57 protein-coding genes, 1 tRNA gene and 1 pseudogene (1 of these 59 only partly in view) are annotated in these 55644 nt (G+C 63.9%); 43 read left to right on the top strand and 16 right to left on the bottom strand.

All coding sequences use genetic code 11. The features are described from left to right. Positions 1-529 carry the 3' portion of a hypothetical protein gene (locus E3374_RS09935; RefSeq protein WP_136688926.1) on the top strand. Its footprint begins 347 nt before the window's first position, so only the last 529 of its 876 coding nucleotides appear in the window; the start codon falls outside the window, past its left edge; it ends in the stop codon at positions 527-529. Positions 530-899: 370 nt separating this feature from the next. Here E3374_RS09935 and E3374_RS09930 read toward each other — a convergent pair. After that, positions 900-2326 (bottom strand): annotated as a pseudogene (locus tag E3374_RS09930) (RNA-guided endonuclease InsQ/TnpB family protein). Positions 2327-2837: 511 nt separating this feature from the next. On the opposite strand from E3374_RS09930, the gene E3374_RS09925 reads away from it, so the two are divergent. From E3374_RS09925 to argF, 9 genes are read left to right on the top strand one after another with little or no spacing between them, the layout of a single operon-like run. Continuing rightward, a complete protein-coding gene (locus E3374_RS09925; protein WP_136688925.1) occupies positions 2838-4061 on the top strand; it encodes an argininosuccinate synthase in 1224 nt (407 codons plus the stop codon). A gap of 3 nt (positions 4062-4064) precedes the next feature. Then, on the top strand, positions 4065-5558 hold the full coding sequence (gene argH / locus E3374_RS09920; protein WP_136688924.1) for an argininosuccinate lyase: 1494 nt from the start codon (positions 4065-4067) through the stop codon (positions 5556-5558). Next, positions 5551-5685, top strand: a complete 135-nt coding sequence (locus E3374_RS17865; protein ID WP_282568464.1) for a hypothetical protein — start codon at positions 5551-5553, stop codon at positions 5683-5685. The genes argH and E3374_RS17865 overlap by 8 nt, the downstream gene beginning before the upstream one ends. Next, on the top strand, positions 5682-6557 hold the full coding sequence (gene lysX / locus E3374_RS09915) for a lysine biosynthesis protein LysX (RefSeq protein ID WP_136688923.1): 876 nt from the start codon (positions 5682-5684) through the stop codon (positions 6555-6557). Before E3374_RS17865 ends, lysX begins: the two co-directional genes overlap by 4 nt. Further along, positions 6557-7615, top strand: coding sequence for an N-acetyl-gamma-glutamyl-phosphate reductase (argC, locus tag E3374_RS09910; protein WP_136688922.1), 1059 nt, complete (start codon positions 6557-6559; stop codon positions 7613-7615). The genes lysX and argC overlap by 1 nt, the downstream gene beginning before the upstream one ends. A gap of 16 nt (positions 7616-7631) precedes the next feature. After that, the gene (locus E3374_RS09905) at positions 7632-8519 is read left to right on the top strand and encodes an acetylglutamate/acetylaminoadipate kinase (RefSeq protein ID WP_136688921.1); all 888 of its coding nucleotides are present in this window, start codon (positions 7632-7634) and stop codon (positions 8517-8519) included. Next, positions 8516-9643 (top strand): aspartate aminotransferase family protein, encoded by a 1128-nt coding sequence (locus tag E3374_RS09900; protein WP_136688920.1) that lies wholly within the window; start codon positions 8516-8518, stop codon positions 9641-9643. The genes E3374_RS09905 and E3374_RS09900 overlap by 4 nt, the downstream gene beginning before the upstream one ends. Continuing rightward, a complete protein-coding gene (locus E3374_RS09895) occupies positions 9643-10722 on the top strand; it encodes a [LysW]-lysine hydrolase (RefSeq protein ID WP_136688919.1) in 1080 nt (359 codons plus the stop codon). Before E3374_RS09900 ends, E3374_RS09895 begins: the two co-directional genes overlap by 1 nt. Further along, positions 10719-11609, top strand: coding sequence for an ornithine carbamoyltransferase (argF, locus tag E3374_RS09890; RefSeq protein ID WP_136688918.1), 891 nt, complete (start codon positions 10719-10721; stop codon positions 11607-11609). The genes E3374_RS09895 and argF overlap by 4 nt, the downstream gene beginning before the upstream one ends. 212 nt (positions 11610-11821) lie before the next feature. Here the strand turns inward: argF and E3374_RS09885 are convergent, their stop codons facing one another. Continuing rightward, a complete protein-coding gene (locus E3374_RS09885; RefSeq protein ID WP_136688917.1) occupies positions 11822-12262 on the bottom strand; it encodes a type II toxin-antitoxin system VapC family toxin in 441 nt (146 codons plus the stop codon). Then, positions 12262-12507 carry an AbrB/MazE/SpoVT family DNA-binding domain-containing protein gene (locus E3374_RS09880; protein WP_136688916.1) on the bottom strand — a complete coding sequence of 82 codons (246 nt, stop codon included), beginning with the start codon at positions 12505-12507 and terminating at the stop codon, positions 12262-12264. The genes E3374_RS09885 and E3374_RS09880 overlap by 1 nt, the downstream gene beginning before the upstream one ends. Before the next feature lie 159 nt (positions 12508-12666). Here E3374_RS09880 and thrC point away from each other — a divergent pair, with 159 nt between their 5' ends. Together thrC and E3374_RS09870 are read left to right on the top strand one after the other, a co-directional pair. Further along, the gene (gene thrC, locus E3374_RS09875; protein ID WP_136688915.1) at positions 12667-13938 is read left to right on the top strand and encodes a threonine synthase; all 1272 of its coding nucleotides are present in this window, start codon (positions 12667-12669) and stop codon (positions 13936-13938) included. A 103-nt stretch (positions 13939-14041) separates the two neighbouring features. Beyond that, positions 14042-14359: a hypothetical protein gene (locus tag E3374_RS09870; protein WP_136688914.1), complete on the top strand. Its 318-nt coding sequence runs from the start codon at positions 14042-14044 to the stop codon at positions 14357-14359. A 27-nt stretch (positions 14360-14386) separates the two neighbouring features. On the opposite strand, the gene E3374_RS09865 is transcribed toward E3374_RS09870, so the two are convergent. Both E3374_RS09865 and E3374_RS17165 read right to left on the bottom strand, forming a co-directional pair. Continuing rightward, positions 14387-15964, bottom strand: a complete 1578-nt coding sequence (locus tag E3374_RS09865; protein ID WP_136688913.1) for an NAD(P)-dependent oxidoreductase — start codon at positions 15962-15964, stop codon at positions 14387-14389. Positions 15965-16182: 218 nt separating this feature from the next. After that, complete coding sequence (locus E3374_RS17165) at positions 16183-16353, bottom strand: DUF7556 family protein (RefSeq protein WP_169051819.1); 171 nt, start codon at positions 16351-16353, stop codon at positions 16183-16185. Between the two features lie 200 nt (positions 16354-16553). Between E3374_RS17165 and E3374_RS09860 the strand changes: the two genes are divergently transcribed. The 4 genes from E3374_RS09860 to E3374_RS09845 all read left to right on the top strand — a co-directional run bounded on the left by E3374_RS09860 (position 16554) and on the right by E3374_RS09845 (position 22382). Continuing rightward, positions 16554-17405, top strand: a complete 852-nt coding sequence (locus tag E3374_RS09860) for a CBS domain-containing protein (protein ID WP_136688912.1) — start codon at positions 16554-16556, stop codon at positions 17403-17405. Next, positions 17402-19165 carry a glycine--tRNA ligase gene (glyS, locus tag E3374_RS09855; protein ID WP_136688911.1) on the top strand — a complete coding sequence of 588 codons (1764 nt, stop codon included), beginning with the start codon at positions 17402-17404 and terminating at the stop codon, positions 19163-19165. The genes E3374_RS09860 and glyS overlap by 4 nt, the downstream gene beginning before the upstream one ends. A 4-nt stretch (positions 19166-19169) precedes the next feature. Further along, positions 19170-19814, top strand: coding sequence for a diacylglycerol/polyprenol kinase family protein (locus E3374_RS09850; RefSeq protein WP_136688910.1), 645 nt, complete (start codon positions 19170-19172; stop codon positions 19812-19814). Positions 19815-19895: 81 nt separating this feature from the next. Beyond that, positions 19896-22382, top strand: a complete 2487-nt coding sequence (locus E3374_RS09845; protein ID WP_136688909.1) for a DEAD/DEAH box helicase — start codon at positions 19896-19898, stop codon at positions 22380-22382. A gap of 17 nt (positions 22383-22399) precedes the next feature. On the opposite strand, the gene E3374_RS09840 is transcribed toward E3374_RS09845, so the two are convergent. Next, a complete protein-coding gene (locus E3374_RS09840; protein ID WP_136688952.1) occupies positions 22400-23539 on the bottom strand; it encodes an inorganic phosphate transporter in 1140 nt (379 codons plus the stop codon). 252 nt (positions 23540-23791) lie between these two features. On the opposite strand from E3374_RS09840, the gene E3374_RS09835 reads away from it, so the two are divergent. The 3 genes from E3374_RS09835 (at position 23792) to E3374_RS09825 (ending at position 27724) form a co-directional block, all read left to right on the top strand. Continuing rightward, positions 23792-25231 (top strand): APC family permease, encoded by a 1440-nt coding sequence (locus E3374_RS09835; RefSeq protein ID WP_136688908.1) that lies wholly within the window; start codon positions 23792-23794, stop codon positions 25229-25231. Position 25232: 1 nt separating this feature from the next. Further along, positions 25233-25955, top strand: a complete 723-nt coding sequence (locus E3374_RS09830) for a universal stress protein (RefSeq protein ID WP_136688907.1) — start codon at positions 25233-25235, stop codon at positions 25953-25955. 410 nt (positions 25956-26365) lie between these two features. Next, the gene (locus E3374_RS09825; protein ID WP_211194942.1) at positions 26366-27724 is read left to right on the top strand and encodes an alpha-amylase domain-containing protein; all 1359 of its coding nucleotides are present in this window, start codon (positions 26366-26368) and stop codon (positions 27722-27724) included. Between the two features lie 444 nt (positions 27725-28168). Here E3374_RS09825 and E3374_RS09820 read toward each other — a convergent pair whose 3' ends face one another. From E3374_RS09820 to E3374_RS09810, 3 genes are read right to left on the bottom strand one after another with little or no spacing between them, the layout of a single operon-like run. Continuing rightward, positions 28169-28549 carry a cupin domain-containing protein gene (locus tag E3374_RS09820; protein WP_136688906.1) on the bottom strand — a complete coding sequence of 127 codons (381 nt, stop codon included), beginning with the start codon at positions 28547-28549 and terminating at the stop codon, positions 28169-28171. A gap of 60 nt (positions 28550-28609) precedes the next feature. After that, positions 28610-29824: an MFS transporter gene (locus tag E3374_RS09815; RefSeq protein ID WP_136688905.1), complete on the bottom strand. Its 1215-nt coding sequence runs from the start codon at positions 29822-29824 to the stop codon at positions 28610-28612. A 21-nt stretch (positions 29825-29845) separates the two neighbouring features. Next, the gene (locus E3374_RS09810) at positions 29846-30703 is read right to left on the bottom strand and encodes an SDR family NAD(P)-dependent oxidoreductase (protein ID WP_136688904.1); all 858 of its coding nucleotides are present in this window, start codon (positions 30701-30703) and stop codon (positions 29846-29848) included. A gap of 252 nt (positions 30704-30955) precedes the next feature. Between E3374_RS09810 and E3374_RS09805 the strand changes: the two genes are divergently transcribed. The 14 genes from E3374_RS09805 to E3374_RS09740 all read left to right on the top strand — a co-directional run bounded on the left by E3374_RS09805 (position 30956) and on the right by E3374_RS09740 (position 43832). Then, complete coding sequence (locus E3374_RS09805) at positions 30956-31831, top strand: complex I NDUFA9 subunit family protein (RefSeq protein WP_136688903.1); 876 nt, start codon at positions 30956-30958, stop codon at positions 31829-31831. Positions 31832-31998: 167 nt separating this feature from the next. Further along, on the top strand, positions 31999-33309 hold the full coding sequence (locus tag E3374_RS09800; protein WP_169051818.1) for a glycosyltransferase family 87 protein: 1311 nt from the start codon (positions 31999-32001) through the stop codon (positions 33307-33309). Between the two features lie 228 nt (positions 33310-33537). Next, a complete protein-coding gene (locus tag E3374_RS09795; protein ID WP_136688901.1) occupies positions 33538-34722 on the top strand; it encodes a tubulin/FtsZ family protein in 1185 nt (394 codons plus the stop codon). After that, positions 34700-35467: a hypothetical protein gene (locus tag E3374_RS09790; RefSeq protein WP_136688900.1), complete on the top strand. Its 768-nt coding sequence runs from the start codon at positions 34700-34702 to the stop codon at positions 35465-35467. The genes E3374_RS09795 and E3374_RS09790 overlap by 23 nt, the downstream gene beginning before the upstream one ends. A gap of 9 nt (positions 35468-35476) precedes the next feature. Then, a complete protein-coding gene (cofC, locus tag E3374_RS09785) occupies positions 35477-36085 on the top strand; it encodes a 2-phospho-L-lactate guanylyltransferase (protein WP_136688899.1) in 609 nt (202 codons plus the stop codon). Positions 36086-36169: 84 nt separating this feature from the next. Further along, positions 36170-37264, top strand: coding sequence for a 7,8-didemethyl-8-hydroxy-5-deazariboflavin synthase subunit CofG (cofG, locus tag E3374_RS09780; RefSeq protein WP_136688898.1), 1095 nt, complete (start codon positions 36170-36172; stop codon positions 37262-37264). 54 nt (positions 37265-37318) lie between these two features. Then, entirely contained in the window at positions 37319-38311 is a 993-nt protein-coding gene (hemB, locus tag E3374_RS09775) for a porphobilinogen synthase (protein WP_136688897.1), read from the top strand. A gap of 134 nt (positions 38312-38445) precedes the next feature. Continuing rightward, positions 38446-38802, top strand: coding sequence for a P-II family nitrogen regulator (locus tag E3374_RS09770; RefSeq protein ID WP_136688896.1), 357 nt, complete (start codon positions 38446-38448; stop codon positions 38800-38802). A gap of 334 nt (positions 38803-39136) precedes the next feature. Next, positions 39137-40492 (top strand): ammonium transporter, encoded by a 1356-nt coding sequence (locus E3374_RS09765; RefSeq protein ID WP_136688895.1) that lies wholly within the window; start codon positions 39137-39139, stop codon positions 40490-40492. Next, entirely contained in the window at positions 40489-40842 is a 354-nt protein-coding gene (locus tag E3374_RS09760) for a P-II family nitrogen regulator (RefSeq protein ID WP_136688894.1), read from the top strand. Before E3374_RS09765 ends, E3374_RS09760 begins: the two co-directional genes overlap by 4 nt. A gap of 15 nt (positions 40843-40857) precedes the next feature. After that, the gene (locus tag E3374_RS09755; protein WP_136688893.1) at positions 40858-41316 is read left to right on the top strand and encodes an Lrp/AsnC family transcriptional regulator; all 459 of its coding nucleotides are present in this window, start codon (positions 40858-40860) and stop codon (positions 41314-41316) included. Positions 41317-41623: 307 nt separating this feature from the next. Continuing rightward, positions 41624-42964, top strand: a complete 1341-nt coding sequence (locus E3374_RS09750; RefSeq protein ID WP_248299437.1) for an ammonium transporter — start codon at positions 41624-41626, stop codon at positions 42962-42964. Next, positions 42957-43385 (top strand): P-II family nitrogen regulator, encoded by a 429-nt coding sequence (locus E3374_RS09745; RefSeq protein WP_394347457.1) that lies wholly within the window; start codon positions 42957-42959, stop codon positions 43383-43385. Before E3374_RS09750 ends, E3374_RS09745 begins: the two co-directional genes overlap by 8 nt. Positions 43386-43454: 69 nt before the next feature. Beyond that, positions 43455-43832 (top strand): hypothetical protein, encoded by a 378-nt coding sequence (locus E3374_RS09740; protein WP_136688892.1) that lies wholly within the window; start codon positions 43455-43457, stop codon positions 43830-43832. A 21-nt stretch (positions 43833-43853) separates the two neighbouring features. On the opposite strand, the gene E3374_RS09735 is transcribed toward E3374_RS09740, so the two are convergent. Further along, positions 43854-44486: a cyclase family protein gene (locus E3374_RS09735; RefSeq protein WP_136688891.1), complete on the bottom strand. Its 633-nt coding sequence runs from the start codon at positions 44484-44486 to the stop codon at positions 43854-43856. A gap of 102 nt (positions 44487-44588) precedes the next feature. Between E3374_RS09735 and hemL the strand changes: the two genes are divergently transcribed. Then, on the top strand, positions 44589-45923 hold the full coding sequence (hemL, locus tag E3374_RS09730; RefSeq protein ID WP_136688890.1) for a glutamate-1-semialdehyde 2,1-aminomutase: 1335 nt from the start codon (positions 44589-44591) through the stop codon (positions 45921-45923). A 161-nt stretch (positions 45924-46084) separates the two neighbouring features. Here hemL and E3374_RS09725 read toward each other — a convergent pair whose 3' ends face one another. Beyond that, a complete protein-coding gene (locus E3374_RS09725) occupies positions 46085-46810 on the bottom strand; it encodes a hypothetical protein (RefSeq protein ID WP_136688889.1) in 726 nt (241 codons plus the stop codon). 351 nt (positions 46811-47161) lie between these two features. Further along, complete coding sequence (locus E3374_RS09720) at positions 47162-47419, bottom strand: hypothetical protein (protein WP_211194941.1); 258 nt, start codon at positions 47417-47419, stop codon at positions 47162-47164. Between the two features lie 170 nt (positions 47420-47589). Here E3374_RS09720 and E3374_RS09715 point away from each other — a divergent pair, with 170 nt between their 5' ends. Beyond that, positions 47590-48210 carry a class I SAM-dependent methyltransferase gene (locus tag E3374_RS09715; protein ID WP_136688888.1) on the top strand — a complete coding sequence of 207 codons (621 nt, stop codon included), beginning with the start codon at positions 47590-47592 and terminating at the stop codon, positions 48208-48210. A 27-nt stretch (positions 48211-48237) separates the two neighbouring features. Here E3374_RS09715 and E3374_RS09710 read toward each other — a convergent pair whose 3' ends face one another. From E3374_RS09710 to E3374_RS09700, 3 genes are all read right to left on the bottom strand, one after another. Continuing rightward, entirely contained in the window at positions 48238-48570 is a 333-nt protein-coding gene (locus E3374_RS09710; protein WP_136688887.1) for a cupin domain-containing protein, read from the bottom strand. 125 nt (positions 48571-48695) lie between these two features. Continuing rightward, positions 48696-50054 carry a serine--tRNA ligase gene (gene serS, locus E3374_RS09705; protein WP_136688886.1) on the bottom strand — a complete coding sequence of 453 codons (1359 nt, stop codon included), beginning with the start codon at positions 50052-50054 and terminating at the stop codon, positions 48696-48698. A gap of 311 nt (positions 50055-50365) precedes the next feature. Continuing rightward, positions 50366-50971, bottom strand: coding sequence for an MBL fold metallo-hydrolase (locus E3374_RS09700; RefSeq protein WP_136688885.1), 606 nt, complete (start codon positions 50969-50971; stop codon positions 50366-50368). Positions 50972-51100: 129 nt separating this feature from the next. Here E3374_RS09700 and E3374_RS09695 point away from each other — a divergent pair, with 129 nt between their 5' ends. From E3374_RS09695 to hisH, 5 genes are all read left to right on the top strand, one after another. Continuing rightward, on the top strand, positions 51101-51280 hold the full coding sequence (locus tag E3374_RS09695) for a DUF5786 family protein (RefSeq protein ID WP_136688884.1): 180 nt from the start codon (positions 51101-51103) through the stop codon (positions 51278-51280). A gap of 90 nt (positions 51281-51370) precedes the next feature. Then, positions 51371-51934, top strand: a complete 564-nt coding sequence (locus E3374_RS09690; RefSeq protein ID WP_136688883.1) for an endonuclease dU — start codon at positions 51371-51373, stop codon at positions 51932-51934. A gap of 35 nt (positions 51935-51969) precedes the next feature. After that, the gene (locus tag E3374_RS09685) at positions 51970-52554 is read left to right on the top strand and encodes a uracil-DNA glycosylase (RefSeq protein ID WP_136688882.1); all 585 of its coding nucleotides are present in this window, start codon (positions 51970-51972) and stop codon (positions 52552-52554) included. 260 nt (positions 52555-52814) lie between these two features. Next, entirely contained in the window at positions 52815-53549 is a 735-nt protein-coding gene (locus tag E3374_RS09680) for a DNA-directed RNA polymerase subunit epsilon (protein WP_136688881.1), read from the top strand. Between the two features lie 91 nt (positions 53550-53640). Continuing rightward, positions 53641-54288 (top strand): imidazole glycerol phosphate synthase subunit HisH, encoded by a 648-nt coding sequence (hisH, locus tag E3374_RS09675; protein WP_136688880.1) that lies wholly within the window; start codon positions 53641-53643, stop codon positions 54286-54288. A gap of 22 nt (positions 54289-54310) precedes the next feature. Here the strand turns inward: hisH and E3374_RS09670 are convergent, their stop codons facing one another. Further along, positions 54311-54601: a hypothetical protein gene (locus E3374_RS09670; RefSeq protein WP_136688879.1), complete on the bottom strand. Its 291-nt coding sequence runs from the start codon at positions 54599-54601 to the stop codon at positions 54311-54313. A gap of 80 nt (positions 54602-54681) precedes the next feature. Between E3374_RS09670 and E3374_RS09665 the strand changes: the two genes are divergently transcribed. The 3 genes from E3374_RS09665 (at position 54682) to E3374_RS09655 (ending at position 55419) form a co-directional block, all read left to right on the top strand. Beyond that, positions 54682-55059, top strand: a complete 378-nt coding sequence (locus E3374_RS09665) for a Rid family detoxifying hydrolase (protein ID WP_136688878.1) — start codon at positions 54682-54684, stop codon at positions 55057-55059. Position 55060: 1 nt separating this feature from the next. Continuing rightward, positions 55061-55264 (top strand): hypothetical protein, encoded by a 204-nt coding sequence (locus E3374_RS09660; RefSeq protein ID WP_136688877.1) that lies wholly within the window; start codon positions 55061-55063, stop codon positions 55262-55264. A 73-nt stretch (positions 55265-55337) separates the two neighbouring features. Further along, positions 55338-55419: transfer RNA gene (locus tag E3374_RS09655), tRNA-Ser, on the top strand. The last annotated feature ends 225 nt before the right edge of the window (positions 55420-55644 follow it).

The following is a 55644-nucleotide window of genomic DNA, read 5'->3' as shown; positions in this document are numbered from 1 at the left end:
ACAGTGGTTTCATTCGGAATCGACTACCGATATTGCGATCTACCTCTACAAAGAACATGATGACGTTTGGTCGGCTTATGGGAGTATAGCTTTCCATGACGAAGGTGATCCTCCATATTCAAACGGGACTCCGAACAACGTGGCTGACGCGTGTGGCATCGTCTTTGACAGTTCAGAATGGAGCGCTCTCGAACCCAGTGAGGAGGGGGTCAGGTATTTCGACGAAGGGGAGTATAACCCTATTCACGCGGAGCATAATGAATACAATCCGAACTATGGGCCGACAGCCAAAGTCCACCATGAAGTGGGCGGTCCCGCGGAGAAAACCGTCACAATGAGAACTGAACTAACAAGAGTGGATAGCGGAAACGACAATATCCCTGTGCAATTCTCATACGAGCACACCTATGCATTGCTCCCGCTCGGCGGCATCGATGTCAGCATCGCTCTTGGTGCACTTCGGGTCGATCTTCCGTCTGGAGCATCGACTGCTTGGAAGCACGAAGCTACGAAAAAACCACTTGAATAATCAGATTATAACGGTATTACTCCAAATTAGTTCAACAATGGCGGTAAATGATGAAACGGTTGTCGGCGTCCAGCTCTCCATTCTAGGACTCTTTATTGCATGGGTGTTCCAACACTCGGTATTGTTTTATGTCGGGTTCCTATTTGTCATATTTGGTGCGTCTACTACCTTCTATCATGCATTTTCTGATTGAGGAAACAAACGGTGGCAGTGTGGATTACTCGAAGACATTTCCGACAATTGATATTATCGGCCAACAGGGTCGAAGAAAGTCGCTTAAAAATGTCAGCCAGTCGAGACAACTACACTTGAAGATGATTGCTTTTCGATCATGAGTCGAACGTCTTGTAAACTACCCCACCCTACTCGCTCACGGCTTCTTCTCGCGGGCCGCAGGCCCGCTCGAATGGTCCGCGGAACTTCGTTCCGCGCTATCGCCGTTCGCTTCGTTGAGGGTTCCGTCAGACGAGGTCTGACGACGTGGAGGCTGTGAGCCTCCACTGGGGCTTTCGCGTGGACTCCCGCTCTGGCCGAAATCTTCGGCAGGAGGTTCATACTCTCCGTTCGCGTTCAACGTCCCGCGATTCAAGCACACGCCTACGGGTGCGCCTCCGCCGTCCCCAGTTTGGTTACGGCGGAGATACCGCAAGCCGATGTTCTTGGCGGCGTTGTAGTCGGCGTGGTTCTCGTAGCCGCATTTCAGACACTCGAAGTCCTCGCCGTCGCGGTTGTCTGGGTGCGTGAACCCACAGTGTGAACAACGGCGTGATGTATTCTCTGGGTCCACCTGCTCCACGTCGATACCGTGGAGTTCGGCCTTGTATTCGACGTACTCGTACAACCGCTCGAACGCCCACTTGTGCCCCCACGAGGCACCGGATAGGCGGTCGCGGATGCCGGTCAACTCCTCGAAGGCGATGACCGTACAACCGTTCTCGACGGCTTCCTCAATGATGCCGTTCGCAATCCGGTGGAGCATCATCTTGAACCGACCCGTCTCCTTGCGACCGACCGCTTGGATGTTCTCGTGAGCGTGACGTGAGCCACACCGTTGGAGTGAGGCTCGGCGTTTCTCGTACTCCCGTCGCCAGTGGTCGAACTCGTTCCCGCTCCAGAACGTGCCCGTTGACGTGACCGCGAGTTGGTTCACACCGAGGTCAACGTCCTCAGAAATCTTCGATTTCTGATGGGCTGCACAAGAGCTTCGCTCTTGTGAACGCCGAGGACTGTGCTGTGCTCGGTCGTTGCCTGCTCCGGCGTGTCCGACTCCACCTCCGCCTTTGTGCGGAGATGAAGGAACCACTCGCCGTCCTTGTTGTGGAGTTCTGCCCCCGTCACCCCGTAGTCGTCGTTGTCGAGATACCGACTGTGAGGTGTGTCGCGGCCGCCGTCTGGTAGGACGTACTGGGCTTCGATGCGTCCGTCTATCGTGGCGAGGGAAACATGGTCGTCGTGGAAGGTCGCACACCGCTTGTCGTAGACAACGGTCGGCTTCGAGAAGTGTGGTTTGCCAGCATACTCACCTTGCTTCCAACGAGCAACGACGCCCTGTACGGCGTCGGCGGCCTTGTTGCGGGCGTTCTGGACGAGATTCGCGTGTAACCGGGTCCGGTCGCGCACGTCGTCGTAGGTTTCCTCCTGCAACTGGACCTTGCTTGTGGTCTTGTAGTTGCCTTGCCAAGCGTGGTCAACGACGTAGTTGGCAGCCCATAGAAACTCATCGACTGTCTCGCGGAGAAGTGCGGCGTCGTCGCTGTCCACGTCGAGTTTCACCGGGACAGTACGCCGCACCTCCATACGTCAGATGTATGGCTGGTAGTTTATCAGCGTTGGGGAGAAAGGGCGGCAACAGTCCGTGGTATGTTTCGGGGTTGTCGGCTTCTGCGCGCGGGCTCCGCCCGCTCGCACGGCCCGAGGCGCGTAGCGCCTCGCTGTCCTCTCCGGCCTACTCACGTCGTCCTTCCGACTGTCGTCGGAAGTCCTCGCTTCTTGAGGCCGGAGGCTCCGCCTCGAAACTGCTGACCACTCGCCAGATTGTTCGATTCCGCTCTTCAATCTGAATTGAAGCTTTCAACAGAAACCCGGAAGATATTAGTACCGCTTGCCGGATATTCCGGGGTACATGACGCCGATCCACCGGTCCGGCGCGAGCGTGTTCGGGACCGGCGGGTCCGTCTCCCTTCTCCGACGACGACCGGGCCGTTAGGCCCGAATATATCCACATCCAGACCGGTTTCGCATCGCTTTCATCGCCGCCCACCGTCGGGTTTCGGGGCGGTCATCGTTCACCCGACAGCTCACAGTACCCATGTCACAACAGGACGGAAACGGAACGGTCGCGCTCGCCTTCTCCGGCGGGCTCGACACCACAGTCTGCGTACCGCTGCTCAAGGAAGAATACGGCTACGACGACGTCATCGGCGTCACGGTCGACGTCGGCCAACCCGACTACGAGTTCGACGAGGCCGAGGAGACCGCCGAGGCCCTCGGTCTCGATCACTACGTCGTCGACGCGACGGAGGAGTTTGCCGACCTCTGTCTCGACGCAGTGAAGGCCAACGCCGACTACCAGGGCTACCCGCTGGGAACCGCACTCGCACGGCCGGTTATCGCCGAAGGGATCGCCGAGGTCGCCAGAGAGCAGGGCTGTAGCGCCCTCGCTCACGGCTGCACCGGGAAAGGCAACGACCAGTTGCGCTTCGAGGCCGTCTGGCGAGACACCGACATGGAGGTCATCGCGCCGATCCGCGAACTCGGACTCACCCGCGAGTGGGAGAACGAGTATGCCGAGCAGAAGGGCCTGCCCGTCGAGGGCGGGGCCGGCGGTCGCTACTCCATCGACACGAACCTCTGGAGTCGCTCGATCGAGGGGTCGGAACTCGAAGACCCCGCGACGATCCCAGAGGACGATATCTACCTCTGGACGGACAATCCCTCCGGCAAGCCGGCCGAACTCGTCGAGATCAGCTTCGAGGACGGCACCGCGGTCGCGGTCGACGGCGAAAAAATGGGATCGGTCGAACTCATCGAGGCGCTCAACGAACGTGCCGGCGCACACGGGATCGGCCGGACGGACATGATGGAAGACCGGATGCTCGGCCTCAAAGTGCGTGAGAACTACGAGCACCCCGCCGCGACGGTCCTGCTGACGGCCCACGAGGCCTTAGAGGGACTCGTCCTCACCGCCGAGGAGCGCCAGTTCAAGACCACCATCGACCAGCGCTGGTCCGAGAAGGCCTACGAGGGACTGATCGACGCACCCCTCGTGAAGGATCTCGAAGGATTTATCGACGAAACACAGTCCCGCGTCACCGGGACGGTGACGGTCAAACTCGAAGGCGGCCACTGTCGGGCCGTCTCGCGTGAATCCGACTACTCGGTGTACAGTGAGTCGGCAGCCTCGTTCAACGAGGAGGCCGTCACCGGCGGGATCACGCAGGACGATGCGACGGGCGTCGCCAAGTACCACGGGTTCCAGTCGCGCCTGGCCAAGGGAGTTACCGAGTCCCTGACCGACGACGGCGAGGAGTAAGCCATGCCCGAGGAACCCACGGACGGCAGTACAAACGACGACGGCGATGCTGGCGACGGGAGCGTCGTCCGCCGGGAGCGCTTCAGCGGCGGCCCCGCCCGGGGGTTCCTCTCGTCGCTAGGGGCTGATCGGCGCATCTTCGCCGCGGATCTGGCGGTCGATCGCGCCCACGTCGTCATGCTCGCCGAACAGGGAATCGTCGATGCGCACACAGCCGGCAAGATCCTGGCCGCCCTCGACGAGATCGAAGACGCTGGACACGACGAACTGCCGGACGGCGAGGATGTCCACGAGGCCATCGAGACGGCCGTAATCGACCGCGTCGGCCCCGACGGCGGTCGGATGCACACCGCCCGCTCGCGCAACGACGAGGTGGCGACCTGCATCCGCTACCGCCTACGTGAGGACCTCCTCGACGCGATCGAGGCGACACTCGAAGCGCGGGGCGCACTGATCGAGACCGCCGAAGCCGAGCGCGAGACAGTCATGCCGGGCTTTACGCACCTCCAGCCGGCCCAGCCGACGACCGTCGCTCACTGGGCGCTGTCCTACGAGCGCGCGCTGGCCCGCGAGACCGCTCGCCTGTTCGAGGCCTACGACCGCACGAACCAGTCGCCGCTCGGTGCGGCCGCATTCGCAGGCACGCCCTTCGACATCGACCGCGAGCGGACAGCCGAGTTGCTGGGCTTCGATGGCACGATGGCCAACGCGATGGACGCCGTCTCGGCACGGGACTTCCTCGTGGAGTCGACCGCTGCCCTGGCGTCCCTGGCGACGACCCTCTCGGGACTTGCCGAGGACGTCGTGATCTACGCGAAGTCGGGATACGTGGAGGTTGACGACGCCTACGCCTCGACCTCCTCGATCATGCCACAAAAAAAGAATCCCGACACGCTGGAACTTGTCCGGGCACGTGCGGGCGACGCTGCGGCGGGCCTCAACGGCCTGCTGACGACGCTGAAGGGACTCCCGCGGGCGTACAACCGTGACCTCCAGCGGGCCGGCGGGCACGCCTGGCGGGCGATCGACGGCGTCAGCGAGGCGACGGAGGTCGCGGCCGGTGCAATAGCCACGGCCGACTGGAACGACGACGCGCTGGCGGATGCGGCAGGCGAGGGGTTCTCGACGGCGACGGGCGTCGCCGACGCGCTGGCGATGGCGGGCGTCCCGTTCCGGACGGCCCACGAAGTCGTCGCGAGCGCGGCACAAGCGGCCGGCGAGACGGACTTCCAGACGCTTGACGCCGCCACGCGGAAAGTACTCGATAAATCATTGACTGAGTTCGTCGACCGCGAAACGGTCGAGGCAGCGATCGATCCCGCCGAGAGTGTCGCCAGTCGTGACTCGGCCGGCGGCCCTGCGCCCGACGCGGTCGCCGACCAGCTTGTGGCTGCCCGGGACGAACACGCGGCCGACAGCGATGCGCTGGCCGATCGCCGGGCGATGCTTGAGGAGGCCAGCGATACGCTCCAGGCGGAGGTACAGACGTATGTCTGAGACGACCACCACAGCGATCCACGCCATGTCCAGGACACCGAGTACGGTATCGCGTCACCCGCCGACCGCCGGCGGAGCAACACCGACAGCCCCGACGACCGCAGGCTCCGGCGGTGAGACGAAATGAACGTCGGATTGCTGTACTCGCGGATCCGCCAGGACGAGAAGCTGCTCCTCTCGGAGTTGCGCGAGCGCGACCACGAGGTCACAAAGATCGACGTACGCAAGCAACGCTTCGGCCTCGATTCGCCCCCGGCGGATTTCGAGGGCGTCGACGTGGTCCTCGATCGCTGTCTGGCGACGAGCCGGAGTCTCTACGCGACGGAGTTTCTGGACGCCTACGACATCCCCGTCGTCAACAGTCACGAGACGGCCGAGACCTGTGCCGACAAGGTGACCAACAGCCTCGAACTGCAGAAAGCCGGCGTTCCGACCCCGAAGACGGAAGTCGCCTTCACCAAGGACACGGCCCTGGAGATCATCGAGGACTTCGGCTATCCCTGCGTGCTCAAGCCCGTCATCGGCTCGTGGGGCCGCCTGATGGCAAAGATCGACACCCGCGACGCTGCCGAGGCGATCCTCGAACACAAGGCCACCCTGGGCCACTACGAGCACAAGGTCTTCTACGTCCAGGAGTTCGTCGCAAAGCCCGGCCGGGACATTCGCGTGCTGGCGACCGACGGCGAACCGATCGCGGCGATGGTCCGCTCCTCGGACCACTGGCTGACCAACGCCGCGAAGGGTGCCGAGACCGACGCCTTCGAACTCGACGACCGCGCCGGAGAGTTGGTCGCCGAGGCGAGCGAGGCCGTCGGCGGCGGATTGTTGGGAATCGACTTGATGGAGACGGGAGCAGACGAAGATGGGAATCCGACGGGATACACCGTCCACGAAGTCAATCACACCGTCGAGTTTAAGGCGCTGAACGACGCCGTCGAGACGGACGTGCCCGGCCAGGTCGTCGACTGGCTGGAGACGAAAGCGGAGGTGAGCGAGTGATGGCCGCGAGCGAGGGAGAGGCGTCACTCACTGCCTCGGTCGTCGGTGCGAGCGGCTTCACCGGCGGCGAACTCCTGCGGTTGCTCGCCGGCCACCCCGACTTCGAGATCGCGCAGGCGACGAGCCGCTCGAAAGAGAACAAGACGATCGGGCACGTCCACCCGAACCTCCGCGAGCTGGACCTGCGGTTCAGTTCGCCCGAGGACCTGGAGTCGGTGGAAATGCTGTTCGCGGCGACGCCCCACGGCGTCTCGATGGAGCACATCGACGCGTTCCAGGACGCCGCCGACACCGTGGTCGATCTCTCGGCGGACTTCCGCCTCGACTCGGAAGCGCAGTACGACGAGTGGTACGACGGCCACAGTCGCCCCGAATTGCTGGCCGACGCCGAGTACGCGCTCCCGGAACTCAACCGCGAGAACCTGGCCGGCGCGGACCTGATCGCCTCCGGCGGCTGTAACGCCACGGCGACGATCCTCGGCCTGCTGCCGCTGTTCGAGAACGACGTGCTCACCGGCGACGAACAGATCGTCGTCGACGTGAAAGTCGGGTCCTCGGAAGGTGGCGCAGGGGGCGGCGAGGCCTCAAGCCATCCCGAGCGCTCGGGTGTCGTCCGCCCCTATGCGCCGACGGGCCACCGCCACGAAGCCGAGATCGAGCAGTTCCTCGGGACGAGCGTCTCCTTTACCGTCCACGCGGTGGAAATGATCCGCGGCGCGAGCGCGACGATCCACGTCTTCCCCGAAGAACCTGTCTCGAAGGGCGACCTCTGGGGGGCCTACCGCGGCTCGTACGAAGAGGAGCCGTTCGTCCGCATGGTCGCTGGCGGCGGTGGCGTCTATCGGTACCCCGAACCGAAAGCTGTCGCTGGCTCGAATTACGCCGAAGTCGGGTTCGAACTCGACCCCGGAAACAAACGCCTGGTCGTCTTCTCGGCCATCGACAACATGATGAAAGGCTCGGCCGGTCAGGCGGTCCACGCCGCCAACATCGCGCTCGGCCTCGAAGAAACGGCCGGGCTGGACTTCGCGGGAATGCACCCGGTGGGATCACCATGATGGAGGTGTGTCTCGGATGACGGTAGTCGTCAAAGTCGGCGGCGCTCGCGCAGTCGATCCCGAAGGCGCACTGGCGGACGTGGCGTCGCTAGTTGAAGATGGGGAAGACGTCGTCGTCGTCCATGGCGGCTCGACGGCCGTCGACGACACCCTCGAACGCATGGGGATCGACCCCCAGTACGTCGAAACGCCGTCGGGCGTCGTCGGGCGGTTCACCGACGAAGCGACCATGGAAGTCTTCGAGATGGTCTTTGGCCACCTCAACACGCAACTCGTCGCGGGACTCCAGAGCCAGGGTGTCGACGCGGTCGGCCTGAACGGCGTCGACGGGAAACTCCTGGCCGGGCCACGGAAATCCGCCGTACGCATCGTTGAGGACGGCAAGCGGAAGATCAAGCGCGGCGATCACTCGGGGTCCATCAAGGAAGTCAACGACGACCTGCTGTATACGTTGTTAGACGATGGATACACACCGGTCGCAGGGCCACCGATGGCGGGGCGCGAGGAACGAAGCGCCCCGGAGAATGCGAGCGGTGACGGTGAGGAACCGCGAGCGGAGTGGATTCCGGTCAACACCGACGCAGACCGCTCGGCGGCGACGATCGCGGGAGCGCTTTCGGCGACGCTGGTCCTGCTGACGGATGTCGAAGGCGTCTACGCGGATCCCGACGATCCGGAAACGTTGATCGAGTCCGTCGAAACGAGCGAGGACTGGGAAGCGCTCGAAGCGGCGGCCGAGGGGTTCATGGAGCGAAAGATCATGGCCGCCGAGGAGGCTCTGGAGGGCGGGGCCCCCGAGGTCGTCGTCGCGGACGCGAACGCCGAGGAACCGATCAATTCTGCCCTCGAAGGCAGTGGGACACACGTCCATGAGACAGCCATAGAAACGGAGGTCGAGTCATGAGCGGATTCGTATTTTCCGAGAAGCCGATACAGATCGAAGACGGTGACGGCGCCGTCGTCTACGACGACGCAGGCAGAGAGTATCTGGACATGGGCGCGAGTTACGCCTGTGTCCCGCTGGGGCACAGCCACGAGGCCGTCGATACGGCCGCGAAAGAACAGATCGACGACCTGACCTACGTTCAGGCGTCCTATCCCGTCGAAACCCGGACGCGACTGTACGACACGCTCGCGACCGTCGCGCCGGGCGACATCGACAACGTCTGGCTGTGCAATTCGGGGACGGAGGCCAACGAGGCGGCGCTGAAGTTCGCCCGGTCGGCGACGGGCGAGTCGAAGATCGTCGCCACGATGCAGGGCTTTCACGGCCGGACCATGGGCGCGCTGGCGACGACCTGGAAGGACAAGTACAAGAAACCCTACGAGCCGCTGATCGGGGACGTGGAGTTCGTTCCCTACGACGACAGCGAGGCGCTCGCCGAGGCTGTCGACGACGAGACGGCGGCGGTCATCATGGAACCGATCCAGGGCGAAGGCGGCATCCACCCCGCCTCGACCGAGTACCTCGAAGCGGCCCGCGAGATCACCGACGATGCCGGTGCGGCGTTGATCTTCGACGAGGTCCAGACCGGGATGGGACGGACCGGGACGCTGTGGGCGTGCGAGAAAGCTGGCATCGTGCCGGACATGCTCACGACGGCGAAGGGACTCGCCAACGGCTTCCCGATGGGTGCGACACTCTGTCGGGACTGGATCGCCGAGGACTACGGCTCCCACGCCTCGACGTTCTCCGGCGGGCCGGTCGTTTCCGCGGCCGCCGAGGCGACGGTCTCGACGCTCGTCGAGGAAGACGTTCCGAACCACGCCGCCGACGTCGGAGAGTACCTTCGTGGGCAGCTCCGCGAGAAACTCGGCGACAATACCCGCGAGGTCCGTGGCGAAGGACTCATGATCGGCGTCGAGATCAAGCGGGGGGCCAACCGCGTGCTCAAGGACCTCGCGCTGAACCACCAGGTGCTGGCGCTGCCGGCCGGTCGAACTGTGGTACGACTACTCCCGCCGCTGATCGTCGACGAGGAGCAGGCTGACGCGGTCGTCGACGCGCTCGCGGAGGCGATCGACTGATGAGCGCCGCCACTGACACTCCGACGGAAGAAGTCTCGACAGAAACGGCTCGCAAATTGCTGATCGACCTTGTCGAGATCCCGTCGGTATCGGGCGACGTGGACGATGCCGCCCAGGCGCTGGCAGCCTTCTTCGAGACACACGACCGCGAGGTCTGGATCGACGACGTTGGCAACGTTCGCGCGCCCGCCGACGACGGGGTCCTCCTCACGTCTCACATCGACACTGTGCCGGGCGACATCCCCGTCAGACTGGACGAGAACGACGACGGCGAGGAAGTGCTATGGGGCCGGGGAAGCGTCGACGCCAAGGGGCCCCTGGCGGCGATGGCCGCCGTTGCGGTCCGGACAGGTGCGAGTTTCGTCGGCGTCGTCGGTGAGGAAGTGGACTCGACTGGCGGTCGCTATCTGGTCGAGGACCGCGACAGCGAGCCGGATGTTGTCATCAACGGCGAACCCTCCGGCTGGGACGGGATCACGCTCGGGTATCGCGGCCTGCTCGGTGGCACCTACGTCGCCACGAGCGAATCGGGCCACTCCAGTCGGCCGGACAACAACGCGATCCAGGACGCCATCGACTGGTGGAACCGCGTCGAGTCGGAGTTTGCCAAAGACGAGTGGCACCCGGTCTTCGAGCGCGTGACCTGCAAGCCGGTGGATATCGACGGCGGGATCAGTGATGATGGACTTTCCGTCGAGACGACGATGCGCGTTCAGTTGCGCGTCCCACCGGAGTACGCGACCGACGAGATCCGCGAGATGGCCGACGGTCACCTGGCGAACGGGACCGTCAACTGGGACGACTGGGTCGAGCCGGTGATGATGAGTCCCCGGACGGAAGTCGCCCGGGCCTTTCGCGCGGCGATCCGGAAACGCGACGGCGATCCACGCCTCCTGCGCAAGACCGGGACCAGCGACATGAACATCTACGCCGACGCCTGGGATGCAGAGATGGTGACCTACGGTCCCGGCGACTCGGATCTGGATCACGCCCCCGACGAACACCTGCCGTTGCCCGAGTACGATCGCTCGGTCGCGGTACTGGACGACGTGACGCGGACCCTCCTAGAGGAACCATGACACGCAACGTACTCGACGTCGACGACCTCTCGGCCGAGGAATTGACGACCGTGCTCGACCGCGCGGCCGCGATCAAGGCCGGCGAGGAGCAAGACAGGCAACTCGAAGACGAGACGCTCGCGATGATCTTCGAGAAGCCCTCGACCCGGACGCGGGTCTCCTTCGAGACCGGGATGACTCAACTCGGCGGCCACGCTATATTCCTCGGACCGGACGACATCCACCTGGGAGACAGCGAGCCGATCAAGGACACCGCCCGGGCAGTCTCACGGTACGCCGACGCGATCATGGCGCGGTTGTTCGATCACGCTGACGCCGAGGAACTGGCCGAATACGCGACTGTTCCCGTCATCAATGGGCTCACTGACGACGCCCATCCCTGCCAGACGCTGGCGGATCTGCTGACCATCCGCGAACACTTCGGTGGATTCGAGGACGTAAGTGTCGCCTGGGTCGGCGACGGCAACAACGTTGCCCAATCGTTCGTCCTCGGCGCGGCGATGGTCGACCTCGATCTGACGGCGGCGACACCTCAAGGGTACGGCATCGACGCCGAGGTGTTGGATCGGGCGGCCGAGTTGGGGACCGCTCCCGAGACGACACACGATCCGGAAGCCGCTGTCGAGGACGCCGACGTGGTCTATACGGACGTTTTTGTCAGCATGGGCGAGGAAGACGAGCGCGAGGAGAAGCTGGAATCCTTCGAGGACTTTCAGGTCACGACGGACCTGCTCGGCGACCGCACGCTGATGCACTGCTTGCCGGCCCACCGCGGCGAGGAGGTCACCGACGAGGTCATCGAGAGCGACAACGCGATCGTCTGGGATCAAGCTGAAAATCGGCTCCACGCCCAAAAGGGATTGCTGGTGTGGTTGAGCGAGCGGTAGTCCCGCGAGCGACCTGTGGGAGCGAGCGTCTTTTTGGTCCAGCTTTTTCGACGAGCGGTTCGGGAGCGAAGCGAGACGCGACCAACGGGAGCGTTTCGGAAACGCGAACGACAAAGCCGTGAGCGGAGCGAGCGAACCCGAGGAGAAAAAGGTGGCTCATGGATGGGTTGGTGGTGTGGTTGGCCGAGCGGTCATAACGATCTCCCGTGGGCTTAGTCAGCACCGGAATCGAACGGATTAACGGCGGTATGGAGTCGCGTCAGCTCCTCGACCGCATCGAAATCGTCGTCGAAGGAATACAGATACTCGCTTCCTTCCCGCTCAATATACGCGACGATGGTCGCATCGACGAACGAGAGTTCGTCGTACCGACGGAACAGCGCCTGGGCGGCGTTGAAATCGACCGTCGGCGCGTGGACGAGTTCGAAGTTCGCCCCTTCGAGCAACCGATCGAGAAGTGCGTTCGCGACCTCAGGACCGAGTTTCTCACGCGTGAGATTCAAGGTCTCGGCGAGGACGTAGTTCGAGACGACGGCCTCCGGGAAGTCTCCATGATCGATCCCGCGAACGATTTCTAGTGCGCGGTCGTGGTGACGATCACGGGCGCTGGCGCTCGCGAAGAGGACGTTCGTATCGAGGACAGCGTGTGACATCACTCGGTCCCGAACTCCGCTTCGAGTTCGACGGCGTCGGTCTCACCGGCATCAACCGGCTCAAAGTCGTCGAAGACACCCTCCCGCTGGTGAAGCACTTTGACGGAGAGGCTCCCTTCGTCGTCGATCGTCCACCGAAGCTTGTCCCCCGCTTCGATGCCGAGGTGTCGGCGAAACGCCGCCGGAATAGTGACCATTCCGCGATCGCTGACTTTCGTTTCCTCGGGCCCCGCTTCAGTACCCATACGTGTGGATACTGGCTCCTGTCACATACATGTTCCTCCACATGTGGACTGAGGAGTGGTATACGAAGGCTCGCGCAGCGAGCCGTGGATACCCGACGAACAAAAAGCTGGAGGGCTGGAACCGCGGCTTTTTTCCGGTGGGACGCGTCGGATCGCACAATGAGTTACCTGAAGATCACGCAGGACGAACCGGCCGCGGCGACCGACGGCGTCTGGCTGACCTGCATCGAGTGCGGCGAGACCTTCGCGCCTTTCGAGGGGATCCGCTACACCTGCGACGACTGTGGAGGACTGCTCGAAGTCCGGTACGCCGATCTGCCGACCTTCGAGAATTTCGGGGACGAGGGGACGGCGTTCCACGGCGGTGTCTGGCGGTACAGTGCGGCACTCCCCTTCAACACGGGAGTGACGCTCCCGGAGGGCAACACCCCGCTGCACGAGGTGCCACGACTCGAAGACAAGATCGGCGTCGAGCGCCTGCGAGTCAAACACGAGGGGATGAACCCGACGGGGAGCTTCAAGGACCGCGGAATGACCGTCGGCGTCCGGGTCGCCCAGGAGGTCGGCGTGGATCGGCTGGCCTGTGCCTCGACGGGGAACACCTCCGCCGCGCTTTCGGCCTACGGATCACGGGCTGGACTGCAGGTACTCGTCCTCCTTCCCGAGGGGAAGGTCGCCGCCGGGAAGATCGCACAGGCGAGCCTCCACGGCGCACGGATTCTGGAAGTTGACGGCAACTTCGATCGGTGTCTGGACATCGTCCAGAACCTCGCCGATCGTGGCGAGGCCTACCTGCTGAACTCGCTGAACCCCTTCCGGCTGGAGGGTCAGAAGACCATCGGCTTGGAGATCATGGAGCAGTTCGACGCCGAAGAGGGTGGCTTTCCCGATCGGATCGTCCTGCCGGTCGGCAACGCGGGCAACACCGCAGCGCTGTACAAGGCATTCAGAGAACTCGAGGCCAGCGGTGCGATCGACGAAGACGAAATCCCGAAACTCACCGGCGTCCAGGCCGAGGGCTCGGCACCGATGGTCGAGGCCATCGAGGAAGGCTGGGATCACATCGAGCGCTGGGACGACGTCGAGACGAAGGCGACCGCGATCCGGATCGGCAACCCGGTCAACGCGCCCAAAGCGCTGCCGGGGATCCGGGAGACCGACGGGACCGCCGTCGCCGTCAGCGATGCGGAGATCACCGACGCCCAGCGCACGCTCGCCGAAGAAGGGATCGGCGTCGAACCCGCCTCAGCCGCCTCGATAGCCGGCCTGCGGAAACTCCGGGATCGGGGCGTCGTCGACGAGGACGAACGGGTAGTCTGTCTGACGACCGGCCATCTCCTGAAAGACCCCGACGCCGCCGTCGAGGCGGGTACTGAACCCGAACCGGTCCCCGCCGACACCGACGCAGTGCTGGAACACCTGCAATCCTGAACGGGTACCGCGGACGGTTCGTCCGCGACTGACGCCCGTCTTGCCGGAGGCCGACGCCCGTCTGCCGCCCCTTTTTGCGTGTGGGAGAGTGACGTGAGTTGCCATGTCAGCAGAACACGATTCCCAATCGACACCAGCGGATCAGGTGCCGGCGCCGGGACGGACGGCAACTGGAGGCCCGCGAGACGACAGACGTGTCGTCGAATCCAGTGACGAGAAACGAACTGGTCCCTCGACCACCCGGACGACGACCGTCGACCGCGGCGGTTCGCCGTTATGGAATCCGACCGAGACCCACCGCGCAGTCGCGGCCAGAGAGGGTCTCTGGGAGACCTACTGTGGCGAGGACAGCGACGGGTGTTTCGTCTGGACGGCTCCGGATCGCGATCGCGTTCGCAGGGAGGAGACAGAACGGGGATGAGAGAACGGAAGTGAAACGGGATGGCAGTCAGAAGCCGTTGAGTTCGACGACCGTCGTCTCGAGGATTCGCTCGTCGTCGTGGAGGGCTTCCAGAACGTCCTCAGTCGGTCGGGAGTCGAGATTGTACACCGACAGCGCCTCGTTGCCGAACGCCTCGCGGCTGTTGAACATGCCCGCAATGTTGACGTCATGGTCGCCGAGGACGGTTCCGATGTATCCGATGACGCCCGGTGCGTCGGCGTTACGGACGATCAGCATGTATCCGTGGGGAACAGCCTCGACGCGGTACTCGTCTATCCGGACGATCCGCGGGTCCCCGTTGGCGAACTGCGTGCCTTCGACGCTGAGTTCGGTTCCGTCACTGCGGACAGTGAGCGTGATCAGGTTCCGGAAGTCCGGGGCTTCGTGGTCCGTCACGACGTCGACCTCGATTCCCTCCCGATCGGTCACCAGTCGGGCGTTGACGGCGTTGGCGTCAAGTCCCAGGGAATCGAGGACGCCGGCGAGTGCGCTGGCCGTGATCGGCTCGACGTTCTCCGTTGCGATCTCGCCCGCGTAAGTCACCTCGACACCGTCGATGTCGCCGTCGAACAATTGGACAGCGATGCGACCGGCCGTCTCGGCCAGGTCGGCGTACGGCCGGATCGTCGGATACTCGTCCGGGGGGATCGCGGGGACGTTGACGGCGTTCTCGACCGGTCCGTCGTCGAAGGCCGCGAGCACCTCCCGGGCGATGGTCGTCGATACCGACTCCGCCGTGCCGACAGTGCTGGCAGCGACACCGGGAGTCACAATAACGTCCTCGACGCCACGCAGCGGACTGTCCTCGGCCAACGGCTCGGTCGCGACCGCGTCCAGAGCGGCGCCACGGAGAACGCCGTCTGCGACCGCATCGGCGAGGGCAGCTTCTTCGAGGAGTTCCGGATCGCCGCAGTTGACGACGTACCCCTCACCGAGCATCTCGAACTCGGACTCGCCCAGGCGGGGCACGTCCTCGCTACTGGCGTGCAGCGAGAGGAAATCCGCTCGGTCGAGACACGTTTCGAGGTCGACCGATTCGGCGCCGATCCGGGTGATCCGGTCGTCGGCGGCCGCTGGCGCGTGAACCACGAGGTCGACGCCCAGGTTGTCCAGGCGCTTTCCGACCTCCTGGCCGACGTCGTCGAAGCCGACGAGACCGGCGGTCTTGCCTTCGAGTTCCGATCCGAGGATGTCACCCTTCGCCCAGTAGCCGTCCTTGAGTTTGACGTGGCCCTGTGGGATCCCGCGGGCCGTGGCAAACAGCAGGCCGATGACGTATTCGGCGACCGAGCGGACGGTCTCTTCCGGGGCGTTCGCGACGATCACGCCGTGTTCGGTCGCCGCGGAGACGTCGATGGTTCCGACATCGATCCCCGCACGACCGACGATCTGCAGGTTCGAGGCGCGTTCGAACACCTCGGCGGTCACCGCCACGTCGCCCGCGACGATCAACGCGTCCGCCTCGGTAGCGGCCGACGCCAGATCCGCAGGTCCCTCGGCCTCGACGGTACGTACGTCGTGGCCGGCGTCCGTGAGCAGCGCCAGTCCGGCCTCCTCGACCGGCCCCGTTACTACGATCTCCATATCAGGGGTGACTGCACGACCCGGCATAACGCTTGTTTTCTCGCGCGCGAGAAAGGAATCACCGACGGGTGCGAAGGGAATGGCTCATCACCGACGGGTGCGAAGGGAATACCTCATCGACTGGCCCAGAGGGAATACCTCATCGACTTGCCCAGAGGGAATATCTCACCAGCGGGTACGGACAGAATACGGACAGCAGAACGATCGCACGTCGAGCCCTACCGCCACGCGGACAGCATCGCTGCTTCCGAGAGCGGCGTCGACAGATACGCCCCGTCGCGTGTGACGTCGGCGATGACGAAGAGGTCCTCCTCGCCCTCGTCGACCGAGGCCATGACTTCGCCGTCGAATCGACTCGCTGCCGCGAGCGCGTCGGGCTCTTGCGACATACTATGTGAGTAAGTCACACCCATACATAAACGTGCCGAAAACCCACGGACGATACCGAGATCCGTCCGACATGCGTCAGACGGTGTCGCCGGCTCGAATCGGCGAATCCATTGACTTCGAGGGTCACGGAGACGGGTCGGCACGCCCGACACCGTGACTAAACAAAGTTTTGTACGTGGACACGGGAGTAACTGGCAGTATGAACGTCGCGGACGTCATGACGCCACGCGCTGACGTCGTCTCGGTCGAGATTCCGGGGACCAGAGACGACGTCCTCGAGTATCTCCAGGAGCGAAAATTCTCGTCGGTGCCGGTCATCAAGAAGACCGACGAGGGCGAGGAGTTCCGCGGGATCGTCACGCGGGACGCGCTGATCGAGCATCCGGACGAGGATCAACTGGCCCTGCTCGTCGAGGAGGTGCCGACGACAACCGCCGAGACCGCTCTACAGGAGGTCGCACGAACTATCCTCGAGACGGGCGAGCCACGAATTCCGGTCGTCGACGGACGCCTCGAAGGGATTGTCACCATCACGGATCTCATCCGGGCGATCGCCGAGGGTGACGCCGAGGACTGCGATCGGCCCGTCGGGGAACTCGCCAGACGGGACGTCAACTGCGTCTACGCCGGGACGCCCCTGACGGTCGCCGAGCGGGAACTCAGCCACGCCGACGTCCCGTACGGAGTCGTCCTCGACGACGACGCGGAGATGTCTGGTATGCTGACCGAGGTCGACGTGCTGACGGTCGCCGAGGTCGTCGAGGGCGAAACCGAGACAGGCGAGTCCATCGCCAACCAGGACGACGAGTGGATGTGGGAAGGGATCAAGGCAGTCGGGAACAGCTACATGCCGACCCGGAACGTCGAGTTCCCGGACGAGCCGGTCAGTGAGTACATGACGGCCGACCTCGTGACCATCGGGAGCCGCCGGACGGCACAGGAAGCGGCCCAGCTACTCATCCGTCACGACATCGAGCAGGTGCCCCTGGTATCGGGCGACGAACTCGCGGGCATCGTCCGCGACATCGACGTCCTGAAAGCGCTACGATGACGCAGGTCAGCGCCGAAGCCCTCGTCGAACTGGCGAAACGGCGCGGGTTCTTCCTGCAATCGGCCGGCGCCTACGGCGGCGTCTCCGGCTTCTACACCTTCGGCCCGCAGGGAGCCGCCCTCAAACGAAACATCGAGGACACCTGGCGTGATCGCTTCGCCATCCAGGAGGGCCACATGGAGGTCGACGCACCGACCGTCCTTCCCGAGCCCGTCTTCGAGGCCTCCGGACACCTCGACGGTTTCGACGACATGCTCGTGGAGTGTCCCGAGTGTGGTCAGTCTCACCGCGCCGACCACATCGTCGAGGACGACCCAGATACGGGGATCGACGAGGCCGAGTCCCTGGCCCCCGAACGGATCGAGGAGGTTATCGCCGAGTACGAACTCGTCTGTCCGACCTGCGGGACGGGACTGGCCGGCCAGGCTATCGAGCAGTTCAACCTCATGTTCGAGACGACGATCGGTCCCGGGAGTTCTGCGCCGGGCTACCTTCGACCCGAAACGGCCCAGGGGATCTTCATCGAGTTCCCCCAACTCGCCGAGTACGCCCGCAATCAGCTCCCCTTCGGCGTGACCCAGATCGGCCGGGCCTACCGCAACGAGATCAGTCCCCGGAAGTCACTGCTTCGGGTGCGTGAGTTCAGCCAGGCCGAACTCGAACTGTTCGTCGACCCCGAGGAAAACGAACCCGACCTCTCATCGGTCGCGGACGCCCGCGCGCGGTTCTATCCCGCCGCGGAGCAGGACCGAGAAGACGGCAAGCCGATCGAAACCACGATCGGCGCGGCCGTCGAGGAGGGGATCGTCGCCGACCCCTGGATCGCCTACTATCTGGGCGTCGCCGCCGAGTGGTACCAGCGAATCGGTCTCGACATGGATCGGTTCCGCTTCCGCCAGCACCGGCCGGGCGAACTTGCCCACTACTCCGAGGACTGCTGGGACGCCGAGGGCGACGTGAGCGACCCCGGCGCCGAGCCGGACTGGATCGAACTCGGCGGGTTCGCCTACCGCGCCGATTACGACCTCTCGAAACACGACGCCCACTCCGAGGAGGACTTCACCGTGTTCAAGCAGTACGACGAGCCGATCACCGTCGAGAAAGCGACGGTCGATCCAGACATGAGCTACCTCGGCCCCGAGTTCGGCGGACGGGCGGGCGACGTCGCCGACGCGCTGGCGGACCTCGCGGAGCAGGAATCCGATGCCTTCGAAGGCGAGGAAGTGTCGGTCGAAGTCGACGGCGAGTCCTACACCGTTCCGGTCGAGAAAACCGGCTTCGCGGTCGAGGAGGTCACCGAGTCCGGCAAGCACGTCACACCCCACGTCGTCGAGCCCTCCCTGGGGATCGACCGGGCGCTATACACCGCCCTGGATCACTCCTATCGCGAGGACAAGGTCGACGGCGAGGAGCGGACCTACCTGGCACTTCCGCCGGAAGTCGCGCCGACGACCGTCGGCGTCTTCCCGCTGATGGACAAGGACGGGCTGGGCGAGCGCGCCCGCGAACTCGCCGCCACGTTGCGCGACGACGGGGTGTCCGTGGCCTACGACGACTCCGGCGCGATCGGTCGTCGGTACCGCCGCCAGGACGAGATCGGGACGCCCTACTGCGTGACCGTCGACTACGACACGCTGGAGGACGGCACCGTGACGATCCGGGACCGGGACTCCACCGCACAGAAGCGGGTCGCCGTCGACGAGTTAGCGGGGACCATCGAAACACTGCTGTCGGGCGAAGACGCTTTCGAGGATATCTAAATCCGTGATTGACGGCGCGCTCGAACGGCTCGACGACGAAATCGCCCGTCGGCTGGTCCACGCGAGCACGAGCGCCGTCCCGCTGTCGTACGTGTTTCTGGAGGAGATAACCTGGCGAGTCGTTCAGTCGTTTCTCGGCGTGGCCGTACTGGCCGCGTTCGGCCTCGAAATCGTTCGGCTGTACGTCGGGCTGGACTGGGCGATCTTCGACAGACTCACCCGGAGTTACGAGCAGGAGAACCTGGCCGGGTACTTTCTGGGTGCGTTCGGGCTCGCTGTCGTCGCGTTCGCGTTCACGCCCCCGGGATCGGAACATCTCGTCGCCGGCCTGACGGAGTCACCGGCCGCCGTGCCGGCGATGCTCATGCTGACGATCGCCGATCCGTTCAGCGGGTTGCTCGGCACGGGCGAACTCCGTCCGGCCAAGCAGACGTGGGTGCTCCTGGCGACGTTCGGGCTCTGCCTGTTACTTGCGTCCTCGTTCGTCCCGACGCCCGTCGCGGTGATCGGCGCGGCCACAGCGACGGTCGCCGACGGGATCAAGCCGGTCGTCGGAGGGTACGTCATCGACGACAATCTGACGATTCCGATCGCCGCCGCAGTGACAATGCATCTGGCCGTGGAGTTCCTGTCGGTGCTGGCGCTGTAGGTCCCCGATCAGTGCCAGTGTGGGATCACTTTCACCGCGGTTGATGAACGCTTAACCGCGACGACCGCGAAGACGACGCAAATGCCGACGACCGACGCCGCCGACGAGTTTATCGACCGTCCGCTCGTCGAGCCGGGCGTCCTCCAGCGCCGGGAGTACCAGCTCCGACTGGCCGAGACGGCACTGTCAGCTCACACACTCGTCTGTCTCCCCACAGGGCTGGGCAAGACGACCGTGAGCCTGCTGGTGACCGCCCATCGACTGCACGACGCCGACGGCAAGGCCCTCCTGCTCGCGCCGACGAAACCCCTCGTCCAGCAACACGCCGACTTCTATCGGGAGGCACTGACGATCGACGACGAGGAAATCGTCGTCTTCACCGGCGAAGTGCGTCCAGACGACCGCACGGAGTTGTGGGACGAGGCGACAATCGTGATCGCGACGCCCCAGGTCGTCGAGAACGACATCCTGGGGTCACGGATCGACCTCGCTCCCGTGACTCACTGCACGTTCGACGAATGCCATCGGGCGAGCGGGGAGTACCCCTACACGTTCATCGCCGAGCGCTACCACGCCGAGGCCGAGTCGCCCCTGGTGACGGGGATGAGCGCCTCGCCCGGCGACGACGAGGAGGCGATCTTAGACGTCTGTGCCAACCTCGGCATCCGCGAGGTCGAGGTGATGACCGAAGACGACGCCGACGTGGCCGAGTATACACATCAGACCAGCGTCGAATGGGAACGCGTCGAGTTGCCCGAACCTGTCATCGAGATCCGCGATGGTCTCCAGGAAGTCATCAAAGAGCGGATGGTCCAGCTGAAGAAGCTGGGCGTCACCTCCAAGACCCAGCCCGACGTCTCCGAACGCGAGATCCGCAAGATCCAGGCCAGAATTCAGGAGTTGATGGACGCGGACCAGTCCGAGGGCTACCAGGGGATGAGCCTGCTCGCCGAAGTCCGCAAACTCCGGACGGCCGTCACTTACGCCGAGACTCAGAGTGTCGAGTCTCTGCGGCGGTACCTCGAACGCCTGAAGAACGCCGCCCGTTCATCCGGCGCTTCGAAAGCAGACCAGCGCCTGGTCAGCGAGCCCAAAGTCCGCGAGGCCGTCCGGAAGGCCGAGAACTTCGACGATCTCCACCCGAAATTCAGGCGGACGCGGATGTTGATCGCCGAAACGCTCGGGATCGAGGACGGTGAACGCGTCATCGTCTTCACCGAGTCCAGAGACACCGCCGAGACGCTGACCGATTTCCTGGGTGAACACTTCCAGACCCGGAAGTTCGTCGGCCAGAGCGACACCGACGGCAGCGACGGGATGACCCAGTCCCAACAGCACGAGACCTTAGAGGACTTTCGGGCGGGCGAGTTCGAAGTACTGGTTTCGACCAGCGTCGCCGAGGAAGGCCTGGACGTCCCGGAAGTCGACCTCGTGCTCTTCTACGAACCCGTCCCGACCGCGATCCGGTCGATCCAGCGCAAGGGTCGGACCGGCCGCCAGACCGAGGGTGCAGTCGTCGTCCTGATCGCCGAGGACACCCGCGACGAGGCCTACTTCTGGAAGTCCCGACAGGACGAGAAGCGCATGGAGGAGGAACTCCGAACGTTGAAGGACGTCGCGGGCGAGATCGAGTCCCGGCTGGACGAGCAGGTCGATCTGACGGCCTTCGAGGCAAGCGATGACAGTGCTGATACCACGGAAAGAAAAGATACTCACGAAGGTATCGATAACGGGTCCGAAGACGAACCCGAGGGAAACACTACCAGCGAGGCCACAGACGACGCCGATGGCCAGACCGGCCTAGATGCTTTCGCGCCGACTGGAGACGATATGGTCGAGTCAGCCGATGACGGGGAAGACGACGATAGCGACGGTGGCGAACCGGAGGGGACGGTCGCCACGGCTGGGACCGACGAGGGGAGCGAGATCGTCATCGACCAGCGGGAACTCGACAGCGCGATCGGGCGGGACCTCGCGCGCCGCGAGGGGATCGAGACGCGCCTGGAGACCCTCGAAGTCGGCGACTACGTGCTCTCCGATCGCGTGGTGGTCGAGCGAAAGACGGTCTCGGACTTCCTCGATACGCTGACTGGCGGTGACCGATCGGTCTTCGAGCAGGTCAAAGACGATGCCCGCTACTACGACCGGCCGGTCGTGATCCTCGAAGGCGGGGGCCTCTACGAGGAGCGCAACGTCCACCCGAACGCGATCCGTGGCGCGCTAGCGTCGCTCGCGGTCGACTTCGGAGCGAGCGTCCTCCGGACGACGGACGAGGAGGGGACGGCCGACCTGCTGGCGACGATCGCGACTCGCGAGCAGGAGACGGCGGATCGGGAGGTCAGCGTCCACGGCGAGAAACAATCGAAGACGCTGGCTGAACAGCAGGAGTACGTCGTCGCCTCGATCGCCGACGTCGGCCCGGTGACCGCCCAAGCACTGCTCGAAGAGTTCCGGACTGTCGAAGCGGTGATGACCGCAAACGAAGACGACCTACAGGAGGTCGAGGGAGTGGGCGAGGTCACCGCCACGCGGATCCGCAAGGTCGTCGGCAGCGAATACGATCCCTGACCCGGGACCGAGGACAGTTACCGGATACCCAGTGCCGTCGAGAACGCCCAGTAGAGCCCGTAGCCGACCCCGACCGACGAGGCGAGCGTTATCAGCCAGAAAGAGACGGTGACGCCGATCTTCCGCCGGGAGACGCCCGCCGAACCGGCCGCGAGGCCGCCGCCGATCACGCCCGAGATGATGATGTTGTTGAACGAGATGGGGATACCAAGTGCGATGGCTATCTGAGCGATGATGAACCCGGGGACGAGCGCCGCGATCGATCGGCGAGCGCCGAGCTGGGCGTACTCTCTGGAAGTCGCCTGCAGGAGACGCGGGGCACCCATCCACGCACCGGCGAGGATTCCCGCCGCACCGATAGCCAGCAGTACGAGTGTCGGGAGCCCCAATTCCGTGACGAACAGCGCTTCAAGCGGCCCCGTCGCCAGACCGACCTGGCTGCCGCCGGAAGAGAACGCCACGACGCCGCCCAGAACGACCAAGAAGGTCCGGATACCGCGCTCGACCGACGCCTGCGTTCGTCGCCTGATCGCGACGAATCCCAGCGTGGCAAACGCGACCGTGATCACGATCCGGACGAGCGGTTGAGGTAACTCGACGAGCATTTCTGCGAACCCGGCCAACGAGTTCTGGGACGCCCCGTCGGGGGCCGGGACGATGCCGAGTTCGACGTTCGCGACGATCCCCGAGACGACGGCGGCGAGCAGCGGAACCCCGACTGTCTCCGGAATGTCGTCGCGACGGAGGATCGTCGCTGTCCCGTAAGCGAGCCCACCCGAAACGGGGGGGACGAGCAGCCAGAAGATCGCCAGTTCCCGGTACTTCGCCATCGCGGGCGCGCCGCCCAGCGACAGACCGACGCCGACCATCGCGCCCGTCGTGGCGAAAGCGGCAGGCACCGGATAGCCGGACCGGACGCCGAAGGCCATGAATGCCGCCGCCGTAAGTAGCCCAGCCGTCGCCGCAAGCGGCGAAATTCCGACGTTCAGAATGAGTTCTCGGCCGACGGTCTCGGAGATGGACCCACCCTGCAACAGCGCGCCGAGGGCAGCAAGGATCCCGATCAGGAAGGCTGCCCGCATCGTCGAGATGGCGTTGGCGCCGATTGCCGGAGCAAAGGGCGGCGAATTGGAGTTCGCTCCGAGCGCCCAGGCCATCCCGACGCAGGTGAGTGTCGCCAGGATCGCGAGCAGCCAGAACGTCAGCGCCACGGGACAGTCACCCCCGCAACGACGCCGCCGGAGACTGCCGTCGTCACCCTGTTGTAGATCATTACTTGTGCTACAATCGTAGACAACAGTGTTAATCCTGTTCCCAGTCGGCTCTCGGACATCGGCGTCCTTTCGAAGCGAAAACGGGACCGCCATACCCGGCGCCATCATTTTACCGATTGCATACAAATTCGGAGTATGGGCGCGAACGGGGTCGACGTCTCGACCGGCGGTGAGAACATCGAGGGACAACAGCCCGAGCCCGAACCCCAAGCAGTCACCGACGAGACGACGGCCCACGACGAAGGCGTCGAGCTAGAGCGGACGATCGGTCTCGTCGGCGGGTTGGCGATCGGGATCGGGACGATGATCGGTGCCGGAATCTTCGTCTTCCCCGGCCTCGCCGCCAACGAGGCCGGGCCGGCAGCGGCGCTCTCCTTTGCCATCGGCGGCGTGATCGCCCTGCTGGTGGCGCTGCCGGCCTCGGAACTCGCGACAGCGATGCCCCGTAGCGGTGGCGGCTACTACTTCATCTCCCGCAGCCTGGGCACGGCCGGCGGCGCGATCGTCGGCCTGGGACTGTGGCTGGGTCTGGTCTTTGCCGCGGCATTCTATCTCGTCGGCCTGGGCCACTACGTCGTCGCCGTCCTCGCGGAGATCGGGATCGCCCTCTCGCTCGGGCCGGCCCCACCACACGTCGTCCTCGGACTGATCGCGGGGGCCACACTCACCGCACTCAGCGTCGCCGGGACCGAGCGAACGGCGGCCCTTCAGAACGTGATTGTCGTCGTCCTGCTGGTCATCCTGACGGGTGTACTCTCCTACGGTGTTCTCGATGCGCTCGGCGTGTTCGGCCGCCAGACTGTCCCCGATACGTTCTTCTCGAAGGGGTACTTCCCGGTGCTCTCGACCGCCGCGCTGGTGTTCACCTCGTATCTCGGGTTCGCCCAAGTCGCGACGGTCGCTGGCGAGATCAAGCGTCCGAGCCGGAATCTCCCGCTGGCGATGGTCGGGTCGGTGATCGTCGTCACCGTCTTCTACGCGGTGACGATCCTCGTCGCGACCAGCACCTTCGGGGCGGATCGACTGGGGACCTTCGGGGAAACTGCGATGGTCAACGTGGGGCGAAATCTGCTCGGGTTGCCGGGTGCCGTCCTGATCCTCGTCGCCGGTCTGCTGGCGACGTTTTCGAGCGCCAATGCCTCGATACTGAGTGCCTCGCGGTCAATCTATGCCCTGAGTCGCGACGCCCTGCTTCCGCGGAAGGCCAGCGAGATCAATCTCAAATACGGAACACCTCACGTCGCCCTTGCGATGGCCGGCGGCCCGATCCTCGTCCTCGTGGCGACCGACAGCGTCGAGATCCTCGCGGAGGTGGCCTCGTTCCTGCACCTCGTGATGTACGCGCTGATCTGCGTGGCATTGCTCGTCCTCAGACGACGCAATCCAGCGTGGTACGACCCGGACTTCCGGATGCCGGGGGCACCCGCGTTGCCGGCGATCGGCGCGGTCGCCAGCGTCGCGCTGATCGCGTTCATGAACGCCGCTTCGATCGTTATCGGCGTCGTGATCATGGCCCTGTCCTACGGCTGGTATCGCTACTACGCCGACGACGTGCGACTCAAAGGAGACATCTGACATGACCCGACCATCAGTACTCGTCCCGATCCAGGTGCTCGAAGGCGAATCGCTCCCCGAAGGAACGCCGGAACTCCTGACGAACGCCCACGTCGTCCTGCTGGGCTATCACGTCATCCCCGGACAGACTGCGCCCGGACAGGCCCGGATGCAGTTCGAGGAGCAGGCACTGGCTCGCATCGAGGAGTTCGAAGCAGTACTGACCGAGGCAGGCGCGACCGTCGACCACCGGCTGGTGTTTACACACGACGCCCAGCAGACGATCAACCGCCAGATCGCCGAAAACGACTGTCTGGCCGCACTCGTCCCGCGGACCCTGGCCGACCTCGAAGACGTCCTCGTCGCCGTCCGGGGCACCGTGGGGATCGACCGGCTGGCACGCGTGGTCGCGGGCCTGTTTGCCGATCGCGACATCGACGTGACCCTGTATCACGTGACCAGCGAGGACGAGACCGACGCCGACGTGGACGTCCTGCTGGAGGGACTCGCAGACCGTCTGGCCGATGAAAACGTCGATCCCGACCGGATCGAGACCCGGACCGACCGGGACGTGAAACCGGTCGACGCGATCGCCGACCTCGCCGAAACGTACGATGTCGTGGTCATGGGCGAATCCGATCCGACGCTTGCGACGTTCGTCTTCGGGATGCCCGCCGACCAGGTTGCCGACCGGTTCCTCGGTCCCGTGCTGGTCGTCCAACGAGAACCGACCGACGACGAGTGAGCCAGATCGGGACTGCCGACTCGTCTACTGCCGTGGTCGATCTGGCGGCTAGCTTCTTTCAGCGAGAGAATCGCGCCGTAGTCGGGTGGTTCGAGAAACTCCGGCACTCGTCATCTGCTCGCGAACCATGCGTGGCACACAGCGCCGCGAACTCGAGGCGATGAAATTGCCTCCCCCGCGCAGTCGCGGGTTCGTCGGACGTACTCCAACGCTCATCACGGAAGATTACGTCTCCCTGACTCCGAAGACTCCCAATTCTACGACGTGACTTACGGATGGTCCCCGGAATGGTTGCCTCGTCAGGACGAGATATTCAACCGAAACCCGAACGTCACTTCTATATTTCAAATATATCCGTGATGTATCCCATAACGACAATCTAATGTTAATTGTTCCGAAGTACTACTTGCATGTCACATGCGAGAGAGCGTGTCAATGTATCGAGGCGGAGTGTACTGAAAGGGATCGGCGGGGCGGCCACAGCAGTGACGACGGGCGTTAGCTGTTTCATGCCGGCTGCGGCTTCGGGGGGCGAGTCGGTTGCATTCCAGTATTTTCACGAGGATTGGGAGACGATCACGAACGACCTCGATCGAGTCGCATCGAGGGGATACGACGCGATCTGGATCCAGCAGCCCGCCAAGGGCGCGGTGACGAAAGAGGAGCAGAACGGTCGGAACGACCCGCCGCTGGGGTACCAGCCGGTCGATCTGCGGAACTTCGACAGCGAGCTGGGGACCGAAACAGAACTCGAGACACTGATCGACACTGCACACGACAACGGTGTCGAGGTGTATCTGGACACAGTCATGAACCACATGGCGGCCGAGCCTGACGACACGTTCCCGTATTTCTCCTCGCGAGACTTCCACAACGAGGGCGGGATCGAAGACTGGGCCTACCAGTTTGATCCGCGTGACGACCGCTGTTATGAGAACGGGTCCCCGAAGGACCCGGACAAGATCGAATGTGATCCGGATATGGTCGAGGACGGCGACCTGCTCGGACTGAAGGATCTCGACCAGAATAAGCAGTATGTCCGGGACCAATTGAAGCGGTACATGGAGGACATCGCTGCGCTCGGTGCCGACGGCTACCGTTTCGACGCCGTCAAGCACATCCCGGAGTCTTTCTTTGCGAATTACGCCAACCAGTGGGCGGAGAACCTGGACATGTTCCGGGTTGGTGAGGTACTCAGCGGTTCGACTGACTACGTCTCCGGGTACGTGAACGCCGGCCCGGGTATGCACGCCTTCGATTACCCGCTGTATTTCGTGCTGCAGGGAGTCTTCGATCACGGCGATATGAGCCGACTCGAAGGGGCGGGATTGGTCGCCCAGAATCCGTGGCGAGCGATGCCCTTCGTCGAAAACCACGACCAAGACGGACCCACTCAGTACGAACTGGCCCACGCATTCGTGTTGACTATCGAGGGGTACCCGGTCGTTTACAACCGCTACCCCGACTGGATTCTGGAAAACGACGCCATCACCAACATGGTCTGGGTAAAGTCGAATCTCGCTGGCGGGGAGACACTCTGGCGATATACCGACACCGATCTGGCCGTCTACGAACGCGAGAGCAACCTACTCGTGGGACTCAACAACAGCAGCTACGACCGGACCAAGACGGTCGAGACGTCCTGGTCCCGACAGGATCTCAAAGATTACGCCGGCAATGGCGACCCGGTTACGACCAACTCCGACGGTACGGCCCAGATCACGGTCCCATCGGAAGGATGGGTCTTCTACGCGACGCCGGGACAGTAACGACGGCACTGGTGTGGCAGCGACATCGTGATACACCGGATCAAGCTTCCGACCGCCAAAGCATATTCGTGTTCCTCACCAGCAACACCGGTTCACTGACCGACTTGGCAGTGGCATCGAGGGGAGTGAACTACCCTACTCGCTCACGGCTGACGCCGTTCGCTCCTTGAGGGTAGGGGCTTAGCGCCTATATCCAGCTAAGGCCGATGGCGTCCGGAAAGACACCACGAGGACCCGGACGTTCGAGTGGAGGACGCGCCCCAGCCCCGCGACTGATCCGCTCGAGAGATAGGTCACGGATTCGAGCGCGATGCTTGTGTTCCAGGGGATGTCCGCTCGCGGTCGAGTCGACGGCGAAACTCCGTGCGCCTGGGTTGGCCACGAGGTTCTGGCACAGACCGAGATGCATCTGTGAGTCCCAGAATACGTGCGCCTAGATCTACTTCAGGGAGCCTCCTGAATCTCTAGTTCGCCCTCGTCTGGTTCGGCGAGGAAGTAGACGTGGCTAAACTCGCTGTCGGCGTCCTCGCTCGTCCCGTGCCAGTGTTCTTCGCCGGGTTCGAAGACGACGAGGTCTCCCGCTGACACTTCCCGTTCTTCCTCGCGGTTGCCGACCATCCCGATACCGCCGGTAATATACAAGATCTGGACGCCGGCGTGGGCGTGAAACTTGGTGCGCTCGCCCGGCTGGAACGTCACTTCTGCGGCGCTGACGGTCGTCCCGTCAAAGGCACTCTCGACGCCGCCAGTGATCAGCGGCGAGCCGACCTGCACTGGGTGGTCCGATTCTTCCCTGTCCGCGGACGGAACGTTGGTAACGTCCATAATTCGGTTCTAATTGAGAACAGTCAGTTGCTTGAGTCCGATGCTATCTTGAAAGGCCATTTAAATACTGACGCTGTGTTCAGACGCAGTCCCCCAATAGAAGAGGGCAACTCCGACGACAGTGATAACGCTCAGACTGACAAGCGGGGCGGTGTAGCTGCCTGTGATCCTGCGTAGCGCGCTAACGGCGAGCGGTGCGAGGAAGGCCGACCCTGCGATCGCGGTGTTGAGGAGTCCGACAGTCGCGGTCGCGTTCTCGGTCCCAAAGCGCCCGAGGACTATCGGCGACCAGAGAGCAGCGAGCGTCCCGTTGCCGATTCCAAACCCTACAAGAACGACGTAGAGTGACAGTCGCGACCCGATAGCAGGGAGCACGACGACGCTGGCGGCAGCAAGAATGACACACGATGCGAACACGTCACGCTGGCCGACGCGGTCGCCGATGAATCCCCCGCCGACGCGGGCGACGATGCTGACGCCGCCGACGATGCCGAATGCGCCCGCGGCGACGGTAGTATCGATGCCGTTCGCGGTGAGGATATCGACGAGTTGCGAGGAGAGAACGTAGTACCAGGCCCAGAGGAGGGCGTACCCGGTCGCGGCGACGAGAAATTGCCGGTCGCCGACGCGCCAGCGAAGCCACGCGAGGTCGACGTCGGGGGCGTCAGTCGATCCGCCCGGCGGGCGCCGGTAGACGACACTCGACGCGAAGACCACGAGTGCGGCCGCCCCAGTGACAGCGGCGAAGGCGAGGCGGAAGTCTACGCGGTCGAACAGCCAGAGCCACACGAACGGAAAGGTTAGTACGCCGAGTCCGTTGCCGGTCAGCGTGAGGCCCATCGCGCTCCCCTCGTACGCGTCGAACCACTGCGGAACGAGCGAGACGACGACGATGAACGCGGTGCCGGCTGTCATCCCGAGGAGTGCGAACACGACAAGGACGCCGACGTACGAGTCGACGACTTGAAAACCAGCGGCGACGGCCACCAGCCCGACGCCGGCCGCCGCGACGACCGGTCGGAGTGGGAGCCTCGCCGCGACAACGCCGAAGATACCACCCGAGATCAAGAACACAGCGGTCGTGATCGAGAACACCGACGACGTCTGCAACCCGGAAAGGCCAAACGCTGCGGAGAGTCGACTCGCGTAGACGGTGAACGTGAAGAGCGTCCCCCAGATGGTGGTGAGCATACAGACGCCCAATGCGACCAGCAGCCAGCCCTGTGCAGAGTCAAGTGCTTCCTCGCGTGCCGTGGGTCCCTCAGTTCGTGTCATCGTCCGTTCTTCGAAATTCCCCTACGCGTCGTCGTACGCCATCGATGTCGAGAGGTCACGGTAGGCGTCGATTTGCTCCTGGAGTTCGGCGACTTTCTCCTCGGCGAGTTCGATCGCATCTTCACCGGCGACAAACCGGCGGGGCGGGTCGTCCTCGGCGGCAATCTCGACCAGCGCGTCGGCGAGTTTGGCCGGGTCGTTTGGCTGCTGGCCGCCTTGATCTTTCCACCACCCGATTTGCTCCGCGCGTCGCTCGTCGTAGTCCTCGATGGTGGGGTCGGTGAATGGCATCGATTCCTCGGACGTGAGGGTCGTGCGGAAAAACCCTGGATTGACGATCGTCGTGTCAATTCCGAACGGTTCGATCTCGTCGTGCAGTGCGTCCATCCACCCCTCGAGACCGAATTTCGATGTGGCGTAAGCTGAACTGAACCCGAACCCGAGGAGCCCCGCGCCCGACGAAATGGAGATGACGTGTCCAGACTGCTGGTCGCGCATCACCGGGAGGACCGCACGGGTGACGTACATCGCCCCGAAGAGATTCACCTCCAGTTGGTGTTTGATCTCCTCGATCTCCATCTCCTCGAAAAAGCCCTTGTAGGAGATGCCGGCGTTGTTGACCAGTACGTCGATTCGGCCGAACCGGTCCACAGCTGACTGCGTTGCCGACTCGGCGTCGGCAGGCTCCGTAACGTCCAACTCAGCTACCAACAGGCTCTCAGACTCGCCGACGGCCTCGGCCACGGCATCGGTGTCCCTGCCGGTGGCCACGACAGCGTGTCCCGCGGCCAGGGCGGCCGTGGCGAATTCGAGACCCATACCACGGCTCGCACCGGTGATGAACCAGACCTGTCCGTCGGACTCAAGCGTCGATGACATCACCCGAATGGAGTGTCCTGCACTGAATAGGACTGATCCTATCAGGAAAGGGTGTTTAAGTTGCCTTGATTCCAGTTCCGTGTGCTATCTGGGGCATTGTACGTCGGTCGCTCGCCGAGACGCTATTCATCGGGTTTCACCATGACTTTCAGTACCTCGCGCTCGTCCATCGCCTCGTAACCCTCTGGCACGCCGTCGAAAACGATTGCCGCGCACCATGCCTTTAGGGTTGTTCGGTACCATGACACATACATGCACGTGCTTGTCACCGGCGGCGACGGCTTCATCGGACGGTACCTCTGTACGGAACTCGACGAGCGGGGCCATAACGTGACAGCGCTCTCGCGGGATCCCGACCCGAGCGTCCTGGCCAAAGGTGTCGGGACCGTCTCCGGCGACGTGACCGATCCGGCCACGCTCGATGGGACTTTCGAAGGCATCGACGCCGTCGTCAACCTGGTTGCCCTCTCGCCGTTGTTCGTCCCGAGGGGCGGCAACGAGATGCACGAGCGAATCCACCTCGGCGGCACGGAAAATGTCGTCGCGGCGGCCGAGGCGGCTGGCGTCGAGCGCCTCGTCCAGGTGAGTGCGCTCGGCGCGGACCCTGAGGGGGCGACTCACTATATCCGTGCGAAAGGGCGGGCCGAGGAGGTCGTCCGCGAGTCGGACCTGGAGTGGGTGATCGTCCGGCCATCGGTGGTCTTCGGCGAAGGCGGGGAGTTCGTCGGTTTCACGAAGAAACTGACGCCCCCGCTGGTCGCACCACTCCCGGGCGGCGGGAAGACCCGTTTCCAGCCCATCTGGGTAAAGAACCTCGCGCCGATTCTCGCCGACTGCGCCACGGAAGACGACCGGACAGGCGAAACCTACGAACTCGGCGGCCCCGAGAAGCTGACACTCAGGGAGATCGCCAAGCTCGTTCGTGGGCGCGTCGCGGTCGTGCCCGTTCCGATGGCTCTGGCCGGCGTCGGCCTCTCGATCGGGGGCGCGATCCCGGGGTTCCCGATGGGGAGAGACCAGTACCGCTCGCTGCGTTTCGACAACACCACCAGTGACAACGACGTGGCGGCCTTCGGGGTCGATCCCGGCGAAATGCTGACGCTCGCGGCGTATCTCGGTCCCAAGTGACGCCCCGAGCGGGTCCAGGAGCAGTCACCTGCCGGAGCGGTCCTGGGCCCGCGAAACTACTCAGCGGGCAGAGTGGTCGTCCGGGTCCAGGAGCAGTCACCAGCCAGAGCGGTCCTGGGCCGCCGGAATCCGTCAGAGCTATCCGTCGGATGCACCCACCGGGGAGTATGTCCTCGATCCCGCGTCAACTCTGGACATACCGGCGCGAGCGGCCGGTTTTCGTGATCGTCTCGGTCGTGACGATCGTGACGTTGCTGGGATGGCTCCCCGTCGAACACCACCTCAGGGAGATGGGGATGGGATTGCCGTACACCTTCAACGACTTCAGCGCGTACACCGAAGCGCTGAACCGCTGGCTCGAAGGAACGCAGATGTACGTCCCCCAGGACAACGGCGGCTACTTCGGCGAATATCTCTATCCGCCGGTGACGGTGTTGGCCTTCTACCCCTTCAAGACGACAGGGTTCGACACCGGGGCGGTGCTGTTCGGGTTCACTGCGATCGTCCTGCTGTGGCTCGGTCTCGAAGCCACGATACGGACGCTGGGCTACCGATTGCGGATCTGGGAGCGGCTCGGGGTACTGGTGATGCTGTTCAGCTTCCAGCCGGTGATCCGCAACTTCCGGTGGGCCCAGACTGCAACCCTGCTCACCGCCTTGCTCGCCTTTGCGTTCTACTTTCAGGAGCGTGCCGAGAGCAAAACGTCAGCGTACGGCGACGGCGAGGTGAGCGAACGGACCCGATCGCTGTACCGGTACGCCAGCGGCGCGTTTACGACGCTCGGAAGCAGTTTCAAGTTGTTCTACGCCACGTCGGGCGCCCATCTGCTTCGGGATCGCAAGCGCTTCGCCGGCGCGATGGCGGCCGCAGCCGGGTTGTTGGTCGTTTCGCTGGCCGTCTTTGGCGTCGAGACCAACCTGCAGTACCTCGATGTCCTCACCTGGGGGAAAGGCTGGGGCGAGAACAAGGCGATGTACGCCTGGGACACCGCCGCGGCCTACCGTCCGATGCACGCCTTCGGTAGTCTGGGGCTCTATCTCAAGATACTCGGCATCCTCACGGTCATCGGGCTGACGTTGGCTACACGGACCAGCGACTCCCGGATGGCACGCCACGTGACGTTCGCGCTGGGGGTCGCCGTCGTCCCGCTGTTCGCGCCGAAGGCAGACAGCCACGACCTCGTCGTGCTGGTGGTACCCGCCGTGATCCTCCTCGCGTACGAACTCGATCGTCCGGACGGATACGCCTGGATGCCGGTGCTGTCAGTGTTGCTCGTCCACGTCCACCGATACGTGATCGTGTTTCTCACCCAGCCGGAGGGGAACTTCCCCGGCGCGGCGCTGTTGTACGACTTCGGGCCGTATCTCCAGCCGGGCATGTGGGGAACGTTCCTCCTGGTGGGTCTGGCGGGCTACCGCGTCGCCGAACACGCGGCGCTGCCCGGTCCGGAGACGATCCGTGACTGGTTCGACCGGTAGCACGTCTCCAGGGACCGTTCTCTCCCGACGGGACCGACGAATCAGTAGCCGGTGTAAACAGCCTCGGGCGCGATGGCCCGAGGCTTTTAGACACGCAGCCGGCGGATTCGCCACTATCCGTTATGATCGCCGGGAATTGCGGACAGGGGAAGAGTTACACGACCGAATATCGCTGGCAAAAAGCTTATACCCGCTTTCCGACTGTTTTCAGGTCGAGACTTACCAAATATGAAACTCGCGATGATCGGCTTCGGGCAGGCCGGCGGGAAGATCGTCGACAAGTTCCTGGAGTACGACGAACGGACCGACAGCGGGATCGTCCGCTCGGCCGTCGCAGTCAACACTGCCAAAGCGGACCTGCTCGGGCTCGAACGCGTGCCGGAAAAGAACCGTGTACTGATCGGCCAGGCCCGGGTGAAGGGCCACGGTGTCGGCGCCGACAACGAACTCGGCGCGGAGATCGCCGAGGAGGACATCGACGAGATCCAGGGGGCGATCGACAACATCCCTGTCCACGAGGTCGACGCGTTCCTCATCGTCGCCGGGCTCGGTGGTGGGACCGGCTCCGGTGGCTCGCCCGTCCTGGCGAAGCACCTCAAACGGATCTACACCGAGCCGGTCTACGGGCTCGGGATCCTGCCCGGGAGCGACGAGGGAGGAATCTACACGCTCAACGCCGCTCGCTCGTTCCAGACCTTCGTCCGCGAGGTGGACAATCTCCTCGTCTTCGACAACGACGCCTGGCGACAGACCGGCGAGTCCATGGAAGGCGGCTACGCCGAAATCAACGACGAGATCGTCAAGCGTTTCGGCATCCTCTTTGGCGCCGGCGAGGTCGAGAAGCACGGCGAAGTCGCCGAGAGCGTCGTCGACTCCAGCGAGATCATCAACACGCTCGATGGAGGCGGCGTCTCGACGGTCGGGTACGCAGCCGAGGAGGTCGATCTCGAAGGATCGGGCGGCGGTCTCCTCTCGCGGTTCCGCGGCGGCGACGGGGGCGACGACGGCCTCGAAACGGCCAACACGACCAATCGCATCACCTCATTGGTCCGGAAGGCAGCACTGGGCCGGCTGACGTTGCCGTGTGAGATCGAAGGGGCCGAACGCGTCCTGCTGGTGATCAGTGGTCCGCCACGGGAACTCAATCGGAAAGGCATCGAACGTGGTCGCAAATGGCTGGAGGAGCAGACCGGAAGCATGGAAGTCCGGGGCGGGGACTACCCCGTCAGCGACTCCAAGTACGTCGCCGCTTCGATCCTCGTGTCGGGCGTCCACAACGTCCCCCGTGTCAAGGAGCTCCAACAGGTCGCCATCGAGGCCCAGGACAACATCGACGACCTCCGGAGCGAAAGCGAAGAGAACTTAGCGGAGTTGGTGGAAGATGAAGAGGATGAGTTGGATCCGCTCTTCTAAGGGGATCACCCTACTGGCGGTACTGGCGCTGACGCTCGTGGCGGTCGGGACCGGTGCAGCGGTCACGGTCGACACGAACGCGCCGTCGGAAGCACAGGCAGGCGAAGTGACCTCGGTCACGATCACGATCTCGGACGTCTACGAGGATGCCGATCAGTGGACGCTGACCGGCTCGACGGGCCTCGTCGATGTCCAGGGGTGGGAAGTGACAAAGGTCACGCCGAGCGGGGAAGGCGGGACGAGCACGTTCGACGGCGAAACCTTCGAGGTCCCGATCGAAGCCGGGGAGAACCTCGATCACGTCAACGTCACTGTCACCGGGACCGTCCCGCAGGTCCAGGCGTTCTCCTACGATCCGCCCCAGAGCTTCGAGGCTGTGACGCTCACGCGGGAAGGTGGCGGACAGGTCGAAGAGATCGAAACCGTCTCTATCCACCACTACACGCCCGACAGCAAAGACGCCCGGGGAGTGATCGAAGAAGCCGAGGCCGCCGTCAACGATTCCGACAGTCAAGACGCCCGAAACCGATTGAACACTGCGATCTCCGCGTTCGAGGACGGGAGCTTCGACACGGCACGGACGGCCGCCGCGGACGCACAGGACACGGCCGAATCCGCCGAGTCCTCCGCCCAGACGATGCAATACGTCCTCTACGGCGTCGGGGCCATCGTCGTGCTGGCGTTGATCGGCGGCGGGATCTACTACTACCGCTCCCAGCAGGACGACTACGACAAGCTACGCTGACTCTCCAGAATGCGGATTTTCGTCCCGTTCGATGCGAGTGAGTCCAAGACGCGACTCGATCCCGTTCTCGCACCCGACGAGCGTATGGATTTCGCCCGGGCGATGTTGGCGGATGTGCTCGCGGCGATCGAAGGTACCGGGGGCGACCCGACTGTCGTGGCCACCGAACCGATCGACATGCAGGTGCCGGTAACCGTCGACGAACGGCCGCTCGATGACGCCGTGAACGATCGCCTCGCGGACGCAGTCGTCCCAACAGCCGTCATCATGTCCGACCTGCCGCTGGTCACGCCCGAAACGATAGATCGACTGTTCAGTGTCGACGGCGAGGTCGTCCTCGCCCCGGGACGGGGCGGCGGGACGAACGCGCTCGTGACCCGACACCCCGACTTCCGTGTCGACTACCACGACGCTTCGATCCGGGATCACCGGGCGATCGCAACGAAGATCGGAGTGGACCCGATCGAGGTTGATTCCTACCGGCTGGGGACCGACATCGACGAGCCAGAGGATCTCGCCGAAGTGCTATTACACAGTGAGGGACAGGCCAGCAGGTGGCTCCGCGAGCGTGGTTTTGAAATTGCCATCGAACCGGGACGAGTTGGCATCAAACGCTGAGCGGTCGATGACGTCTCGTGTCGTTTCGACTTCGTCACTGCCGCCGTCAGAACGTTTTTGTCCGGGCTGTCCCGATTTCGGGGCGTGATTCCCGGGGCCCAGGAGTACGACGTCGACATCGAAATCGATCCCGCCGAGCGTGAGCGATTGCTGTCCGTCACGCCGGAGGACGTCTCGGGGCCATCGGAGCTATCCTTCGCCCGGAACGTTTTCGTGCCACTGACGACCGCCTGCCGGTACACCTGTACGTACTGCACCTACTACGACCCGCCGGGGCAGGCGTCGCTGTTGAGTCCCGAGGAAGTCAGAGAGATCTGTCGAGAGGGAGCCGACGCTGGCTGTACCGAAGCGCTGTTGACCTTCGGTGACGATCCGGACGACCGCTACGACGCGGTCCACGCGCAACTCGCCGAGTGGGGCCACGACTCGATCCACACCTATCTGCGGGAAGCCTGCGAGATCGCCTTAGAGGAGGGACTGCTTCCGCACGCCAACCCGGGCGATCAGACCCACGAACAGATGGCCGCGGTGGCGGACGTCAACGCCAGCATGGGCGTGATGCTGGAGACGACTGCCGACGTCCGCGCCCATTCGGGTTCCCGCCGGAAAGAGCCAGCCCAGCGACTGGCGACGATCAGGACGGCCGGCGAACTCGGCGTCCCCTTCACGACGGGCATCCTCGTCGGAATCGGCGAGGACTGGCAAGACCGTGCCGAAAGCCTGCTCGCGATACGGGCACTGCACGAGCGATACGGCCACGTCCAGGAAGTGATCGTCCAGCCGGTCTCGCCGAACGAACGCTGGGACCGGGAGCCGCCGAGTCTCGAAACGATGCGCCGGACGGTGGCGATGGCGCGGGCGGGACTACCCGAGGAGATCGCGGTGCAGGTGCCGCCGAACCTCGCTCGAACCCGCGAGTTGCTTGACTGCGGCGTCGACGATCTCGGCGGCGTCTCACCGGTCACCGACGACCACGTCAACCCCGACTACGCCTGGCCGGCCCTCGATGAACTTCGAGCGATCGCCGACGAGGCAGGGGTCCCGCTGCGGGAGCGCCTTCCAGTCTACGAGCGCTACGTCGAGGGGGGGTGGCTGGACGAGCCGGTTCTCGAAGCGATCAGGGCCAGGGACGCGGCCGGCGAGCGATTCCGGACGGTTCTCGGGGGATCGACAATCTGACGGACGACGGCGGGGAGACATAACGACTTTGCCGCACTCGGCCCAACTGCGAGTATGACCGACGAGCCAGGGCTCACTCGGCGACCGCGTCGACTTCGGACGGACGGCGTTCGACCGCTGGTCCGGGAGACGACCCTCGCGGCGAGTGACCTGATCGCACCGGTGTTCGTCGATGCGACGACCGACGAACGGGTGCCGATCGAGACGATGCCCGGCCACGAGCGCGTCCCAGTCACGCAGGCTGCCGAACGCGTCGCGGAGATCCGCGAGACCGGCGTCGAGGCCGTCATCGTCTTCGGGATCCCCGAATCGAAGGACAGCGAAGGATCGCAAGCCTGGGCCGACGACGGCGTCGTCCAGGAGGCCGTCCGGGGGATCACGGCCGAGACCGACGCCTACGTCATTACTGACGTCTGCATGTGTGAGTACACCGAGCACGGCCACTGTGGACTCATCGAATCAAGCGCACGGGAAGACCCGACGCTGACAGTCCGCAACGACGAGACGCTCTCGGCGCTCGCCCGGATCGCCGTCTCTCATGCCAAAGCGGGCGCGGACATGGTCGCCCCATCGGCGATGATGGACGGCATGGTCGGGGCGATCCGCGAAGGGTTAGACGACGCGGGTCACACCGACGTCCCCATCATGAGTTATGCCGCCAAGTACGAGTCGGCCTTCTACGGCCCCTTCCGGGACGCCGCCGACGGCGCGCCCACCTTCGGCGACCGGCGACACTACCAGATGGACCCCGGAAACGCACGCGAGGCCATGCGCGAGGTCGAACTTGACGTCGAGGAGGGGGCCGACGTGCTGATGGTCAAACCCGCGTTACCCTATCTCGACATCGTCCGTGACGTCCGCGAACGCTTCGATCACCCCGTCGCCGCGTACAACGTCAGCGGGGAGTACGCAATGTTGCACGCCGCCGCGGAGCAGGGATGGCTCGACCTCGAGGAGACCGCCTACGAGTCGCTGCTGTCTGTCAAGCGTGCGGGCGCGGATCTGATTGTGACGTACTTCGCCGAGGATCTTGCCGAGCGGCTGTAGCGTGGACGCGTTGGCAGGGCGGCTGTAGCGTGGACGCGTTGGCAGGGCGGCTGTAGCGTTGACGCGTCGTCGGACTCACCACCACTGTCGTTTTGCCCGGGGTTTATGCACGCCGACACCGCAGGTGGCTCCGTATGTCGGCAGCCACCGACCTCGAAATGGTGATGGCGATCGTCCGGCCGGAGAAACTCAGCGACGTCAAGGCCGCCCTCGCGGAAGCGGGCGCGCCCTCCCTGACGGTGACCCAGGTCTCCGGACGGGGCTCCCAGCCGGCGAAGACGGGCCAGTGGCGCGGCGAGGAGTACGTCGTCGACCTCCATCAGAAGATCAAGGTCGAGTGCGTCGTCGAGGCTGATCGGACCGAGACCGTCGCCCAGGCGATCCGCGAGGGGGCGAACACCGGCGAGAAGGGCGACGGCAAGATCTTCGTGTTGCCCGTCAGCGACGCTATGCAGGTCCGTACCGGTGATCGCGGGACCGACGCACTCTGAACGCTGGCAGTTTTCTCGTCGATCGAAGCGCGCGCGACGCCAATCCCATCGTTCGTCGCTCGACACCGTTCGATACCGTTGATGATCGTCCAGTTCCCCGAGCACCTATTCGAGAACGCTGGACGAACGATGACCTTATATCCTTAATATACTACCCAATATTGGACGTTTATCCTATAATAGACTGGAAATAAAGGTGTGTCGACCCCAGGAATTATATACCACCCTTTCATGGAGTGGAACCGAGATGGCAACTACGAACGTGGCCGAATACGGCGGAAAAGTACACGAAATATCAGAAATAGCCGCAAACGCTGGAACGGGGGTGTCGTAGATGGCTGTCGGCGGGGAAGTCGCCAGCGGTATCAACATGGTGTGGGCGCTGACGGTGGCGTTCCTCATCTTCTTCATGCAACCCGGGTTCGCACTGCTGGAGGCCGGCCAGGTCCGCGCGAAGAACGTCGGGAACGTCCTGATGAAGAACATGACCGACTGGACGCTCGGCGTGATCGCGTACTTCCTGATCGGGTACGGGCTCGCCGGGATCGTCGGCCCGGCGACCAGTGGCGGGGGCATCGACATCGGTGCTGCCTTCGCCTACTGGGGCAGTCCCGGCGGCTGGGTCACCTGGCTCGTCGGTGCGGTCTTCGCGATGACGGCGGCGACGATCGTCTCCGGGGCTGTCGCCGAGCGGATGAACTTCGGCGCGTACGTCTTCGTCGCCGCGGTGATGACCGCCGTGATCTACCCCGTCAGTGAAGGGATAACGTGGTGGGGCGGTCTGCTGGCGTCCGGTGGTTTCATTGGCCAGGCGATCGGCGTCGGCTACCTCGACTTCGCCGGTGCGACCGTCGTCCACATGCTCGGCGGTATTGCCGGGCTCGTCGGCGCGTACATGGTCGGTCCGCGGAAGGGTCGCTACGACGAGAACGGTAACAGCCAGCCGATCCCCGGCCACTCGATGCTGTTGGCCGTCCTGGGAACGCTGATCCTGGCCTTCGGCTGGTACGGGTTCAACGTCGGGACGTCGTCGATCTTTACGAGCAGCGGGGAGTTCCTCGGCGAGCAACTCGGCCGCGTCGCGTTGAACACGACGCTCGGGATGGGTGCCGGTGCGGTGATGGCGATGGTCGTCTCCAACGCCTGGCAGGGCAAGCCGGACCCGCTCTGGACCGCAAACGGCCTGCTGGCCGGGTTAGTCGCCGTGACGGGTGCCGTCCCGCACGTCACCTGGTGGGGCGGGATGATCCTCGGCGGGCTGGCCGGGGCGCTGGTCCTGCCAGCCTTCCGGTTCACCGTCGACACGCTCGGCATCGACGACGTCTGTGGCGTCTTCGCGGTCCACGGCGTCGCCGGCGCGGTCGGGACTGCACTGATCCCCGTCTTCTCGACGGCCGGATTCTCGGGCACCCAGCTCGCGATGCAGATCGTCGGCGTCGTCGTCATCGCCCTCTGGGCGATCGTCGCCACGGCGATCACCTTCGGGATCGCGGACGCTCTGTTCGGGCTTCGCGTCACCGACCAGGAGGAGGACATCGGCCTCGACGAAGGCGAACACGGCGTCACGGTCTACCCCGAATTCGTCGGCGGCGAACCCGGCTCGCCGGGGACCGGTCCGGCCGTCAGCCCCGACGGCGGGGAGGTCCGGACGGACGGCGGTCACTCGCCCAACGGGGGTGAAAACGAATGAGTGACGACGAGATCAAACTGGTCATGGCGATGATCCGGCCCGATCGCCTGGGTGCAGTCAAGCAGGCTCTCGCGGAGGTCGGCGCCCCCTCCCTGACGGTGACGCAAGTCTCCGGGCGGGGATCCCAGGCCGCAAAGAAGGGCCAATGGCGCGGCGAAGAGTACGTCGTCGACCTGCTACAGAAGGTCAAAATCGAGTGCGTCGTGGCGGAGGTCCCCGCCGAGGACGTCGTCGAGGCGATCCGGGAGGCGGCCCACACCGGCGAGAAGGGCGACGGCAAGATCTTCGTCCTGCCCGTCGAGGACGCCATCCAGGTCCGTACCGGAGAGAGCGGGCCCGAAGCAGTCTGAGAACACGGAGACGGCATGGACCTAGACGACACCGATCGCGCGCTCGTCGATGCCCTCCTCGAGGACGGCCGTGCCTCGATCCGCGAGATCGCCGGTACGGTCGGTGTCGCCGTCGAGACGGCCGAACGGCGGATCGAAACTCTCGAGGACGCCGGCGTCATCGAGGGCTACACTGCCCGGGTCGATTACGACGCGCTCGGGTACGACGTGACTGCCGTCGTTCGGTTACACGTCGGCGGATCGACCGAAGCCGTGGCCGAGACGCTCGGGGAATACGCCTGGGTCCGCTCGGCCTACGAGGTGACCGGCGAGGACGACTTCGTCCTGGTCGGGCGGTTCCGCGACACCGACGACATGCACGAGCACGTCGCCGAACTGCTGACCGAACCGGCGGTTCGATCAGTCACCGTCGACGTGGTACTTGACACCGTCCGGACATGCGAACCGTTGCGGATCGAGACCACTGACGACTGAGCCGCGCGCGGTCCCCCCGCGATCACCCCTCTTTCTGTCCCAAACTGGCGTACGAACGTCCAGTTCTGTCGCCCAAATCCTGCCTCACACCGGACGATGAATGTCCTTATATGCATAATATTGTTCTCCATTTTGGACATACATCAACCCTAGAATCCTAATTTGTGACGTATTAAACCAAACCTATTTGTATTCCAATGCCCCACCCGTCGACCCGTGATGAATGCAATGGACGTGGCAGCTGAGGATAGAAAGGTGGACAAATACGCACCGAATTTGATCCCCATCGAACGGGGGTGTTGCTGACGTGGCCGTCGATCCGTCAGTGCTGACAGAGGGAGTGAACAACCTCTGGATCCTCGTCGTGACGTTCCTGATTTTCTTCATGCACGCCGGTTTTGCGATGCTGGAGGCTGGCCAGGTCAGGGCCAAAAACGTCGCCAACCAGTTGACGAAGAACCTGTTGACCTGGAGTGTCGGAGTATCGCTTTTCTTCCTCGTCGGATTCGGGGTTTCGAATCTGGTCGCGGGCCTGGGCTTTACGCCCGCGTTCGAACTCGCGCCGACCGATTGGATCGACTGGCTGTTCGGGGCCGTCTTCGCGATGACGGCGGCGACGATCGTCTCCGGGGCCGTTGCCGGCCGGGCGAAGCTCCGTGCGTACGTCACCTACACGATCGTTCTCGCGGCGGTCATCTACCCCGTCGTGATCGGGTTCACCTGGACTGCCGAGACGGGACTGGTCGCCTCGATCACCGGAATGGTGCTCGGAACCGAAGTCGTCTTTCAGGACTTCGCCGGCGGGATGATCGTCCACGGGATGGGTGGGATCGCCGGGCTGACAGCAGCCTGGATCCTCGGTCCCCGTCTCGGGCGCTTCGACGACGACTCGGTCACTGTCATTCCGGGGCACTCGATCACGTTCGCCGTCCTGGGCACGCTCATGCTTGCTTTCGGCTGGTACGGGTTCAACGTCGGCACGCAGTTCGAAATTCTCGTCACGCAGGGTGACGGGATCGCGTTCATGGGCGACGCACTCGGGCGGGTCGCGATGGCGACGACCCTCTCGATGGCCGCCGGAGCGATGGGGGCTGGCCTCGTCGCCTGGCTGAAGACCGGCAAGGTCGACACGCTGTACGTCGCCAACGGCCTGCTGGCCGGCCTCGTCGGGATCACGGCGATCCCGAACACGACAGCCTGGTGGGGCGCGTTCCTCGTCGGCGGGCTGGCCGGCGCGCAACTGCCGGTCGTGTTCACGTTCGTCGAGAAGCGCCTCCACATCGACGACGTCTGTGCGGTCTTCCCCGTCCACGGCAGTGCCGGGATACTCGGGGCCTTGGCCTTTCCCTTCGTGGCCGCGCCGGGCGTACTCGCAGACCGCGGAGTCTCCGTCCTCGAGGCGTTCGTCGCCCAGCTACTCGGCGTCTCGATCATCGCCGCCTGGACGGTTCTGGCAACGGCACTCGTCTGGGGCGGGCTCCGTGCGATCGGCGAGGCCCGCGTCTCGGCCCCACACGAGCGCGACGGTCTGGACGCCTCCGAACACGGCGTCGAGACGTACCCCGAGTTCGGGGCCGGCGAGGAACCGACGGTGATGACCGACGGCGCTCCGCAGCTTCGCACCGACGGGAGTGGTCACGATGAATGACGACGGATCGTCGGACACTGCGACCGCTGACGACGCGGCGGACGATCCAGCTACGGACGACTCGACGACGGGCGAACGCGACATCGAACTCGTGATGGCTATCGTCCGTCCGGAGAAACTCGGGGACGTCAAGACCGTACTGGCGGAGGTCGGTGCTCCCTCCCTGACGGTGACGCAGGTTTCGGGTCGCGGCTCACAGGCCGCCAGGACGGGCCAGTGGCGCGGCGAGGAGTACGTGGTCGACCTCCACCAGAAAGTCAAAATCGAGTGCGTGGTCGCCGACGTTCCTAGCGAAGATGTCGTCGAGGCGATCCGGGAGGCAGCCCACACCGGCGAGAAAGGCGACGGAAAGATATTCGTGCTGCCGGTTGCCGACGCCGTCCAGGTTCGTACCGGCGAGCGCGGGGCCGACGCCGTCTGAGGTAGGACGGCAGCCCTCACTGAGGCCGGTATCGCAAGGCACTCCGACGTTGCGGGCAAAGATGAACCGATGAGTTCCTACCAGCCCGGGGCGTGCAATATCGGACCAGACCAGCGTCGTCGCCGTCTCGCCGTCGCGGTAGCGGCGTTCGCGCTGGCGACAGCCCAGGTCGTCGCGACAGTGCTGGGCTGGCTCCCGGATCCCGTCCTCGTCGGCGTATTCGTGCCGCTGGCGATCGGCTTCGAGTGGGGGCTACAGGCCCACACGGCCTTTTGCGTCCGGTTGGCGTTGTTGGGCCGCTACGACTTCCGCGGGGCCGGCGGCACGTCCGGCGAGATTGACGATCCGAACTACCGACGGGCCGACGACGTCCAGGCCGCCAAACTCGCCGTTGCGGGGGTCACGTTGAGTGCGTTGACGACCGCTGCCGTCGTGCTTGCGGTTTGATCGACGCCGAGACAGTTCCACTCACAGGCCGACGGCACGAACGGGTGCGCCATCGCCGTCGAGTTTGAGCGGAAACGCCTGGAGTTCGAATCGTTCGTCGACCGACCCCAGATTTCGAAGGTTCTCGAAGATCAGTTGTCCCGCCCCCAGAATCGCGTGATGGGACGGAAATCCGTCGGGATCGTCGTCACTGGCGCGGTCGCTCGGGGTCGGATCGGGATTGAGTGTGTCGACAGCGACTGCCAAATCCTGGTCGCTACACCACTCGGCGGCCGCCGGCGAGAGATAGGGATGATCGAGATACCGTTTCGTTCCCCAGTGTTCGTCCCAGTCGGTCCGAAAGGCCAGACAGTCCACGTCGGGACCGACCGACGGCACGCAGTCGGGTGAGATCGCCTCGCGGGCGTCAAACTCACGACAGTCGACGACCCGAGCCGTCCGGACGAACGATTCGAGATCGAACGCCCCCAGCGTTCGACCGCCAGGGACGATATGGGCGGGGGCGTCGACGTGAGTTCCAGCGTGAGTGCCACAGATGAGTTTGGATTCGCGGTACCCGTCCTGGTCGTGGGTCGCAACCGGCTCGACGCTGACGGGCGGATCACCCGGATACGTCTGCATTCCGGTCTCGATCGGATGAGTGAGATCGTGCATACGAGAACGGCGGCGGCAAGGACAGTAAAGGCACGGGCGCTGATGAACTGTCGTCGTCCATTCGTCGTCAACTACTTTCCACTGCCGGCCGAACCGCCGCCCATGAACCACGATCGCTCCCGCGAACTGTACGATCGCGCGCTGTCGGTCGCCCCGGGCGGGGTCAACTCCTCGGTCCGGGCGATCCAACCGTACCCGTTCTTCGTCGAGCGCGGCGACGGCGGCCATGTCATCGACGCCGACGGCAACCGCTACCTGGACTTCGTGATGGGCTATGGACCCCTCTTATTGGGCCACGACCTGCCCGAACAGGTCCAGTCCGCGATCCAGCAGCGGGCCGCCGAGGGACCGATGTACGGCGCGCCCACCGAGGTCGAGGTCGAACTCGCGGAGTTCGTCGCGCGCCACGTCCCCAGCGTCGAGATGGTCCGCTTCGTCAATTCGGGGACTGAGGCAACTGTCTCGGCCGTCCGACTCGCCCGCGGCTATACAGGACGAGACAAGATCGTCATCATGCAGGGCTCCTATCACGGCGCCCAGGAGTCGACCCTCGTCGAGGGCGAAGGCTGTCACACTGCTCCGTCGAGCCCCGGCATCCCCGAGAGCTTCGCCGAGCACACGATAGCCGTGCCGTTCAACGACGAGGAATACGTCGAGGGCGTCTTCGAGAACCACGGCGACGAGATCGCCGCGGTCATGACCGAGCCGATCCTGGGCAATCACGGCATCGTCCACCCCGTCGAAGGCTATCACGAAACCCTTCGGGACCTCTGTGACGACTACGGCTCCCTCCTGATTTTCGACGAGGTGATCACCGGCTTCCGCGTCGGTGGCCCGCAGTGCGCCCAGGGCAAGTTCGGCATCGAGCCCGACGTGACCACCTTCGGAAAAATCGTCGGCGGCGGGTTCCCGGTCGGCGCGATCGGCGGGAAAAGCGAGATCGTAGAGTCGTTCACGCCCGCCGGGGAGGTCTTCCAGTCGGGGACCTTTTCGGGGCACCCGGTGACGATGGCCGCCGGCCTGGAGACGCTTCGCTACGCCGCCGAGAACGGCGTCTGGGAGCAGGTCAACGATCTGGGAGAGCAGATGCGCGAGGGACTGACCGACATCGTCGCGGATCGCGCCCCCGAGTACACCGTCGTCGGGTCGGACTCGATGTTCAAGGTGATCTTCACGCGGGACGGGGCAAGCGGCGAGAACCACTGCGGGTCGGGGTGTCGCCAGCGCGAATCGTGTCCGAGCTACGAGGCCTGCCCGAAGAACGGCGGGGACGTGGATCGGGCCGAGACCGAGCGCTGGGAGCGACTTTTCTGGCCCGCGATGAAAGAACAGGGCGTGTTCCTGACGCCGAACCAGTTCGAATCGCAGTTCGTCTCGGCAGCCCACACCGAGGAAGATATCGAGACGGCCCTGGACGCCTACAAAGAAGCGTTGTAGCGCGGCGTCAGCCTGAGGTGACGGTGCTCGTACCGAAGACACCGAACAGTGCTATTTGTCTCGAAATTTTGGGATCGAGCTGTGCAAGATGTAGAGGATAGAATCAGTAGCATACATTTTCGATGGTTGCTCTCTGTGTCGATTCATATCGCCCCCCTCCCCTATTCTCGAGCACCATGCGTAGAGACAGAGAGACGCGTGTATCGACCGCTGGCGAGAAACGCCAGCGCCCCGCCACCGATCACGCCGATGATTCGAACCATCCCGAGTATCCACGGCGGAAACTGCCGGTTGGACACTTTCTTTTCGAGCTCGAGTCGATAGAACGTCCCGCTCCGGTTGACGAGCCGCTGTTCTTCGTCGATGATCGGGTCAATGTCGTCGAACTCCGTGAACAGCCGGGTCGTCGAGGCGGTTCCGTTGCGGATCGCTCGCTTGCCGAGCGGTGGCACCTCATCGAACGGGAAAGCGTACGTACCCAGGACATGGTCCCGAGACACGGGGCCGAACGAGAGAACGAGCGTGCCGTCGTCGAGTGAGGCATTTGGTTTTGCATAGCCCTGGGCAAACCGGACGTAGTCGTAGCCGAAGTAGAGGCCGGTCTCGTCATCTTCGGGGACGACCTCCGTATCGGTATCGACGGCAAGTCGTCCGTCATATCCGACCTGGCGGGCCTGGACGCACTCGCGGTGGGTGATCGTTCGCGCACAGTCGAGGACTGCAAAGACCGGTAATTCGTTGTGTGCGTCTTCGACAGTTTCTATCTGTTCGGCCCGATAAGTGACTGCTTCCTCGCGGGGGACGCCGTTCGGGAAGAGGTACACCGGATTTACCACGAGCACCAGCCCCAGGGCGAACAAGAGGAGGTATCTATCGCGGGGAGCCATGCCTGCCAGTATGCCCATGGATTGGAAAAAAGTGGAGGCCGATTCACTCCGAGGGTGGTGGTATTTGATGTCAGAGCGGTATCGGCGCGGCCGTGAAAGGACAAGCACCGTCTCGTATTCCCTGTGACGGCCGACCGGTTTCCCGAGAAAGCAATACGCGTCCGTTCTTTGGGACTGAATTGGTTGTAATGACTCCGATCAACTCAATCGTGGTACAACTGTGATGAATTTGCGCCCTCGATCCTGCACGCCATCCAGCAACGATAACGATACTCTGATCGTTATTTCGCTCAGTGAGGGAAGGGCCAGTGACGATTGTGCAGCCCCCCACTCTGTCACTCCAAAACCCGCTCATGAGAGCGCTTCGACGACGTCACCGGCACTGAACAGTTTGAGATCGTCGCGTTCCTCAGCGGCTTCTTCGACTGCCGTGGTGAATCCACTCCGGGAAAAGAGCGCGTACGTCTCGACCCGATCGCCCCCGTCTTCGGGCGTCCATCGGAGTTCCTCGACGTGATCCTGAAGTTTCGAGAACGCGTCGTACCCGAGCGGAGTCTGCGTGAACTTGCACTCGCCGACGATCAGCGTCTGGCCCGTCGTGATGCCCACCACGTCGATTTCGTGAATGATCGTACTTTGAAGTATGATACTCTGAAGTATGATACTCTGAAGTATCATTATGAGCCAAGCGAATACCAGCGTCCTGAGCGACGGCCATCACCGCGATAGGCCGGTTCGTCGCCCTTTTTGCGCCCACCGTCCTACTCCCCGTAACTCGCATGGACCCGGAGGACAACCGCCGGAGTTGGGCCGAGCGCGACGGCGCTTACTCGCCGGAGTACTACGCCCACATCGGCGAGAACGAGGTGAGCGAGACGCTCGCGACCGTCATCGAGTACTACGCGCCAGAGGACGCGAGCATTCTGGAAATCGGGTGTGGCTCGGGTCGCCATCTCGCCCACCTCCTTGAGGCCGGCTACAAGGACCTCGCCGGGATCGACATCAACGACGACTCCTTCGAAGTGATGGCCGAGGAGTATCCGCGCCTCGCCGACACCGGAACCTTCCTCAGCGGTGCGATCGAGGACCACCTTCCGGAGTTTCCCGACGACGCTTACGACGTCGTCTACTCGGTCGAAACCCTCCAGCACGTCCACCCCGACGACGCGTGGGTCTTCGAGGAACTCGTTCGGATCACCGGCGATCTGCTGATCACCGCCGAGAATGAAGGGAATCGACCCAACCGAGGGCCGGACGCCGAAGAGGTCAGCTACGTCAATGACGACTTCCCGCTCTATCACCGCGACTGGAAATCCGTCTTCACGGATCTGGGATTGGCACAGCTTCTCGTCGAGCGGACGAACCGCGACACGATCCGGGTCTTCAGAGGTCCCGAGTAGTACGCTCCCGGACGCCGACGGAGCGATCTATCGAATCATCGTCAATAGCATCTTGAACCGTTCTTCAGCGGCGACTGCGTGGGGCGTGTCGGCGGGGAAGACGATCGATTCGCCTGCTTCCAGTTCGTAATCCGTCTCGTCGATCGTGACACGGGCGGTGCCGTCGAGTACCTGCAGAAGTGCCTCGTGGGGGGCGGTGTGTTCGCTGATCGTCTGGCCTTCGTCGCAGGCAAAGATCGTCAGCGTCGCGGCCTCCCGGTCCACCAGCGTCCGGCTGACGATTGCCCCGTCCTGATAGTCCAGCAGGTCTTCGAGTTCGAGTACCGATCCGGCGAGATCCGCGAGTTGATCGTCGGCCATAGATGTGAGCACTGTCGCCACCCGTTTGGACCTGTCGCCGAACGCGGACCCTTCGAGCAGGTGCGCAAACGGACGCCCGAGTACGGGATCGGTTTGAGCCCGGAACGTGACCGAGTGCCGACCGCTCAGTCCCGATCGCCGGCGCCGAGTGCGCTCTCGCCGACCGGCTCTCCACCTTCGAGCAGTTCCTGACCGTCCATGTAGGGGACGAGCGCCTCGGGGACCGTCACGGTGCCGTCGTCGTTCTGGTAGTACTCCAGGATCGCGACCATCACGCGCGGTAGCGCAAGCCCGGAGGCGTTCAACGTGTGGAGGTGTTCGGCGGATTCGTGGCGTTCGGGCCGATAACGCAGACCTGCCCGCCGGGCCTGGAAGTCCTCGAAATTCGACGCCGAAGAAACTTCCAGCCAGCGCCCGCCTGTCTCGGGGCCCTCCTCCATGTCGTCGCCCGGCGCCCAGACCTCGATGTCGTAGGTCTTCGCCGAGGCGAAGGTCAGATCACCGGTACAGAGATCCAGCACGCGGTAAGGCAGTCCGAGCCGCCTGAGCACCTCCTCGGCCTCGTCGAGTAGCTCCCCGAGTCGCTCGTCGCTGTCCTCGGGTTCGACGAAGTTGACCAGTTCGACCTTGTTGAACTGGTGGACGCGGACCATCCCGCGGGTCTCGGTGCCATGTTCCCCGGCTTCCTGGCGGAAGTTTGGAGTATAGGCCTGGTGTTTCAGCGGAAGGTCATCCGCGAGCAGGATTTCGTCGCGATACATGTTCGTTACCGGCACTTCCGCAGTCGGGCACAGCCAGAGGTCCTCGTCTTCGAGTTTGTAGGCGTCGTCGGCAAATTTCGGTAGCTGGCCCGTTCCGGTCATCGACTCACTGGAGACGGGGATCGGCGGGAACACTTCCGAGTATCCCTGTTCGCGGTGAATATCACGCATGAACTGGATGAGAGCGTGTTCCAGGCGAGCGGCATCGCCCTTCAAGAAGTAGAACCCGCCGCCCGAGACTTTCGCACCGCGTTCGAAATCCAGAATGTCGAGTTCCTCGCCAAGGTCGTAGTGGGGCGTGACATCATCCGGCAGGTCCCGCAGTTCGTCGAAGCCCCACCTCCGGACCTCGACGTTGTCGCGCTCGTCGTCGCCCTCGGGAACGCCGTCCTGTGGGATATTGGGGATCTCCAGCAGTCGCTCCTGTAACTGGCCTTCGAGTTCGTCGGCGCGTTCTTCTACCTCCTGAAGTTCCTCTTTTAGCTGCTGGGAGCGTTCGATGGCTTCCTGGGCGGCTTCCTCATCACCCTCCTGTTTTAGCTCGCCGATCTTCGAGGAGACTTCGTTGCGTTCGTGTCGCAGGTCATCCCCGCGGGCTTTGAGTTCGCGCCACTCCTCGTCGATCTTCAACATCTCGTCGAGATCGACATCCTCGACGCCGCGAGCATCGAGGGCCTCCCTGATTTCCTCGGGATGCTCGCGGACGTACTGGCGTGGTAACATGGACACGGCTTCTCGGTGGCGTCTCAAAACCGTATCGCTCTGGCGGCCAGCCTCTATCGACCCCAGCCTCGGCGATAAGCAATGCGGAAAACTGCCGCCAGAAACCCCGTCTATATCTTCACCTTGTAACGGGAAACACTTAAAGAACGCCGGCATCCTCGATCGGCCGCTCTATCGTCCGTCAAAATACTAACGTGAACTGGCGATAAGAACTGCTCGGAGAAAACCCGTCTATATCGGTACCTTGTAGCCAGAGATACTTAAAGCGAGAACGGCGACTCGAGTGAATCGTCGGACGCTCCCAGCGACGATCAGTCGTACTTCGGTTCGCGCTTCTCGGCACGGGAAAGCGCCGTCTCGACGACGTCCCGAACGTCGCCGTGGAAGACGCCGCCGTGGCCGCTGTACATGTCTTCGACGCTCGCGGGCATCCGATCGAGCAACCCCCGGACCGACTCGATGAGACGCTCCCGGGACTGGCCGGGGTTGTCCGTTCGGCCGAAGCTCCCGTACTCGAAGGCACCGTCGTCGTGGACGACCACGTCGCCCGAAAAGAGGGAGGTCTCGCTGACCAGCGAGACGTGGTCGTCGGCGTGGCCCGGCGTGTAGACGACCTCGAAGGACTCGTCGCCGATATCGACGGTGTCGCCGTCCTCAAGCGCGGCAGTCCGCCGAGGATGCTCGGCATAGGCGTACAGATCGGCGTCGAAGGCCTCGAGGACCGCACCGAGTTCCGCGACGTGATCGCCGTGCTGGTGAGTCAACACGACGGCGTCGAGTTCGTCGGTGCGCTCGCGGATCACGTCGACGACGCCTGACATGGCTCCCGCATCGACGAGTGTCGGGCGCTCACCGGTCGCCAGATAGGCGTTGGAAGTGAACGTCTCGGCCTCTTCGGTCACGTTGTGAACGTCCATACGACTGGATTGGGTCGAACGGCCTGTTGAGTCTGGCGGTGGGATTCGATGGCACGCATTCCGAGTTGCTACCACGGCACAAGGTGGTGCGTGTGATTTTTCACCACGAACGTCATAGGGACACACGACATGGGGTTCGGGAGTTACGACGAATCCGAACAGGACAAGCAAGATCTCGACGCTGATTTTGACGACGACGAAGGGGTCAACGCCGCCGAAAACACACACGATGGCGACGTGGAGTTCGAGTTTACCGCCTCGAACGACGAACTGATCGATAAGTTATCGGACATCAAGGAGAACACCTGACGTGGCTGGCGTGACCGTCGGCCGATTGCCGTCTTCGGTGCGGATCTCGGTCGCGTCCGTCTGGCGGGATCGTTCCCGGCGGCTATCGTCATGAAAGCGGGCGTTCGTGCCCTGGGTATCGCCGAATCATTTGTCGACGAGCGCTCGACACTGGCCGGCGCGGTCGTCCGCGCTAGCCGTGTCGTCGACGGGTTCGTCTTCGGAACCTGCACTGTCGGTGGGACTGACGCCACCGACGCGATCGTCGACATGGTCGAGCGTATCGACCGCGAGGACGTGCGCTACCTGCTCGTCGCCGGGATCGCCCCGGCATGGTTCAACGTCGTCGATCTGCGGAGGGTACACGAGGCAACCGGACGGCCGGTGATCTCTGTCACCTTCGAGGAGAGCGACGGGCTGGAGTCGACGCTTCGCGAGGAGTTCTCCGGCGAGGCACTCGAAGGCCGACTGGCGACCTACCGCACTCATCCCGAGCGCGTGCGGTTATCCGTCAACGACGAGACGGTCTACGTTCGTCAGGTCGGCTGTGGCGGGGCAGAAGCACGCGAGGTCGTCCGGTCGTTCACTCCCGAGGGTGGGCGACCCGAGCCGCTCCGAGTGGCGCGGCTGGCGGCCCGCGCTGCGGATGGCGCGTTCGTCTCCGGCAAGCGATAGGGGGGCTTTTGCCGACCCGGTTCGCACGCCCGACCATGGACCACATGGACGATCTCACGGTGACGGGCTGTGAACGCTGCCCGGAACTCGTCGCCTCGCGGTCGCGAATCGTCGACGGCGTCGGACCAGCTGACGCGGATCTACTGTTTGTCGGCGAGGCGCCCGGCGAACAGGAGGACAGCGACGGCGAACCGTTCGTCGGCCGGAGCGGTGACGTGCTCGACGACGCGCTCAGGGATGCCGGACTGGCCCGCGCGGACGTTCGGATCACCAATTGCGTACGGTGTCGCCCGCCCGAGAACAGGGATCCCCGAAGCGAGGAACTCGAAAACTGCCGCGGTTATCTCGAACGGGAGATAGCACTGCTCGATCCCGCGGCGATCGTCACGCTCGGAAAGGTGCCGGGTGAACACCTCCTCGGGCGGGACGTTGCCGTCACGAGCGAGGCCGGGTCGATCGAAGAAGTGAAAATCGGCGGCGCGCGGCGGCGCGTGCTGGTCTGCGTGCATCCGGCGGCGACGCTGTACGATCGTAGTCAGCGCGATACGTTCGAGGAAACGATCCGGCAAGCCGCTGACCTGGCCGGCGACGGCGGGCAGGCCGAACTGGGGGACTTCTAAGCACTCTCCCCGAACCTCTTTAAGTACTTCCCGTTACAAGGTGAAGATATAGACGGGGTTTCTCTCGGTGATTTTCGGTTCGGTACACGCTGTCGAGCAGCACGTCATCGACGACTGACTCGCTCCCGGCTTTCTTTAAGTACTTCCCGTTACAAGGTGGAGATATAGACGGGGTTTCTGCGAACGAGTCGGAATTCAGTGGACGTGAATTCATCCGGACCCAGTGGATTCAACTGTCCGTGGCGAGGAGTTACGTAGTGATGGATAGCGAGGGAGAGAACGGTGTCAACAGGGCCCGTGAGCCGGCCGATCGGGAGCGTCGGGAGTGGCGCGAGGAGCGGGAACTCTCGACGCAACCGGGGGACGGAACGCTCTCGCGGGCCGAGGCGAACCGGGACGCGACGATCAGACAGTGGGACGTGGTAACGCCAGGTGCAACGATCATCGGCCGCCCCGATCGCCCGGACGCCGACATCGACGAATCTCTCCGGCGTCTCCACGACGAGCAGCACCCGGCAATGGCCGGCCACGCCGAGCGGATGCACCGCCTGGACAAGGCGCGAATCACTCACGCGCTCTGTAACGCCCTCGATCTGACGCCCTGGGAGCGCGACCGCGTCCTGGGGATCATGACCGAACTCAACCTGACGGCCTTCGGGAGTCAGCGGGGGATCCCGACGGTCGCGCTGGTGGTCATCCGCCACGTCGTCGACGCCGAGCGTCGGCGACAGCTCGGTCTCGAGGACGCCGAGCGGATCGCCGAGTTGACGGCCGACGAGATGGCCTCGCTGTACGAGCTGTTCACGTCGATCAGCGACGAGTCGGCCTATCAGAATCTGATCGAAATCCACGGTCTCGATCAGACGAGCGTCAACCGTCTGGAGCGGGTACTCGAAGACCAACTCGACGAACAGGGGCTGGCGGACGCCGTCTTCGGTCGGTCACCCCATCGCGACCCGAACCTCGATTCGGTCGCCCGATCCGCGACGGAGTGAGTGCCGACGGACGAGCCGGATCACGTTGGGCACGATCGGCAACTGTTGAGCGAACGGAAAGGGCCAAGACCGGGCCGATCGAACGACAGGTATGACCGAGCGCCAGGCGACCGCCGAGGTGGTCGTCCTCGATTACGGACTGGGTAATCTCCGGAGTGTCACGCGCGGGCTCGAACGCGCGGACGCCCACGTCGAGATATCGGACGACCCGGCCGATCTCGACGCCGCCGACGGGATCGTGCTGCCGGGGGTAGGGGCGTTCAGCGAGGGGATGGATAACGCAGGCCCGTTCCGTGATGTCCTGCTCGATGCCGCCGCGGACGGCAAGCCGTTGCTGGGGATCTGTCTCGGCATGCAGATGCTGTTGACCGACAGCGAGGAGGCCGAACATGCCGGCGAGGGCGACGTCGAGGGACTGGACCTTATCCCGGGAACGAACCTCCGATTCAACGGCGATCGGAAGGTCCCACACATGGGCTGGAACGAACTCTCAGTCGAACGCGACCACCCGCTGGTCGCCGGTGTCGACGGGGAACACGCCTACTTCGTCCACTCCTACTACGCCCGGCCGGACGATCCGGCTGCGATCGTCGCCACGACCGACTACGGCGAGCACTTCGCCAGCGTCGTCGCCAACGAGGCGGGTAACGTCATGGGAACACAGTTTCACCCCGAAAAGTCGGGCGACGCCGGCCTTCGCATCCTCCGGAACTTCGTCGAGTATTGTGCGGATCGCTGACCGCCCGCGATCCGAAATCCGATCACAGCGCCCCGACGACGACTATTGCCGACCAGACCAACATCAATCCACCCAGAACGATACCGATCCAGCCGATCGCCTGAAACAGCCGCGTCGAGATCTGATCGGCGTCGAGCCGGTCGGGATTGTTGACGACGGCGGCGCCGAATCCGATCAAGAGGACGCCCACGACCAGTTCCAACACGACGATCAGTGTCGACTGATCGCCGACAACAAACTGTGTGATCCCGACGGTCAGGTTCCCCAGGCCGAGCATCAACACACCGAGTCCGTACCGTAGTCGGGTATCCATACGGGATCCGAGGACGGCCGCCATCATAAGTAACAGGCATCGACGGCGGTTTTATGCTCGTGGCCGTCGGGAACGAGCGTATGAAGCGCACGATCGAGACTGACGACGCACCCGCCGCTGTCGGTGCCTACAGCCAGGCGACAGCGACCGACGATCTGGTGTTCACCGCCGGACAGATCCCGCTGACGCCAGACGGAGATCTGCTCGATGAGGCGGACATCGATGTCCAGACCCAGCAGGCCTTAGAGAACGTCCAGGCGGTCCTTGCGGAAGCCGGCGCGAACATGGACGACGTGCTGAAAGTGACAGTCTACGTCGAGGACATCGACGACTTCGAGGCGATGAACGCGGCCTACGAGACGTTCTTCGAGGAATCCCCGCCGGCCCGCAGCGCCGTCGAGGTGGCTGCGCTGCCGAAGGGCGTCGGCGTCGAGATCGAAGCCGTCGCGGCGCTGTGAGATGACGGCCGAAACGGACTGGCGGGCGGCCCTCCTGTGGGGCCTGGTCGGCGGGCTCTCGTTTCTGGTCTTGCTCCAGGGGTACGAACTGCTGACCCCCGCACGGGTCGACCCGCCTGTGAAGGCCGGGATTGCGATACTCGTCACCGCAGGCGGGGCAATCCTCGCGGCGATTGTCGGTCCACGGCTCCGCGGACGTCAGTGAGGATCCGGCCGCGGAGCACTCGTCGATCGAGAACGTAAACGCTTAACCCGACCATCACAGACGTTCCCAACGAGCCAGGATGGCCGAACGGTAAGGCGCACGCCTGGAAAGCGTGTTCCCTTTCGGGATTCTGGGTTCAAATCCCAGTCCTGGCGTGGGCGACCCGAATGTTGTGAGGGTCGCCGAACTCTCGAACGGGGAGCGTAGCGACCCGTGAGAGGCGCGAGCAAACCCGCGAGCGGCAAATACGGTATAGACTGGATTTGAAGCCCTACCAGTCGCAGCGTGAGCGAAGCGAACGACCGTCTGGTTCTGGGTTCAAACACCGGGAGACTCACTACGTTCGTCTCCCGAGGCTCGCCTCGCAATACTCGGCGAAC

It is taken from the genome of Halorhabdus amylolytica (genome assembly GCF_004944975.1).
GTDB classification, from domain to species: Archaea; Halobacteriota; Halobacteria; order Halobacteriales; family Haloarculaceae; genus Halorhabdus; species Halorhabdus amylolytica.
Note: the sequence above shows the minus strand (reverse complement) of the source record. Positions and strands in the feature narration are given on the sequence as shown.

Bases quoted from the DNA above. Each gene is read 5' to 3' on its own strand.
- hisH (WP_136688880.1), top strand. From the start codon at position 53,641: ATGACCGAGCGCCAGGCGACCGCCGAGGTGGTCGTCCTCGATTACGGA.
- cofC (WP_136688899.1), top strand. From the start codon at position 35,477: ATGCGGATTTTCGTCCCGTTCGATGCGAGTGAGTCCAAGACGCGACTC.
- argC (WP_136688922.1), top strand. From the start codon at position 6,557: ATGGCCGCGAGCGAGGGAGAGGCGTCACTCACTGCCTCGGTCGTCGGT.
- E3374_RS09800 (WP_169051818.1), top strand. From the start codon at position 31,999: ATGTCCTCGATCCCGCGTCAACTCTGGACATACCGGCGCGAGCGGCCG.
- E3374_RS09825 (WP_211194942.1), top strand. From the start codon at position 26,366: ATGTCACATGCGAGAGAGCGTGTCAATGTATCGAGGCGGAGTGTACTG.
- E3374_RS09900 (WP_136688920.1), top strand. From the start codon at position 8,516: ATGAGCGGATTCGTATTTTCCGAGAAGCCGATACAGATCGAAGACGGT.
- E3374_RS09805 (WP_136688903.1), top strand. From the start codon at position 30,956: ATGCACGTGCTTGTCACCGGCGGCGACGGCTTCATCGGACGGTACCTC.
- lysX (WP_136688923.1), top strand. From the start codon at position 5,682: ATGAACGTCGGATTGCTGTACTCGCGGATCCGCCAGGACGAGAAGCTG.
- E3374_RS09790 (WP_136688900.1), top strand. From the start codon at position 34,700: ATGAGTTGGATCCGCTCTTCTAAGGGGATCACCCTACTGGCGGTACTG.
- E3374_RS09755 (WP_136688893.1), top strand. From the start codon at position 40,858: ATGGACCTAGACGACACCGATCGCGCGCTCGTCGATGCCCTCCTCGAG.
- argH (WP_136688924.1), top strand. From the start codon at position 4,065: ATGCCCGAGGAACCCACGGACGGCAGTACAAACGACGACGGCGATGCT.
- E3374_RS09860 (WP_136688912.1), top strand. From the start codon at position 16,554: ATGAACGTCGCGGACGTCATGACGCCACGCGCTGACGTCGTCTCGGTC.
- E3374_RS09685 (WP_136688882.1), top strand. From the start codon at position 51,970: ATGGACCACATGGACGATCTCACGGTGACGGGCTGTGAACGCTGCCCG.
- E3374_RS09740 (WP_136688892.1), top strand. From the start codon at position 43,455: ATGAGTTCCTACCAGCCCGGGGCGTGCAATATCGGACCAGACCAGCGT.
- thrC (WP_136688915.1), top strand. From the start codon at position 12,667: ATGAGTTACCTGAAGATCACGCAGGACGAACCGGCCGCGGCGACCGAC.
- E3374_RS09880 (WP_136688916.1), bottom strand. From the start codon at position 12,507: ATGGGTACTGAAGCGGGGCCCGAGGAAACGAAAGTCAGCGATCGCGGA.
- E3374_RS09700 (WP_136688885.1), bottom strand. From the start codon at position 50,971: ATGGACGTTCACAACGTGACCGAAGAGGCCGAGACGTTCACTTCCAAC.
- E3374_RS09770 (WP_136688896.1), top strand. From the start codon at position 38,446: ATGTCGGCAGCCACCGACCTCGAAATGGTGATGGCGATCGTCCGGCCG.
- E3374_RS09845 (WP_136688909.1), top strand. From the start codon at position 19,896: ATGCCGACGACCGACGCCGCCGACGAGTTTATCGACCGTCCGCTCGTC.
- E3374_RS09765 (WP_136688895.1), top strand. From the start codon at position 39,137: ATGGCTGTCGGCGGGGAAGTCGCCAGCGGTATCAACATGGTGTGGGCG.
- E3374_RS09870 (WP_136688914.1), top strand. From the start codon at position 14,042: ATGTCAGCAGAACACGATTCCCAATCGACACCAGCGGATCAGGTGCCG.
- E3374_RS09815 (WP_136688905.1), bottom strand. From the start codon at position 29,824: ATGACACGAACTGAGGGACCCACGGCACGCGAGGAAGCACTTGACTCT.
- E3374_RS09710 (WP_136688887.1), bottom strand. From the start codon at position 48,570: ATGGCCGACGATCAACTCGCGGATCTCGCCGGATCGGTACTCGAACTC.
- E3374_RS09690 (WP_136688883.1), top strand. From the start codon at position 51,371: ATGAAAGCGGGCGTTCGTGCCCTGGGTATCGCCGAATCATTTGTCGAC.
- E3374_RS17165 (WP_169051819.1), bottom strand. From the start codon at position 16,353: ATGTCGCAAGAGCCCGACGCGCTCGCGGCAGCGAGTCGATTCGACGGC.
- E3374_RS09760 (WP_136688894.1), top strand. From the start codon at position 40,489: ATGAGTGACGACGAGATCAAACTGGTCATGGCGATGATCCGGCCCGAT.
- E3374_RS09795 (WP_136688901.1), top strand. From the start codon at position 33,538: ATGAAACTCGCGATGATCGGCTTCGGGCAGGCCGGCGGGAAGATCGTC.
- E3374_RS09835 (WP_136688908.1), top strand. From the start codon at position 23,792: ATGGGCGCGAACGGGGTCGACGTCTCGACCGGCGGTGAGAACATCGAG.
- serS (WP_136688886.1), bottom strand. From the start codon at position 50,054: ATGTTACCACGCCAGTACGTCCGCGAGCATCCCGAGGAAATCAGGGAG.
- E3374_RS09905 (WP_136688921.1), top strand. From the start codon at position 7,632: ATGACGGTAGTCGTCAAAGTCGGCGGCGCTCGCGCAGTCGATCCCGAA.
- E3374_RS09810 (WP_136688904.1), bottom strand. From the start codon at position 30,703: ATGTCATCGACGCTTGAGTCCGACGGACAGGTCTGGTTCATCACCGGT.
- E3374_RS09660 (WP_136688877.1), top strand. From the start codon at position 55,061: ATGACGGCCGAAACGGACTGGCGGGCGGCCCTCCTGTGGGGCCTGGTC.
- E3374_RS09695 (WP_136688884.1), top strand. From the start codon at position 51,101: ATGGGGTTCGGGAGTTACGACGAATCCGAACAGGACAAGCAAGATCTC.
- E3374_RS17865 (WP_282568464.1), top strand. From the start codon at position 5,551: ATGTCTGAGACGACCACCACAGCGATCCACGCCATGTCCAGGACACCG.
- E3374_RS09885 (WP_136688917.1), bottom strand. From the start codon at position 12,262: ATGTCACACGCTGTCCTCGATACGAACGTCCTCTTCGCGAGCGCCAGC.
- E3374_RS09865 (WP_136688913.1), bottom strand. From the start codon at position 15,964: ATGGAGATCGTAGTAACGGGGCCGGTCGAGGAGGCCGGACTGGCGCTG.
- E3374_RS09680 (WP_136688881.1), top strand. From the start codon at position 52,815: ATGGATAGCGAGGGAGAGAACGGTGTCAACAGGGCCCGTGAGCCGGCC.
- E3374_RS09715 (WP_136688888.1), top strand. From the start codon at position 47,590: ATGGACCCGGAGGACAACCGCCGGAGTTGGGCCGAGCGCGACGGCGCT.
- argF (WP_136688918.1), top strand. From the start codon at position 10,719: ATGACACGCAACGTACTCGACGTCGACGACCTCTCGGCCGAGGAATTG.
- hemL (WP_136688890.1), top strand. From the start codon at position 44,589: ATGAACCACGATCGCTCCCGCGAACTGTACGATCGCGCGCTGTCGGTC.
- glyS (WP_136688911.1), top strand. From the start codon at position 17,402: ATGACGCAGGTCAGCGCCGAAGCCCTCGTCGAACTGGCGAAACGGCGC.
- E3374_RS09735 (WP_136688891.1), bottom strand. From the start codon at position 44,486: ATGCACGATCTCACTCATCCGATCGAGACCGGAATGCAGACGTATCCG.
- E3374_RS09840 (WP_136688952.1), bottom strand. From the start codon at position 23,539: ATGGCCTGGGCGCTCGGAGCGAACTCCAATTCGCCGCCCTTTGCTCCG.
- E3374_RS09725 (WP_136688889.1), bottom strand. From the start codon at position 46,810: ATGGCTCCCCGCGATAGATACCTCCTCTTGTTCGCCCTGGGGCTGGTG.
- hemB (WP_136688897.1), top strand. From the start codon at position 37,319: ATGACCGACGAGCCAGGGCTCACTCGGCGACCGCGTCGACTTCGGACG.
- E3374_RS09670 (WP_136688879.1), bottom strand. From the start codon at position 54,601: ATGGATACCCGACTACGGTACGGACTCGGTGTGTTGATGCTCGGCCTG.
- E3374_RS09665 (WP_136688878.1), top strand. From the start codon at position 54,682: ATGAAGCGCACGATCGAGACTGACGACGCACCCGCCGCTGTCGGTGCC.
- E3374_RS09830 (WP_136688907.1), top strand. From the start codon at position 25,233: ATGACCCGACCATCAGTACTCGTCCCGATCCAGGTGCTCGAAGGCGAA.
- E3374_RS09925 (WP_136688925.1), top strand. From the start codon at position 2,838: ATGTCACAACAGGACGGAAACGGAACGGTCGCGCTCGCCTTCTCCGGC.
- E3374_RS09745 (WP_394347457.1), top strand. From the start codon at position 42,957: ATGAATGACGACGGATCGTCGGACACTGCGACCGCTGACGACGCGGCG.
- E3374_RS09820 (WP_136688906.1), bottom strand. From the start codon at position 28,549: ATGGACGTTACCAACGTTCCGTCCGCGGACAGGGAAGAATCGGACCAC.
- E3374_RS09895 (WP_136688919.1), top strand. From the start codon at position 9,643: ATGAGCGCCGCCACTGACACTCCGACGGAAGAAGTCTCGACAGAAACG.